This is a genomic window from Belnapia sp., assembly GCF_059504005.1.
In genome coordinates, this window is record NZ_JCACHU010000134.1 from 1 (window position 1) to 54920 (window position 54920).

Genomic DNA, 54920 nt, shown 5'->3' on the forward strand with positions numbered 1-54920 from the left:
TCAGGCGCGACAAAACCCACCGCAGTTGGGTGGGCTTCGCCCATCTCGCCGCCACACCATGATCAACCTGCGCATCGCAAGGTTCAGTCACAAACCCTAGGCGGCTACCAGCGGCGATAGCCCCAGGGCCGGCGGTAATAGCCGCGCCCGCCATAGAAGCCGAAGGAGACGCTCGGCCCCCAGTAATAGGGATAGGCCGAGTAGGCATAGGGCGCCGCATAGCCATAGGCCGGCACCGGATAGGATACGATGGCCGGCGGCGGCGCCTGCACGGTGTTGCCGGCGCTGGTCATGCACTGCGCATAGGCCACGTCGTAGCGCCCCTGCAGGCTGCCGGACGAGGCCTGGGCATTGTTGGCGCCGACCGCCGAGCCGGTGAGCAGCCCGGCCCCGGCGCCGATCGCGGCGCCCGCTCCTGCCGCCCCGCCGGCCGAGCCGATCAGCGCCCCCGCCGCGGCACCGAGCGCGGTGCCGACCGCGGCGCTGCCGACCGCCGACTGGTTCGCCGCCTGGCCTGGCGTGATGCCGATCGAGGACTGCGCATAGTTGCGGCAGCCCACATCCTCGTTCTGGAACTGGGCCAAGTCCTTGCCCTTGGCTGGCATGGCATAGAGGCTCGGTCCGCTCGGCGGCGCGACGGCGCAGGCGGCGAGGGAGAGCGGGAGGATCAGCGCGAGGCTGGTGCGTGCGGGGCTCATCTTGGCTCGTCTTCTTTGGAATGGACCACCTCCGATAATATAGGCAGCCGTCCGCCGAATTGCGCCCCTATCGTTACATGTCAGTGTGTTAAGCCCTCCGTCAGAAGGCGGGCGAAGAGCGGCACCGCCGCCTCCAGCGCCGCCAGCTCCACGCATTCCCGCGGCGTATGCGCCATGCCGATGTCGCCCGGGCCGAGCACCATGCAGGGGGCGAGGGCCTGCAGCTCCGAGGCATCCGTCCCGAAGGCCGCAGTGCGCGCCGGCTGGCCGGCGAGCCGCACCGCCTGCCGCACCAGCGGATGGTCCTCGGCGAGCTCCGGCGGCGGCCCCTCGGCGGCGATGGCGAGCTCCACCCCGGCCCGCGCCGCCGCCGCGCGGATCTCGGCCAGGATCGGCTCCCTGTCGAGGCTTCGGCTGGCGCGGAACTTGATGCGGCAGGTGGCAAGCGGCACCGTCACGTTCACCGCCGTGCCGTGGTTGTCGATGACCAGGTTGAAGTCGGTGAAGGGCGGGTCATAGGCCGGGTCCCGCAAGGCCGGATCCTCCCTCAGCCGCAGATGCATCGCCCGCATCTCGGCGAGGAAGGGGATCAGCGCCCAGTTGGCGTTCCGCCCCGCCGCCCCGGACGAGTGCGCCTGCACCCCATGGGCGCGGGCGATGATGTTGGCCGAGGAGCGGTGCCCCCGCACCGGCACGAGCCCCGTCGGCTCCGCGACGATGATCCCCTGAACGCCGAGCGAGCGCGCCAGCCGGCTTCCTGCCGCCGCCCGCGCCCCGGCCTTGGTGGTCTCCTCATCCGTGGTTATAAGCAGCGTCGCCGGCACATCCGCGGGCACCGACCGCGCGGCGAGGATGCAGGCCGCGACGGCGCCCTTCATGTCGACGCTGCCGAGCCCGTGCAGCACCCCGCCCTCAATCCGCGGCGCCCAGGGATCCTCCGTCCAGCCCGTTTCCGGCACCGTGTCCATGTGGCCGGAGAGGGCGAGGCCGCCCGGCGGCCCGCGATGCGCGACCAGCGCCCGCTTCGCCACCCCCGCCGCATCGGTGTAGTCGAGCCGCTCGACCTCGAACCCGGCCAGCTCCGCCTCGATCCGTTCGGAGATGGCAAGATTCGAGACCGAGGACCGGCTGTCGATGGCGACGAGGTCGGCGGCGAGGCGGTGTAGGCTGTCCATGCCGCCAAGCCTTGCCGCCGGCGGGCGAAAGGGCAAGTCTCCGCCCATGGAATCCCTTGCCTATCTCGATCCGCGCACTGGCCGCACCTGGCCGCTCGGCGCCCCCCGTTGGTGCGGCGACAACGGGGAGCCGCTGCTGCTCACCGACCTGCCCGGCATCGGCCGCGACCAGGTGGACCGCAGCACCCGCAGCCTCTGGCGCTACCGCGCCGCCCTGCCGCCGCTCGCGGGCGAGCCCATCACCATGGGCGAGGGCTGCACCCCCCTCGTCCCCCGCAGCATCGGCGGGGCGACAGCGCTGCTGAAATGCGAGTGGTTCATGCCGACCGGCAGCTTCAAGGACCGCGGCGCCTCGGTGATGCTCTCCCTGCTCCGCGCCGAGGGCGTGCAGGCGGTGCTGGAGGACAGCAGCGGCAATGGCGGCGCCGCCATCGCCGCCTATGCCGCCGCCGGCGGGATGCGGGCCAAGATCATGGTCCCCGCGGGCACATCGCCAGCGAAGACGGTGCAGAGCCGCGCCTCGGGCGCTGAGATCGAGCTGGTCCCCGGCACGCGGCAGGACTGCGCCGATGCCGCGCTGCGCGAGGCGGCCAACATTTTCTACGCCAGCCACAACTGGCACCCCTATTTCCTTCAGGGCACCAAGACGCTGGCCTATGAGCTCTGGGAGGATCTCGGCTTCCAGGCGCCCGACAACGTCATCATCCCCTGCGGCGCCGGCTCCAACGTGCTCGGCTGCGCCATCGGCTTCGGCGAGCTGCTTCGGGCCGGGGGCATCGCCCGTTTGCCGCGCATCTTCGCAGCGCAACCGGCGCATTGCGCCCCGATCGCCCGCGCCTTCCTCGACCTCGAGCCGGAGCCGGCGCGGCCGACCATCGCCGAAGGGACGGCCATCGCCCAGCCGCTCCGGCTGCCGGAATGCATCGGCGTGCTGCGCCAGACCCAGGGCGGGGCGGTGATGCTGAGCGAGGCGGCGATCGGCGCCGCGACGCTCGACCTCGCCCGGAACGGCATCTATGTGGAGCCGACCTGCGCCCAGGCAGCGGCCGCCTTCGCCAAGCTGCTCGGCACCGGCACGATCCGGCCGGAGGAGCGGACGGTCCTCGTGCTGACCGGCACCGGGCTGAAGGCGACGCCCCGCATCGCCGAGCTGATGGGAATGGCCCTGTGACCCTCGACGACCTGCCGACCCCCTGCCTCGTCCTCGACCTTGGCCTGCTGAAGCGGAACCTCGCCGCCATGCAGGCCGCCGTCGCCCGCCACCCCGGCCTGGTGCTGCGCCCCCACCTCAAGACGGCGAAGAGCCGCGAGGTCGCCCGCCTCGCCTCGCCGGATTTCGGCCCGGTCACCGTCAGCACGCTGGCCGAGGCGCGCTACTTCGCCGAGGCCGGCTGGCGCGACCAGATCTATGCCGTCGGCATCGTGCCGGCGAAGCTCGACGCCGTCGCCGCGCTGAACGAGGCGGGCGCCGCGGTGAAGGTCATCACCGACGACCTCGAGGTGGCCCGCGCCATCGCCCTCCACTCCGGCCCCGTCGAGGCGCTGATCGAGGTGGATGTCGGCGAGGGCCGCGGCGGCATCGCGCCCGAGGACCCGCTGCTCGAGGCGATCGGCGCCGCCCTCGGCCCCCGCCTCGCCGGCGTGCTCAGCCATTCCGGCCACAGCTACAACGGCCGCAGTCCCGAGGAGATGGCGGAGGTGGCGGAGGCGGAGCGCCTCTGCATCACCACCGCCGCCGAGCGGCTGCGCGCCGCCGGCCTGCCGGTCCCGATCGTCTCCCTCGGCTCCTCGCCGACGGCGCTGCATGCCAGGCGGATGGACGGCGTCACCGATGTCCGCGCCGGCGTCTACATGTTCGGCGACCTGTTCCAGGCCCAGCTCGGCACCCATGCGGTCGAGGACATCGCGCTCACCGTCCTCGCCTCCGTCATCGGCCGCAGCGAGGCGCGCAACACGCTGCTGCTGGATGCCGGGGCGCTGGCCCTCTCCAAGGACCGCAGCACGCAGGCGGCGCCGCGCGACTACGGCTTCGGCCTTGTGCTGGACCGGCTCGGCCGGCCGAGCCTCGGCGAGGCCGTCATCGCCCGCGCCTATCAGGAGCATGGCGAGGTCCGCAACGAGGCGCCGCTGCCTGCGTTGCCCCTCGGCACGCGGCTGCGGGTGGCGCCCAACCATTGCTGCCTCACCGCCGCAGCGCATGACCGCTACCACGTCGTGGACGGCGATGACCGGGTCGTCGCCGTCTGGGACCGGGTGAACGGCTGGTAGGAGGAACCGCGAGATGGCGAGACGCTGGCTGTCCCTGCTCTACGTCCAGGTGCTGATCGCCATCGTCCTCGGCGTCGCCCTCGGCGCGATCTGGCCGGAGACCGGCGCGGCGCTGAAGCCGCTCGGCGACGGCTTCATCAAGCTGATCAAGATGGTGATCGCCCCGGTGGTTTTCCTCACCGTGGTCCACGGCATCGCCAGCGTGAAGGATGCCGGGCGCATCGGCCGCGTCGGCGTCAAGGCGCTGGTCTATTTCGAGGTGGTCTCGACCTTCGCCCTCGCCATCGGGCTGATCGTCGCCAAGGTCTTCCAGACCGGCGCGGGCTTCAACATCGATCCGAGCCAGCTCGACGCCAAGGCGGTGCAGGGCTACGCCCAGCGCGCGCAGTCGGACAGCGTGACCGACCACTTCATGCACATCATCCCCGACACCTTCATCGGGGCCTTCGCCGGCGGCGACCTGCTGCAGGTGCTGTTCCTCGCCGTGCTGACCGGCTTCGCCATCAACGCCCTGCCGGAGCGGGCGCGCGATGCGGCGAGCCATGCCGTCGACGGCCTCAGCGCCATCTTCTTCGGCGTGGTCAAGATCGTGGTGCGGGCGGCGCCCATCGGCGCCTTCGGCGCCATGGCCTTCACCATCGGCGCCTATGGCTTCGGCTCGTTGATCCGGCTCGGCGAGCTGGTGGCGACCTTCTACCTCACCTCCATCCTCTTCGTGCTGCTGGTGCTCGGCAGCATCGCCCGCTTCTGCGGCTTCTCCATCATCCGCTTCATCGCCTATATCCGCGAGGAGCTGCTGATCGTCCTCGGCACCTCGAGCAGCGAGAGCGTGCTGCCGCAGATCATGCAGAAGCTCCGGCGCCTCGGCTGCTCGCCCAATGTTGTCGGGCTGACCGTGCCGCTCGGCTACAGCTTCAACCTCGACGGCACCAACATCTACATGACGCTGTCGACGATGTTCCTCGCCTATGCGACGAACACGCATCTGACCCTGGGGCAGGAGCTGACCATCCTGCTCGTCGCCATGCTGACCTCGAAGGGCGCCTCGGGCGTGACCGGGGCGGGCTTCGTGACGCTGGCCGCGACGCTCTCGGTCATCCCCGACATCCCGATCACGGCGCTCGCCGTGCTGGTCGGCATCGACAAGTTCATGAGCGAGTGCCGGGCGCTCACCAACCTGGTCGGCAATGGCGTCGCCTGCGTCGCCGTCAGCCGCTGGGAGGGCGAGCTGGACACCGCCCGCCTCAGCGCCGAGCTGGCCCGCGGCCCCGGCACCCATGCGCTGGACGATGCGGCGCCGGTCCGCGCCCCGGCGGAATAGCTTGCGGTGCGGGCCAGCGCGGGCGAGGCTTCGCCCCATGAGCCTCGCCGACCATATCCGCCGCGAGAGCGCCCGCCTCGCCGCCCTCTGCACCGCCTGCGGCGACTGCGTCCGCGCCTGCCCGATGACGCCCTATGCCCCGGGCGTCGCGGAGGCCGGGCCTGAAGCCGTCGCTGCCGGGACGCGCGACGTGCTCCTCGCCGGCCCCGGCACGCCGGAGGCCCGCGCCTGGATCGCCGCCTGCACCCGCAGCGGCGTCTGCACCCCGGCCTGCCGCGAGGGGATCGACCCTGCTTTCATGCTCCGCCTCGCCACCTGGCGGGCCAAGGGCGCGCTCGGCGACCCGCCGCTGATCGCGGTGAAGGAGGACACCCAGTTCTCGCCCAAGGTGAAGGCCTTCGCCCGCCTCACCCTGACCGAGGAGGAGCAGCGCGAATGGCTGTAGGCGGCGAGAAGGCCATCTTCTGGTATGGCTGCAACATGACCCGCCATGCCGAGGTCATCCGCGCGACGGCCCGGCTGCTGGAGGCGGTCGGCGTCGAGGCGGCGCCGACGGGCGGCCCGGCTTCCTGCTGCGGCAGCCCGAAGGATGCCAATGCCCGCATCAACGAGGGCATGGCCCGGCGCACCATCCAGGGCTTCAACGCCACTGGCCGCGGCACCGTCGTCACCTGGTGCCCCTCGTGCCACATGAACATGCAGGACAGCATGGCGCCGGTGACGCCGACCAATTTCGAGACCGTGCATGTGACGGAGGTGCTGCATGCGCGGCGCGAGGCGCTGCGCCCGCTGCTGCGCCGCCTCGTGCCGGCGCGGGTGCTGCTGCATGCCCATCTCGGCTTCGACGGCCGGGTGCCGATCAACGCGCTTGTGCCGGACCTGCTCCGCCTCATCCCGGGCCTCGAGCTCGTCGAGCACCCCTGCCGCGTGCCCGGCCATATGTGCTCCTCGCTCGCCGCGGTGCCGGGCGCGCTCGCCGATGCCCAGCGAGCGACGCTCGCCGCCATGGCGGAGACGGGCGCCAGTACGCTCTGCACCATCTTCCATTCCTGCCACCGCGAATGCGTCGGGCTGGAGCAGAACCATCCGGTCCGCGTGGTGAACTGGATCCACCTCCTCGCCTGGAGCGCCGGTTGGGAGGCGGAGGATGGCTACAAGGCAATGCGCAACGCCGCCGACCCGCGCGCCGCCCTCGGCGAGGCGCTGGTCGAGGCGGCGGGCGAGGTGCCCTTCGCCCGCCTGGTGGAGCCGGAGCTGCGCAAGTCGCCGCCGATCTAGACTTTTGTCTTGTCGCATGATTCACGCCTCCGGCCGTTCTAGCCTTCGGCGATCATGCTCTGGCTACTCCACCTGCATCCGCAGCTCCGCCACCAGCGGCCGCACCTGGGCGAGCTGCGCCCGCACCGCCGCGCCGAATTCCTCCGCCGAATTGCCGCCCGGCTCGGCTCCCAGCTCGGCGATCCGCCGCGCCACCTCGGGGTGCCGCGCCGCCGCCGCGATCTCCTGCTGCAGCCGCGCCAGGATCGGGGCCGGCGTCGCCGCCGGGGCGAAGAACCCGTTCCAGCCGAGCAGCTCGATGCTCGGATAGCCCTGCTCCCGCGCCGTCGGCACATCCGGCAGGGCGGTCGCGCGCTGCGCGGCGAGGGTTGCGACCGAGCGCAGCGCCCCCGCCTTGATATTGGCCAGCGAGGAGGAGAGCTGGTCGCCGCCGAACTGGATCCGACCCGCCAACATGTCCTGCACCAGCGGCGCGGCGCCGCGGAAGGGGATGTGGTCCATGCGAATCCCCGCATCCCGCTTCAGCACCTCGCCCACCAGGTTGATGGTGCTGCCGGGCCCGGTCGAGCCGTAGAACAGGTTGCCCCGCTCCTTCGCCACCGCGACGAACTCGCGGAGGTCGCGCGCCGGCACCGAGGGGTTCACCAGCAGCATCATCGGCACGTTGGCGCCCATGGAGATCGGCGCGAAATCCTGCTCGATCCGGTGCGGCGCGCGGCCAGCGAATTCCAGCGCCGCCGTCGTCGTGCAAAAGGTCAGGTTGTGGAAGAGCAGCGTATGGCCATCGGGCGCCGACTTCGCCACCACATCCGCGCCGATCGAGCCGCCCCCGCCGCCGCGGTTCTCGATGACCACGGACTGGCCGAGCGTCTCCGTCAGCCGCTGGGCATAGAGGCGGGCCAACAGGTCCGTCGTGCCCCCGGCGGGGAAGGGCACGATGATGCGCACCGGCCGCGCCGGCCAGGCCTCCTGCGCCGCAGCACCGCCCGCCAGTGCCGCGGCCATCCCGCCCAGCACGCCGCGCCGTCCGATCTTTGCTGTCATGGCGTCCCTCCCTTGGGAGGCGGCGCCTCAGCCTTCGATGCTGAGGTTCAGCCGCTCCGAGATTTCGGTCCATTCGCGCAGGTTGCGCGCGATCTGTGCCCGGAAGGCAGCCGGGTCCTGGTAGCTCGGGATGGTGTCGATCGCCAGCAGCCGCTGCTGCGTCTCCGGCTTCATCGCCGCGACCCGGAAGGCCTCCATCAGCCGGTCGAGCGCCGGCTGCGGCGTCCGCGCCGGGGCCAGCAGGCCGGAGAAGCCGCTGAAGCTGAACCGGTCGGAGAAGCCCAACTCCCTGAGGTTCGGCACATCAGGCATGGACGGGACGCGGCGGTCCCCGCTCGCGGCCAAGGCCCGGATGCGCCCGGCCTTCATCATCTCCCCCGCCGCCGCCATGCTGTGGAAGCCGCCATGGATGCTCCCCCCCAGCATGTCCTGCAGCATCGGCGTCTCGCCGCGATAGGAGACATGCGTCATCTCGAGCTTCGCCTCTTCCGCCAACATCAGCGCGAAGGCATGGCCCGTGCTGCCCGGCGCATAGGAGCCGAGCGAGAGGTCCCGCCCGCGCCCCCAGGCGACGAACTGCGCCATGGTCCGGACCTCGGCCGGCACCTTCGGCCCGACGCAGAACAGGATGGAGGTGGTGCCGAGCCGGCCGATCGGCGCGAAATCCGCCACCGGGTCATAGGGGAAGCGCCGCATCACCACCGGCGTCTGCACATGGGTGGTGATGGTGAAGAGCAGCGTGTAGCCGTCCGCCGGCGCCTTGGCCGCGGCCTCGGTGCCGATCAGCCCGCCGCCGCCGCCACGGTTCTCGATGAGGATGGTCTGGCCGAGCTCCGGCTGCATGCCCTCGGCGGCGATGCGCGCCCAGGTATCCGTCCCGCCGCCGGGCGGGAATGGGACGATGAAGCGGATCGGGCGGTCGGGATAGCTGCCCTGGGCACGGGCAATGGCGGGCAGGGCCAGCAGGCCTGCAAGGGTGCGTCGCTGGATCATCTCAGCCATCCACGGTGAGGTTCATGGAGGTCGCGAGCTCCGTCCATTGTTGGAGCTGCACGGTCATCTCCGCCTTGAACTCGGCGGGCGGCAGGTAGCCGGGGATGGTGTCCATCTCCATCAGGCGGCGCAGCACGGCCTCGTTGCGCATGGCGCCGGCAAAGCTCTCCGTCAGCTGCGCATGGATCGGCGCCGGGATCCGCGCCGGGGCGAAAAGGCCGATGAAGCCGGCCATGCCGAAGGCCTCCGGATAGCCGAGCTCCACGAAATTCGGCAGCTCCGGCACGGAGGGGATGCGCCGCCGCCCGAGCGTCGCCAGGGGCCGCAGGCGGCCGGAGCGGATATAGTCCCCCGCCGCCGTCATGCTGTGGAAGCCGCACTGGATGCGCCCGCCGAGGATGTCGGTCAGCATCGGCGCCTCGCCGCGATAGGCGATATGCGTCATCCCGAGCTTCTCCACGTCGGAGAAGAGCTGCGCGAAGGCATGGCCCGAGGAGCCGCTGGCATAGGAGCCGAAGGCGAGGTCCTTCCCGCGCGCATAGGCGACGAATTCGGCAAGCGTCTTCGCCGGGATCTCGGGGCGGATGCAGAAGGGCAGGGGCGTCGTGCCCACCTTGCCGATCGGCGCGAAATCCTCGAGCGGCTGATAGGGCCAGCGACGGAACACCACCGGCGACTGGATCAGCGGGCTGATGGTAAAGAGCAGCGTGTAGCCATCGGTCGCCCCCTTCGCCACGTATTCGGCGCCGAGCATGCCGCCCGCCCCGCTGCGGTTCTCGATGACGACCGGCTGGCCGAGCGTGGCGCCCATCGCCTCGGCGATGAGGCGGGACCAGATGTCGGTGGCGCCGCCGGGCGGGAAGGGGACGATGAAGCGGATCGGCCGGTCCGGATAGGCCTGTTGCGCCAGGGCGGGCGCGGCGAGCAGGGCGGCACCCAGGGCGGGCAGGCTCCGGCGATACATGACGTGACCTCCATCTTTTGGAGGCAGAGTGGCGGAGCTTCGCCGCCGCTTCAATCCCGCCTTGCCGCATAGGCGGGCAGCGACCAGCCGCGGGCGATGGCAGCGGCGCGGATGGCGAAGCCGAGCGCCATCCCGGCCAGCAGCGCCGTATCGCGCCAGACCCCGTTCATCCGCAGCAGGACGAAGGCGGCAGCACCCGCGAGGGCGGCCAGGGCATAGATCTCCTTCCGCAGCAGCAGCGGGATCTCGTTGCAGACCACATCCCGCAGCATCCCGCCGAAGGTGGCGGTGGCGACGCCGAACAGCACCGCGGCCCAGGGCTTGATCCCGCCGATCAGCGCGATCTCCGCCCCGAGGACGGCAAACAGGGCAAGCCCCACCGCATCCGCCCAGAGGAAGGCGCGGAAGCGGTTCTCGACGCGATGCGCGGTGAAGAAGATCAGCACCGCTACGGCGCTGGCGATGGCGAGCTGCGTCGGGTCGCGCAGCCAGAAGACCGGGGTGCGGCCCATCAGCAGGTCCCGCACCGTGCCGCCGCCGAAGCCGGTGACGGCGGCAATGAGTACGAAGCCCACCACATCCATCTGCTTGCGGGAGGCGACCAGCGCCCCCGAGGCGGCGAAGACCGCGACCCCGGCAAGATCCAGCCAGTGCAGCAGGGTCTCGAAGCCGCCCATGGCGGCTATTCCGCCGGCACCGCCTCGGCCCGCGCCGCCGCCGCGCTCTCCTTCACGCCGCCCGCGCAGAGCAGCGACAGGCCGAGCAGCCCGGCGACGACCGGCAACACCAGCCCGGGATGGCCGAGGTCGATCAGCATCCCCATCGGCACCGGGGTGATGGCGGAGCCGAGCGGCAGCCCGGCCGAGACGAAGCCGAAGACCTTGCCGATCTGCCCGGGCGGGCAGGCATCCTTCAGCATCACGTCCCGCGGGGTGCGGGAGGTGCCGAGCGCCAGCCCCGCCAGGACGGCGACCGCCGGCAGCAGCGCCTCCGGCATCGGCACCAAGCCAAGCGAGAGCAGCAGCGCCATGGCGCCCAGGGTCAGCACCGTCACCATGCCGAGCAGGTTGCGCTTCGAGGTGTCGGCGATCCAGCCACCGGCCAGCGTGCCGCAGGTAGCGCCGACCATGTAGCCGGTGAGCGCGCCGGAGGCGACGAGCACCGGCGTCCCCCAGAGCTTGCCGAGCACCGTCACCAGCCAGGCCTGCACGCCGGAGCCGGCCATGGAGGAGAGCAGGAAGAAGGCAAAGAAGAGCAGCATCGGCCGCGACAGCAGCACCGCGCGGCTGGACAGCGCCTCCTCGGCCTTGGCCGGCTTCGCCTGGTCGCGCAGCACGCCGCTCTGCAGCAGGATGGCCGCCACCACCGGGATGCCAAGGAGTCCGACCGTCAGCAACGCCCCGCGCCAGCTCGTCACCCCGAGCAGCAGGGCGATGACCGGCGGAGCGAGGGCGAAGCCAAGGTTGCCGGTGAAGGTGTGCAGCGCGAAAGCCCGTCCCATGAAGGACTTGTTCACGCTGCCCGTCAGGATCGCGTAGTCGGCCGGATGGATGACGCTGTTGCCGATGCCGGACAGCACGGCCAGCGGCAGGATCATCCAGAAGGCCGGCGCGAAGGCCATAGCGGAGACCGAGAGCGCCATCAGCAGCGTCCCACCGACCAGGAAGGGCCGCGCCCCCCAGCGATCCACCCAGAAGCCGACCGGCGTCTGCAGCACCGCGGTCGTCGCGCTCATCAGCGCGACCGAGAGGCCGAGCATGGCATAGGAGACGCCGAACTCGGCCCGCCACTGCAGGAAGAGCGGCGGCAGGCAGAGCATGTAGAAATGCGACAGGAAATGCCCGGTGCCGATCAGCGCGACGATGCGCATGTCTCGACCGCCGGCGGCGCCGGCTTCAGGTTCAGGCTGGCGGGTCATGGGCGGGCCCCGATCCAATGATGCAGCGCCGTTCCGGTCGGCGCTGGCGATGTCCGGCCCCTCCGGGTTAGCCTCCCGTCATGCGGCGTGCAACTGGCATCGGGCTCGTCCTGCTGGGGGGAGGCATCGCCTTCGGCCTCACCCGGTACGGCACCACCTCCGCGGAATGCCGCGAGGCCCGCACCCAGGGCCTGCCCAATGCCGAGGAGCTTTGCGGCAGCAGCTCCCGCAGCGGCGGTTCCTCCTCCTCGTCGTCTTCCTCATGGCGCAGCAGCGGTAGCGGCAGCTCGGCCACCACGACCACCGCCAGCGCCCGCGGCGGCTTCGGCAGCTCCGGCGGGGGCGGCAGCTGATGCGCCGGCTGGAGCAGGCGCCCCGCCCGGACCGGCTGGAGCGCGCCCGCAGCATGGGCTTCGCCTTTGCCGAGATCGAGGGCGAGGCCTACTGGGACGAGACCGCCCGCTATGCCTTCACCGCCGCCGAGATCGATGCGCTGGAGGCGGCGACGGCCGAGCTCGAGCGCCTCACCCGCCTCGCCTGCGCGCATCTGGTGCGGGAGGATACCGGCCGCGCGCTTGGCCTCACCGATGCCGCCTGGGCGCTCGCCAAGCGCTCCTGGCTGCGCGGCGAGCCGAGCCTCTACGGCCGCATGGACCTCCGCTGGGACGGCACCGGCCCGCCCAAGCTCCTCGAATACAATGCCGACACCCCGACCGCCCTCTTCGAGGCCGCGGTGGTGCAGTGGGAACGGCTGCAAATGATGGGGTACACTTGCACGCCCCAGCTTCAAGCCGCCGCGGCGAACCCAGGCCCTTCCAGGCTCTCCCGGATGAACCGCATCAGCGGCTCGGCCAGCGGGTTCTGCCCCGCCGCATCGCCGAAGACGCACATCTCCGCCGTCCCCAGCGCCGGCAGGCCCGGCACCTCGACGAGGCCGGGCGGCATCCCGCTTCGGCCGAGCACGCTCAGCGCGAAGCCCGCCTGCGCCGCGGCCGCGACGCCGAGCAGGCTGGCCGAGACATAGACCACCTCGAAGCCCATCCCCGCCCGGGCCAGCGCCGCCAGCGCCCGGTCGCGGAACATGCAGCCGGGGGGAAGCATCGCCAGCGGCAAGGGGCGCCCCGCCGGCGCCACCCAGTCCGGCGCCGCGACCCAGACCACGGCCTCGGTCCAGATCGGCCGGCCCTCCGTCTCGCCGTCCCGCCGCTTGCCGAGCACCAGGTCGAGCGCGCCCCGCTCCTGCGCCGCCCGCAGCTCATGGCTGCGCCCGACCTCCACCTCGAGGGCCACCTCCGGATAGGTCCGGGCGAAGCGCGCCAGCAGCGGCGCCAGGTTGCGCGGCACGAAATGATCGGCGACGCCGAGCCTGAGCCGCCCGGCCACCGGCGGCGCCACCATCCGCCGCACCGCCTCGTCGTTCAGCGCCAGGATGCGCCGCGCATAGGCGAGCAGCGTCTCGCCGTCCCGCGTCAGGACGACGCTGCGGCTGGTGCGCTCCAGCACGCGGCGCCCCACCACCTCCTCCAGCCGCTTCACCTTCAGGCTGACGGCCGACTGGGTGAGGCCGAGCGCCGCCCCGGCCGCGGTGAAGCCGCCGCGCTCCGCCACGGCGACGAAGCAGCGGAGCAGGTCGAGGTCGAGATCGGGGATGCGCATGGGCCGAGCATCCCTCAGCCCATGCGCGGCATCAATCAGACGTCCTCGTCGTAGTCGCCGCCGGCATCGTCCATGCCGCCGCCGGTGTCGTAATTGCTCGTATCCGTGTCGTAGCCGCCGCCGGTCGCGTCCTGGGTGGCGGCATAGTCCTGGCCGCCGCCGCCCCAGCCCTGGTCGGCCGCGGCCGCGCCCGGATCGGTCCAGGGCGAGGAAGCCGGCACCGCCTCCTGCCCGAAGGCCCCGCCGCCGCCGGTCAAGTCGGAGGCGGTGGAGGCCGCCGCGCCGCCATGGCCGGAGAAGGCGTTCATCAGCATGTTGCCGACCACCATGCCGCCGGCGACACCCGCCGCCGTGGTCAGCGCCGTGCCGAGGAAGCCGGACCCCCCGCGCTGCGGCTGCAGCATCCCCGGGTTGTAGCCCGGCGGATAGACCGGCTGCGGGGGAGGGGTCATCTGCGGCGGCTGCCGGCTGGCGCCACCCCCGCCGAACATGCCGCCGAACAGCCCGCCGCTGCGCGGCTGCTGCGCCGCCTGGGTCTGGGCGCGGGCATTTTGCACCTCCCATTCCAGCTGGCGGATGCGGTTTTGCGTCTCCACCAGCGCCGCCTCCTGCACGAAGGCGGTCTGGGTGATGCGGTAGCGCGCCTCCGGATAGCGGGCGAAGAGGTCGGCGATCAGCGCATCCGCCTCGCGGTCGACCGGCGGCAGGTTCGGCCGCGACTGGGTCGCCGGCACACTGCTGCCGCCCCAAGGCCCCGGCGCGGGGGCGGCGGCCGGCGCTGCGCCGGCAATCCGCTCCACGAACTGGCTAATGATCCGGCGTTCGTCGTCGTTCATGGTCCTCGTGTCTCCCTGGCCTCGTCCCGGCGGCCGCCGCCCTGTTCCCGGGCTGGTCCGGCCTTCGCGACCATGCCGGCGAAGTGGCCCGGCACCCGAACCGTTTCAAGCGGCAGCGATGCGTCCTGGCAGGCCAAGCCGCCGCCATTCGATCACCGGGCAGCGATCCTGCACGAAGCGCAGCCCGGCCGCCCGCGCCCGCTCCCCGGCCGCGTCATCGCGCACGCCAAGCTGGAGCCAGACGCTGCGGGCACCGAGGCGGATGGCCTCGTCCACCACCGCCCCCGCCTCCTCGCTGCGGCGGAAGACGTCGACCATGTCGAGCGGCCCCGCGGCCTCGAGGCTCGGGGCCACGGCCGCCCCGTGCAGAACCCCGCCGGCGAGGCCGGGATTGACCGGCGTCACCTGGTAGCCGCGTGCCACCAGGAAGCCGGCGACGCCGTGGCTCGGCCGCTCCGGCCGGGCCGAGGCGCCGACCACGGCGATGCGCCTCGTAGTCAGGAGGATGTCGCGGATCTCCGCGTCGCTCATGGATGTCGTCTCCGGTGCTTGCCTTCCGCCGCGCCGCCCGGCATTCCTCGGCGGGCGAGGGCCTGTAGCTCAATGGTCAGAGCGGACCGCTCATAACGGTTTGGTTGCAGGTTCGAGTCCTGCCGGGCCCATCGCGCACCCGCCATGGTCGCCCGCGCCCCCGCAGCGCCCCGGTCCGCTATCCCCGCTCCGCCTCCGGCACCGGCACGTCGAAGCCGTTCAGCGTGACCGAGACCATGCAGTAGAGCCCGACCAGGTAGATCAGCTCCGCCGCGCCCTGCTCGCCGAAGGCCTCGGCCGCCTGCCGGTAGCTCAGCGCCGGCAGCACCCCGCCACTCACCAGCGCCGAGGCGATGTCATAGGCGATCGCCTGGTCGCGCGGCAGGTCGCCCGGCCGCTGGCCGGCGACGATGGTCGCCAAGGTGTCGTCGGGGAGGCCGCGCTGCTCGGCGGCGATGACATGCGCATAGATTTCGTAGGCCGAGTGGAAATGCGCGCCGGTGACGAGGATGGCGATCTCCCGCACCGGCTTCGGCAGGCCCGGCGAGAAGGACATCGCCTTGGTCAGCTCCCAGATCGGCCCGCCGAATTTCGGCTGGTGCAGCCAGGGATTCCACGGGCCAAGCAGCGCGCCCTCGCCGTCGATGGTGGCGAAACCCTTGAAGTGACCCTCGATGCCGGCGCGCATGTCGGCATAGAGCGGTTTCTGCTCCTCGCTCAACGCATCGGGCTTGATCAGGGGAAGGCGCATCGGACACTCCTCGGCAGGTCTCACAAAATGTGTAGGAACACCCAGAACAGCGCCGCCGAGAGGCAGATCGCCGCCGGCAGGGTCAGCACCCAAGCCAGCAGCAGGTTGCGCAGCGTGGCGATCTGCAGCCCCGCCCCGCTCGCCGCCATGGTGCCCGCGACGCCGGAGGAGAGCACATGCGTGTTGCTCACCGGAAGGCCGTAAAGATCGGCGGCCGCGATGGTCCCCATCGCCATCAGCTCGGCCGAGGCGCCCTGGCCGTAGCTGATATGCGTCTTGCCGATCTTCTCGCCGACGGTGACGACGATGCGCTTCCACCCGACCATGGTCCCGAGGCCGAGCGTAATGGCGACAGCGACCTTTACCCAGTCCGGGATGAAGCGCGTCGCCCGGTCGAGCAGGCCGTGGAAGGCCGCGACGTCCTGCGCCTCCTGCGGGGCGAAGGCAGGGTCCTTCTGCTTCGCCATCAGCCGAGCGCCTCGCCGGCGAGGTACATGTGGTTGCGGACATTCGGCACCGCCTCGTCCGGCAGGGCGCGCAGCTCGCCATAGCCGTGGACCTGCCCGGCGATGCCGGCCGAAAGCTGGCGCAGCGCCGGCACCGTCTCCGGCTGCAGGGCCTTGTCCCGCACATAGGCAGTGACGGCAAGGCGCGGGTCGCCCTCCACCGGCGCCCGGCCGCCATGCGCGGCGAGCGCCGCATCCAGCCCCGCCGCAGCCTCGACGAAATGCTGCGCATGCGGCGCGTCCGCGGTGCGGTTGAGCGCATAGACCGTCGGCACCGTGCCCACCAGGATCAGCATGATGAGCCCTATGCCCTTCTGCCCGTCATTCGAGCTATGCGCGAAGGAGACGCCGGTGCAGGTGAAGATAAGCAGCCCGCGGATCCAGCGCGGCGGCGGCTTGCTGCCCTCGGGCTCGGCATAGAGCTCCGGCCAGCGGACGAGCAGCTGCAGCAGCAGGTACATGCCGGCGGCGCAGCAGAAGCCGACCAGCGGCGAGAGCAGCAGCGCATAGCCGATCTGCGTCGCCTGGCCCCAATCCACCCCGGCCGTGCCGCTCTGGCCGTGCATCAGGCTGTTGGCGACGCCGACGCCGACGCCGATGATCGAGCCGATCAGCGTATGCGAGGAGGAGGCCGGCAGGCCGAGCGCCCAGGTGCCGAGGTTCCAGATGATGGCCGCGATCAGCAGGGCGAAGACCATGGCGAAGCCCGCCTGGCTCGAGACCTGCAGGATCAGCTCCACCGGCAACAGCGAGATGACGCTGAAGGCCACCGCGCCCGAGGAGGTCAGCACGCCGAGGAAGTTGAACATCCCTGACCAGACCACCGCCACGTTGGGGCTGAGCGAATGGGTGTAGATCACCGTCGCCACCGCATTGGCGGTGTCGTGAAAGCCGTTGACGAATTCGAAGCCGAGCGCGATCAGCAGCGCCACGCCGAGCAGCAGGTAGGGCAGCGCGCCCTGTTCATGCGATTGCGAAGGGTCCGTCATCAACCGCCAGATTGCGTAGGCCAGCCCGGCCAGCACGACTGCGGCGAACAGCCCGGTCGCCAGCTTCGACGCCGGCCCCCGCTTCGCCCTGCCGCCGAATTTCTGGTCGAAGATCGATCCCTCGCGGGGCAGCGGCGCCGCCCTGGTGGCCGCCTGGTCCATCTCCACGCCCTCCGCCGGTCCGGCGCATGGAACGCCGGCGGCCCTGGCGTGGCCCGCCTGGCGGAATGACACTCGAATGATATTGCGGCCTCGCCCCGAGGCGCCGCCGCTTTCCACGCCGCTTTCCCTGGGCCGTCCCTGGCGCTAGAACCCAGGGCCGAACGCCCCCGCAGGACCGATGCTCATGGCCTCTTACCAGTACGCCTATGTGATGAAAGACCTGACCAAGTCCTATCCGGGTGGGCGCGAGGTCTTCAAAGGCATCACCCTGTCCTTCCTGCCGGATGTGAAGATCGGCGTGCTCGGCCCGAACGGCGCCGGCAAGTCGACGCTGATGCGCATCATGGCCGGGCAGGATAAGGAATTCGGCGGCGAGGCCTGGGCGGCCGAGGGCGTGCGCGTCGGCTACCTGCCGCAGGAGCCGCATCTCGAGCCCGACCTCACGGTCGGCGAGAACGTCATGCTCGCCTTCAAGGAGATGAAGGCGCATCTCGACCGCTTCAACGAGATCTCGCTCGCCTTCGGCGAGGAGATGTCGGACGACAAGATGAACGACCTGCTGGCGGAACAGGCCGACCTGCAGGAGAAGATCGATGCCGGCGGCGGCTGGGAGATCGACCGCACCGTCGAGATCGCGCTCGACGCGCTGCGCTGCCCGCCCGCCGAGAGCCCGGTGACCACCCTCTCGGGCGGCGAGCGGCGGCGTGTGGCGCTCTGCCGGCTGCTGCTCGAGAAGCCGGAGATGCTGCTGCTCGACGAGCCGACCAACCACCTCGATGCCGAGAGCGTCTCCTGGCTGGAGAAGACGCTGCGCGACTATACCGGCGCCGTGCTGATCGTGACGCACGACCGCTACTTCCTCGACAACGTCACCAACTGGATCCTCGAGGTCGATCGCGGCCGGGGCATCCCCTACCAGGGCAACTACTCCGCCTATCTCGAGCAGAAGCGCAAGCGCCTCGCCCAGGAGGAGAAGGAGGAGAGCACCCGCCAGCGCCAGCTCGCCGAGGAGCAGGAGTGGATCGGCCGCAGCCCCTCCGCCCGCCAGGCGAAGTCGAAGGCCCGCATCCAGGCCTATGAGGAGCTGCTGCTCCGCAGCCAGGACCGCGCCCCCGACCCGACCGAGATTCAGATCCCGCCTGCACCGCGCCTCGGCAATACCGTCATCGTGGCCGACGCCATCCGCAAGGGCTTCGGCAACCGCCTGCTGATCGACGACCTGTCCTTCAAGCTGCCGCCTGGCGGCATCGTCGGCGTCATCGGCCCGAACGGCGCCGGCAAGACCACGCTGTTCAAGATGATCACCGGCGTCGACAAGCCCGACAGCGGCACCATGACGGTCGGCGAGAGCGTCCAGCTCGGCTATGTCGACCAGAGCCGCGACAGCCTCGACGACAAGAAGACCGTCTGGCAGGAGATCTCCGGCGGCCAGGATCAGATCACCATGGGCAAGCGCACGGTGCCGAGCCGCGCCTATTGCGCCGCCTTCAACTTCAAGGGCGGCGACCAGCAGAAGCCGGTCGGCGTGCTCTCGGGCGGCGAGCGCAACCGCGTGCACTTGGCGAAGATGCTGAAGAACCCGCACAACGTGCTGCTGCTCGACGAGCCGACTAACGACCTCGACGTCGACACGCTGCGCGCGCTGGAGGAGGCGCTGGCCGACTTCGCCGGCTGCGCCGTCATCATCAGCCACGACCGCTGGTTCCTCGACCGGCTGGCGACGCACATCCTCGCCTTCGAGGGCGACAGCCATGTCGAGTGGTTCGAGGGCAACTTCCAGGCCTATGAGGCCGACAAGCGACGCCGCCTGGGTGCCGCGGCCGACCAGCCGCACCGGATCAAGTACCGCCCGCTGACCCGGTAGGCCCCGCATGGGCCATGCGCATCCCGTGCCGCTGCCGGCGCGGCTGGTCTGCACGGCGCGGCTCACCCTCGCGCCGCCGGGCAAGGAGAACCTGTCGGACCTCGTCCGGCTGAAGGCCGACCCGCGCGTCTTCGAGCTGATGCTGCACGGCATCCGCACGGAGGCGGCAACGCGCGCGGAGCTGGAGGACGACATCGCCTTCTGGGCCCAGCGCGGCTACGGCACCTGGTGCGTCTTCCACAGCGAGAGCGGCGATTTCCTCGGCATCTCCGGGCTGATGGAGCGCCCGGACGGTCGCGGCGTCGCGCTGCGCTTCGCCCTCTGGCCCGAATGCCGCGGCCGTGGCTATGCGCGGGAGGCGGCGAAGGCCGGGCTCGATTTCGGCCACCGCGCCGGCCTCGCCCGCATCATCGCCGTCGCCTGGGAGGGCAACGATGCCTCCCGCCATGTGCTGGCGGATATCGGCATGACGGAATGCGACGCCTTCGACTATCGCGGGCGCCGCATGATCGTCTACGAGAGCTGCAGGTAAGGCCCGGGGGTCAATCCCGGGCCGCGCGGGCTCAGCGCCCCTGCTCCCGCTGCGCGAGCTGCTGGATCTGCCCGCGCATCGCCTGCAGCAGCGCGGCGACCGAGCCGTTGTTGCGCTGGATCACGCTGGAATACTCGCTACGCTGGGTCAGCCGCAGCGAGGTTCCCTCGGCGATCACGTCGACGATCTTCGGCTGCCCGCCGATCTCTGCCACGCGCCAGTCGAGCGAGAAGGGCGCCGTGTTCGGCCGCTCGATGACGGTGTTCACCAGCACGTCCTCCTCCGTCCGCTGCTGCGTCCGGCCGAGCGAGAAGCGCACGCCCTGATACTCGCCGAAGCGGGCGGAAAGGTTGCGGATCAGCGTCTCCTCGAACAGCTTCATGTACTCCTGCTGCTCCTGCGGCGAGGCCTGGCGCCACCAGCGGCCGAGGATGAAGCGGCCGACGCCCTCCACGTCGACGGCGCGGCGGAGGATGGCGGCGACGCGCTGCCGGCGGGCCGCGACGTCGCGCGTCTGGTCGTTGACCGCGGCCACCAACTCCTGGCCGGTGGTCTGGATGAAGTTGGAGGCGCGGCCGATATCGGCCTGGGCCAGCGCCGGCCCGGCGAGGCCCGCCGCGGAAAGGGCGAGGGCCGCGCCGAGCAGGGTGCGGCGGTCGAAGTCATGCATGGTCATCTGTCTCCCGGACCGGCGTTACCTGCGCTGCTGGTCCATGCCGGTGCCGACGCCGAAGCCCGTGCCGCCGGCGGCCGCGGGCGCGACCTCCCCGGCGTTCCTGATCTCGGCGGCCCGGCGCTGGCGGTAGGCGCTGCGCAGGGTGGAATAGGGGTCGAGCGAGGTGCGGTTCACCTCGTCGAGCGTCTCAATCAGGCTCTCCCGCGTATCGACCACGGTGGCGCCGGCGCGGCCATAGACCAGCCCGTCCACCACCGCGCCCTGGCCGAACCAGCTCAGCGGGTCGGAGACGATGCCGAGGCCGAAGCCGACCAGGTCGCGCGGGTTGGAGGGGCCGAGCACGGGGATGAAGAGGAATGGCCCCTCGCCGACGCCCCAGCGGGCCAGGGTCTGGCCGTAATCCTCGGAATGCCCGCGGACCCCGAACCAGCTCTCGGCCACGTCGAAGATGCCGCCGACGCCGAGCGTCGAGTTGATGACGAAGCGCCCGAGCGTGTCGCCCGCCCGGCGCGACTCGCCCTGGAGCATGTCGTTGGCGAGGATCACCGGGGTGCGGAGGTTGCCGAGTACGTTGCGGACGCCCGTCCGCACCGGCTGCGGCACCACGGCGCGGTAGCCGACCGCGACCGGGCGCAGCGCATACTGGTCGATCGCCTGGTGGACGGCGAAGAGCCGGCGGTTGGTCGGCTCCGCCGGGTCGTTGTTCTGGCGGTACTCGGCGAGCGCCTCCGGGTCGGAGGCCGGCGGCCGGGTGGCGCAGCCGGCCAGCAGCACGACCGCCAGCAGGGGCGCCGCCAGGACGGTCCGGGCCCCGGAAAGGCGAAGTCTGTTCGGCTGACGCATCTGTCCGGTTGCCCTCATCGGTCTTGGCATGGTTGCGGTGCAGGCAGGGATCGGTCGGCAGGATGCCATGCATCCCCATGCCATGCCGGCCGGCCCGCCATCTGGTCCCCTATAGCATCGGCCGGGTGTAACCGATAATGCCCCGAACCATGACATCATGTGACGCTTGCGAAGGTGACCGGGGAGGGGCAGATAGGCCCTATGGACCACGCCCTCCCCGAGATTCCACCGCAGGGAACCCTGCAACGCTGGCTGACCGGCCCCCGTTTCGGTGGGCTGCCGAACTTCGCGGAGATGCCGCCGCCGAAACTCTCCTTCGAGTTCTTCCCGCCGAAGACCGATGCGCTGGAGGCACAGCTCTGGTCCTGCATCCGCCGGCTGGAGCCGCTTTGCCCGCGCTTCGTCTCCGTCACCTATGGCGCCGGCGGCACCACCCAGGCCCGTACCCACGCGACGGTCGCCCGGATCGTGCAGGAGACGGGCCTGACGCCCGCCGCCCACCTCACCTGCGTCGGCGCCTCCCGCGGCGAGGTGGACGAGGTCGCCCGGCGCTACTGGGACGCCGGCGTCCGCCACATCGTGGCGCTCCGTGGCGACCCGCCCGCCGGCGCCGAGCGCTATGAGCCGCATCCCGAGGGCTATGCCTATGCCGCCGACCTGGTCGCCGGCCTCGCCCGCATCGCTCCCTTCGAGATCAGCGTCGCCGCCTATCCGGAGACGCATCCGACGGCGCTCTCCCACGACCACGACCTCGACAACCTGAAGCGGAAGATCGATGCCGGGGCGACCCGGGCGATCACCCAGTATTTCTTCGATTCCGAGACCTATCTCCGCTTCCTCGACCGCTGCGCCGCGGCCGGCATCACCCTGCCGATCGTCCCCGGCATTATGCCGGTCTCGAACTTCAACCAGATGAAGAAGTTCTCCGCCATGTGCGGCGCCGGCGTGCCGGACTGGATGGGCCGCCTCTTCGAGGGGCTGGACGAGGACCCGGAGACGCGCCGGATGGTCTCGGTCGTGCTGGCCGCCGAGCAGGTGCGGCTGCTCCAGGCCAACGGCGTGGACGAGTTCCACTTCTACACGCTGAACCGACCGGACCTCGTCTACGCCATCGCCCATATCCTGGGCGCCCGGCCTCGGCCCGTCACTCCACCCTGATCCCTTCGGCGCGGATGAGGTCCCCCATCCGCTGCCGCTGCCCGGCGAAGAAGGCGGCGAATTCGGCCGGGCTGCTGCCGACCGGGATCATGCCGATCTCGCCGAGCCGCCTTACCGCCTGCGGGTCCCGCATGCCGGCGGCGGCCGCCTCGGCCAGCCTGCCGATCGCCAGTCCCGGCGTCCCCCGAGGCGCGTAGAGGCCGAGCCAGTCATAGAGGTCGAAGCCAGGGAAGCCCTGCTCGGCGACCGTCGGCACCGCCGGCAGGTTCGCCAGCCGCTCGATGGTGGTGACGGCGATGCCGCGCAGCCGTCCCTCCATCACCAGCGGCGCCGCCTGGGGCAGGGTGGAGAAGACGAACTCCGCGTCCCCGGCCAAGATTCCCGCCACCGATGCCGCCCCGCCCCGGTAGGAGACATGGTTGGCCGTGACCCCCGCTTGCCGCAGCAGCATGGCCGGCGCCAGGTGGGTCGCCGTTCCGACGCCGGAGGAGGCGTAGGGGATCTGCCCCGGCGCCGAGCGCAGCCGCGCCAGCAGCCCCTGCAGGTCCCGCGCCGGATGGTCCGGCCGCACCACGCAGACGAGCGGCGACTTCACCATCTGGCTCACCGGCACCAGCGCCGTGGCGAAGTCGTAGGGCAGGCCCGGGATCAGCAGGTCGTTCACCGCCCCCGCCGCGGTGTCGGCCAACGCCGTGTAGCCGTCCGGCGCCGCCTGCGCGACCACCCCGGCCCCGACCGAGCCGCTCGCCCCCGCCCGGTTCTCCAGCACCAGCGGCTGGCCTAGCACCTGCTGCATCGCGGGCGCGGCCAGCCGCATCGGGATGTCCGCCCCGCCCCCCGGCGGCCAGGAGATGACGATCCGCACCGGCCGCGCCGGCCAGGTCTCGGCCCGGGCCAGATGCGGCAGGGCGAGCGCCGCCGCCAGCAGCGGGCGGCGGGGGATCGGGTGCGGCATGGCGGTACCTTCCTCTGGCGTCGATGCCCGATCCTGCAGCCCGGCGCCGCCGCCCGAAAGGCTTTGAGCACCGGGCGCGGCCCGGCCTACAGTCTGCACAACGCCCAAGGAGGAAACGGCGATGCAGCAGCAAGGCCCGCTGAGCGCGGAACAACTCCGCCAATTCGAGGAGGAGGGCTGGCTCTTCCTCCCCGAGACCTTCAGCCCGGAGGAGGTCGCTGTCCTCGCCCGCGAGGCGGAGGCGATCTATGCCGAGAACCGGCCCGAGATCTGGCGCGAGAAGTCGGGCGCACCGCGCACCGCCTTCGCCGCCCACACCTTCAACGAGGCCTTCCGCCTGCTCGGCGCCCACCCCCGGCTGATCGGCCCGGTGGAGCAAATCTTCGGCGAGCAGCTCTACATGCATCAGTTCAAGATCAACGCGAAAGCCGCCTTCACCGGCGATGTCTGGCAGTGGCACCAGGACTACGGCACCTGGAAGCGCGACGACGGCATGCCCGAGCCCCGCGCCATGAACATCGCCGTCTTCCTCGACGAGGTGATGCCGATCAACGGCCCGCTCATGCTGATCCCGCGCAGCCAGGCGCATGGCACGCTGGAGGCCGGGCACGACACCTCCACCACCTCCTACCCGCTCTGGACCCTCGATGACGCGATGGTGACGCGGCTGGTGCAGGAGGGCGGCATCGTCGCCCCGACCGGCAAGCCCGGCGGGGTGCTGATGTTCCATGGCAACCTCGTCCATGGCTCGGCGCCGAACATCACCCCCTATCCGCGGAAGATCGTCTACCTGACGCTCAACGCCGTCTCGAACCACATCCGCAGCCCGACCCGGCCGGACTGGATCGCCCACCGCGACTTCACCCCGATCGAGCCGGTGGCGGCCGATGCGCTGACCGACTACGCCCGGCGCTGGAAGCAGGCGGCGGACTAGGCATCCCGCACCCCACTCGGCCGTTCCTGCCTCAGCAGAGGGAGGCAGGAATGTCGGAGTCCGGCGAGATTCGCCCGCATATGGAAGTGGTCGGTGCCGATGGCGTGCATGTCGGCACCGTGGACCGCATGGAGCGCGGCCACATCAAGCTGACCCGTCAGGACGACCCGGACGGCAGCGGCCAGCATCACCACCATGTCCCGCTCGGCGCCATCCGCATGGTCGAGGGCAACCGGGTCTGGCTTACCATGCCCGCCCAGCAGGCCCGCGCCATGGTGGTCAGCGGCCAGTCGCCCGAGGACATGGAGGAGGGCAGCGCCGCCACCGACGAGGCCGGCATCGCCCGGCCCGACCGCACCGGCGTCTCGCCGATGGAGGGCGGCGCCAGCGGCAACATCCATGGCGGCGGCACCATGGCGCCGAAGGGCGGCGGGGCCGGGGGCACCGCCGCCCATAGCCAGGGCAGCGGCGGCGGCATCGCCCATGACCCGAACATGGACCCGAGCGGGCGCGGCGACCCGGATCTCTGAGGGAAGGGGCTGCCGCCAGGGCAGCCCCCCGCCGTCAGCCGTTCCAGTCGTAGACGCGGACGAAGTCGACCATGATGTCGTAGTGGCCCGGCACGTTCGGCCCCGGCACGCCGCCATACCAGGTATCCGCCGGCGAGCCGACATGGCCCTGGAGCCCGACCGTCATCTTCTGGTTTGGGATGTTCTGCGTGTAGGTGTGGATCGCCTGGCCGTCGACGGTCATCGTCACCCGGGTCGGCGTCCATTCCAGCCCGTAGACGTGCCACTGCGTCAGGTCGATGTCGTAGTTGTGGCTCTCGTAGATGTCGCCGCCGGTCTTCGGGTCGGCCCAGTGCTGGGTGACCATGCCGTCGCCCTTCGGCGTCTCGAGGATGTCGAGCTCCGGCGGCCAGACGCCCTGCGCCGCCGGCCAGAGCAGGAAGACCGGCCCCATCCCCGTCACCTCGGCGCCCATCTTCGCCATGATCTCCACCTTGCCGTAGGTGAAGGCGAAGCCCGGGTTCCACTGGTTCGGCGTGGTCGAGAGGCCGCCCGCCGCCCAGCTTCCGTCGGCCTGCTTGGTGATGCCGATGTTGAGCATCCCGTTGCCGACGCTGACCTCGGAGTTGTCCCAGCGGAAGGCGCCGTTCCAGTAGCTGGACCCGCCGTAGCTGATGGGCCATTTGGTCGGGTCGACCTTGGTCCCGCTGAACTCGTCCTGGAAGATGAGCCCGCCGAACTCGCCGGTCTTCGGCGCCGCTGCATAGGTCCAGGTCGGGTCGACCAGCGTGTTCATCCAGGCGCCGCTGACGCCGGCCAGCATCACCGTGTCGCCCGAGCCCGGCCCGTAATGCACCAGCGTGCCGGTGATGCCGTTGACCGTCGCCGCCTCCTGCCAGACCGCGAAGGTGCCGTCGGTGGCGATGGAGAGGCGGTCCTCGCCGGGCTTGAAGTCGGTGATGACATCGGCGCCGTCGCCCGGCTTGAAGACGAAGACGTCGACGCCGGTGCCGCCGGTCAGCACGTCGTTGCCCAGCCCGCCGGTGATGGTGTCGTTGCCGGCGCCGCCGTTGATGGTGTCGGCGCCGAGCTTGCCGGTGAGCACGTCGTTGCCCGGGGTGCCGGTCAGGTTGAGGTTGTCGGACAGGGGCGGCGCCTCGAAGAAGGAGAAGCTCTTCGCGCCGGTCGAGCCCAGGAAGAGGCTCGAATCCGCGACGTTGGCGCCGCCATAGCTCGCGCCGTCGACATAGAGGTTGCGGTCCTGCGCCACGGAGCCGCCCCAGCCGTCGTTGAGGAAGGCCACCTCGACCTTGTGCGTGCCCGCCGCCCAGTCGCCCTTCAGCGTCAGCGTGTCGTACTGTCCCTTGCTGTGCAGCGCGGAGGCGGTGAAGGTTCCGCCGATCTGCACGCCGTCGACCTTGACCGTGTATTGCGCGCTGCCGCTCCAGTAGTCCTGGCTGACCTTCAGCACCAGGCTGTCCGGCCCCGCGCCCGCGGTGAGGAATTTCGGCGGGAAGGGGTCCGCCGGGGGCTGCTCGACGAAGGAAAAGCTCTGCGCCCCGGTGCGGCTCAGGTTGAGGCTCGCCCCCGTCACCGCCGCGCCCGCATAGGTGGCGCTCTCGACATAGAGGTTACGGTCGGAGTCGCTCGTCCCGCCCCAGCCGTCATTGAGGAAATTGACCTCGACCCTATGGGTGCCTGCCGTCCAGTCGCCCTTCAGCGTCAGGGTGTCGAACTGCCCGGAGCCGCGCAGGGCGGAGGCGGTGAAGGTGCCGCCGATCTGCACGCCGTCGACCTTCACTGTGTACTGCGCGCTGCCCTGCCACTGGTCCTGGGTGATCTTCAGCACCAGGCTGTCCGGCCCCGTGCCGGCGGTGAGCGATACCGGGTTGAAGACCGTCTGCGCGACACTTGCCGCCGGCACCAGCGCCGGGTTGGTCAGCCATTCCAGCTTCACGTTGGTGATGCCGGCGAGGAAGACTGAGTCCGACCAGGAGCCGTTGTAGACGATGCTGGTGCCGTAAATCCCATTGACGGAGGTCTGGTAGATCCAGGGGGTGTAGCTGGGGCTGGCAATGGAGATCCGGTCCACGCCGAGCTGGAAGTCGGTGATGAAATCCGCCCCGTCGCCCGTCTTGAAGACGAAGGTGTCGGCACCGGCACCGCCCGTCATCGTGTCGGCCCCGGAGCCGCCGGTGATCGTATCGGCGTCGGCACTACCCTTGAGCGTATCGTTGAAGGAGGTACCCGTGATAACGGCCATGGACCTTCTCGCTGCTGACAACCGAGAGGCGTTCCCGGTTGCCGAATACAACTAGAAGTTGATTTCAGCGTCAAACAGAAAACTGAGATGGCACGCAACGAACTATGTGAGTTGCAACGGGGGTAACATCAGCGGCCGGTATGCCCGGCGGAGAAGGAAGGGGGGCTGGGAACCATCGACACCTGGCCCACTGCGAAGAACAGCAGCACGCCGGGGCCGGCCGCCGCCGGCAGCACGGTGAGGAGGAGCACCCGGTTCCGGTTGCCCGTCAGCATGCCCCGCCAGCGCCAGCCGCGACCTGGCCGGCTAGAGAGGTAGCGCCGTTCGCCTATTCAACCCGAGGTTGCCAACGGGGCCAGCGCCACCCCATCGGCCGACCGGCCCATGGCCTCCAAACACCATGGCCCGGGAAGCGCCGGCAGGCCCGTCACCAGCCCCAGCCGGAGCACCAGCCTGGGGATGGTGATGGTGAGGTCGATCCCCAGCAGCCGGGCACCAGCGGGAGGAAAGGCACCAGCGCCGCCACAGGCTGATCTCCGCATCCAACCCATTCAGCCGTGCGACCGCCGGAGCCGTCGCTGCCGCGCAGCGTGCCGCCAGCAGCACCCTGCCCGCCCCAAGCGGCCCGTCCAGCGCCGCCGCCTCCTGAGCGACCAGCGGGCAGGCGAGCAGCGCCCCGGCCGGAAGCCCCGCCACCGGCCAGGGCCGCCGCAGCCAGGCAAGGCTCCGCGCCAGGTCGATTCTGCGCAGCACGGGCGTCATCAACAGGGTGACCGCCGGGCTCAGTCCGCCCGGTATCGCCGCCGCCACCGGCCCGCAGGCGATCCCGGCGAGGATGCCCGGCGCCAGCAGCGCCGTGCCATGGCGCGAACCGGTCGAGGAGGCGCGGAAAGGCCAGGGGATGAGCTCGGAGGCGCCGTCGCGGTTGGAGAGGCTCGCCCGAGGTTCTATAGCTAGGGGGGTGTCCGCACCACTCCCCCACCCCCCTTCGCCCGGCGATGACTACCTCGCCCGCCTCAACCCCGAGCAGCGGGAGGCGGTCGAGACCCTCGACGGCCCCGTGCTGATCCTGGCCGGCGCCGGCACCGGCAAGACCCGCGTGCTGACCACGCGCTTTGCCCACCTGCTGAAGACCGGCCGCGCCTGGCCAGGCCAAGTGCTGGCCGTCACCTTCACCAACAAGGCGGCGCGGGAGATGCGCGAGCGCGTCTCGGCCATCCTCGGCCAGCCGGCGGAGGGCCTCTGGCTCGGCACCTTCCATGCGCTCTGCGCCCGCATGCTCCGCCGCCATGCGGAGCTGGTGCGGCTGACCAGCGGCTTCACCATCCTCGACACCGACGACCAGCTGCGCCTGCTGAAGCAGGTGATGGAGGCCGCCGGCATCGACCTCAAGCGCTGGCCCGCCCAGGGGCTGATGGGTCAGATCCAGCGCTGGAAGGACCGCGGCCTCTCGCCCGAGCGCGTCACGCCGGTCGAGGACACCGACTATGCCGGGGGCAAGGCGCGCGGCCTCTACGCCGCCTACCAGTCCCGCCTGCGCGACCTCAATTGCTGCGACTTCGGCGACCTGATGCTCCACATGACGGAGATCTTCCGCACCCATCCCGAGGTGCTGGCCGACTGGAACCGCCGCCTGCGCTACATCCTGGTCGACGAGTACCAGGACACCAACCTCGTCCAGTACTACTGGCTCCGCCTGCTGGCGCAGTCGCACCGCAACATCTGCTGCGTCGGCGACGACGACCAGTCGATCTATTCCTGGCGCGGCGCGGAGATCGAGAACATCCTCCGCTTCGAGAAGGACTTCCCCACCGCCAAGGTCGTGCGGCTCGAGAGCAACTACCGCTCCACCAAGCCGATCCTCGCCGCCGCCTCCCACCTCATCGCCCACAACAGCGGCCGCCTCGGCAAGACGCTGCGCACCGGCCGCAACGATGCCGAGGGCGAGAAGGTGCGCGTCGTCTCGCTCTGGGATTCGGAGGAGGAGGCGCGGATGGTCGGCGAGCGGATCGAAGCCGCGAAGCGCAGCGGCCACAAGCTCGCTGAGATCGCCATTCTGGTTCGCGCCGGCTTCCAGACCCGCGCCTTCGAGGAGCGGCTGATCACCCTCGGCCTGCCCTACCGCGTCATCGGCGGCCTGAAATTCTACGAGCGCGCCGAGATACGCGACGCCATGGCCTATCTCCGCGTCCTCGCCCAGCCGGCCGACGACCTCGCCTTCGAGCGTATCGTCAACACCCCGAAGCGGGGCTTAGGCGACACCGCGATGCGCCGCATGCACGAGCTCGCCCGCGGCGAGGGCATCCCCCTCGCCGCCGCGGCGGAGCGCCTGCTGCCGAGCCTCACCGCCAAGCCCCGCGCCGCGCTGTCCGAGCTGATGCACGGCTTCGCCCGCTGGCGCGGGGGCCTCGGCAAGGAGGGCCATGTCGTCACCGCCGCGACGCTGCTCGACGAAAGCGGCTACACGGAGATGTGGAAGCAGGACAAGTCGCCCGAGGCGCCCGGCCGGCTCGAGAACCTGAAGGAGTTCATCCGCGCGCTGGGCGAGTTCGAGAGCCTCGCAGGCTTCCTCGAGCATGTCGCGCTGGTGATGGAGAATGACGAGAATTCGGACGGTGACCGCCTCTCGCTGATGACGCTGCACGCGGCGAAGGGACTGGAATTCGACACCGTCTTCCTCCCCGGCTGGGAGGAGGGGCTCTTCCCCCATGCCCGCGCCATGGAGGAGGGCGGCGAGAAGGGCCTCGAGGAGGAGCGCCGCCTCGCCTATGTCGGCATCACCCGCGCCCGCAAGCAGGCGATCATCTCGGCCGCCGCCAACCGCCGCATCTACGGCAACTGGTCCGCCTCCGTCCCCAGCCGCTTCCTCGACGAGCTGCCGCTCGACCATATCCAGCGCGAGGGCAGCGCCAGCATGGCCCGCCAGCGCATGGCCGAGATGCCCTCCGTCTTCACCGGTGCCGGCGGCCTCCAGGCCCGCAAGCCGCGGGTGATCGAGGCCGGCGCCTGGGAAGTCCAGTCCCGCCCCTCCCATGCCCAGCCGCTGAAGCCCGGCGAGCGGGTCTTCCACAAGAAATTCGGCTATGGCCGGGTGACCGCGGTGGACGACAACCGCATCGAGGTGGATTTCGAGAAATCCGACCCCAAGCGGGTGCTCGACAGCTTCCTGGAGCGGGCCTGATGCTCTCCCGCCGCCGCACCGAGCCGCTGGAAGTGCTGGCGATCGAGGGCCTGCCCGAGGCGGCCCTTCCCGCCTTCGAGGCGGCCCTGCAGACCGTCTGCGCGACGGTCGCCTACTTCCGCGAGGAGCCGGCCGAGACCTGGCGACTCGAAGGCGTCCGCGAGGCCGGCGCCGGCGAGGAGGCACTCGAAGGCGCCTTGGCGCTGGCCGCCCTCGTCTCCGGCATCGAGCCGCCCGCCGTGCAGGCCGGCCCGATCGAGGCCGAGGGCTGGCTCGCCCGCACCATCGAGAGCTTCCCCGAGGCGCCGGTCGGCCGCCGCTTCCTGATCCGCCCGACCCATCTGCCGAACCCGCCGGAGTATGGCCGCATCGTCCTGCGGCTGGATGCCGGCCTGGCCTTCGGCAGCGGCGAGCATGCCTCGACCCAAGGCTGCCTCATGGCCTTCGAAGGGATGGCGCATCGCCGCCCGCGCCGGATCCTCGATCTCGGCACCGGCTCGGCGATCCTCGCCCTGGCCGCGGCGCTATGGCTGAAACGCCCCGTGCTGGCGACGGATATCGACCCGTGGTCGGTCCGCGTCGCGGCGGAAAATGCGGCGCTGAACGGCGTGCAGCGCCTGCTGCATCCGCGCCTGGCGGATGGGTGGAAGGGCCGGGCCATGCAGGGCCGGCAATACGAGCTGATCTTCGCCAACATCCTGGCGCGGCCGCTCTGCGCCATGGCGCATGCGCTGGCGGCGCATCTGGCGCCGGGCGGCACCGCCATCCTCGCCGGGCTGCTCGGCAGCCAGGCGCGAATGGTGCTGGCGGCGCATCGCCGCCAGGGTCTCAGGCTGGAGCGGCGCATCGATATCGGCGCCTGGACCACCCTGGTCCTGCGCCGCTAGCGATGCGCCGTGGGTTAGCGCGTCAGCTCGCCGCGGGCCACGCGGCCGAGATCGCCACGGGTCAGGCCGATATCGGTCAGCTCGCGCTCGGACAGCGCGGCCAGCTCGGCGCGCAGCCGGGCCCGGGCCGGCCAGCCGAAGATCGCATCCGCGATCCGGGCCAGGCTACGGCGGAGGGCTGCCTGGTTCGCGCGGCCGGCCGCCTCGCGCAGCGAGGCGATCTGCTCGGCGGCGGGGTTGCGGGGCAGGGGGAGCAGCAGCGCTGCCTCCGCCTTGGTCATGCGGGCGTCCATTGTCTCGGTTCCAATCCTTGCGGGGCGGGCGTTCCCGTCTCGCTTCGCACTGCAGCAATTAAGCTCGAAACGGTTTTGTTGCTCGTGCGAAGGCAACAGCGGAGCCATGCGATTCATGCGGGGCTTCGCCGCAATCCCTGCATTTTTGCTTTACCAATTCGTGAGGATTGCCGATGACACCCGCCGAACGCCTCGCCGCCCTCCGCGCCGAACTCGCCCGCGCCGGGGTCGACGGCTTCCTCATCCCCCGCGCCGACGAGTATCTCGGCGAGTACGTGCCCGCCCCCGGCGAGCGCCTGGCCTGGCTCACCGGCTTCACCGGCAGCGCCGGCCTCGCCGTGGTGCTGATGGACCGCGCCGCCCTCTTCACCGATGGCCGCTACACCACCCAGGCCGCCCAGCAGAGCGACACGACGCTCTGGGAGCAGCGCCACATCACCGAGCAGCCCGCGGCCGACTGGCTCGCCGAGCACGCCGCCGGCCGGCGCATCGGCTACGACCCCTGGCTGCATGCCGAGGCGGCGCTCGCCCGCCTCGAGCGCCCGGGCCTCGTCTTCGTCCCGCTCCCGGCCAACCCGCTCGACGCCGCCTGGGCCGACCGCCCCGCCCTGCCCATGGCCGAGGCCCGGCCGCACCCGCTGCGCTATGCCGGCGTCGCCGCCGCCGAGAAGCGTGCCAATGCTGCCGAGGCCCTGCGCGCCGCCGGCGAGGATGCCGCCATCCTCGCCGACCCCCACTCCCTCGCCTGGCTGCTGAACATCCGCGGCGGCGACCTGGACCACACCCCGCTCGCCCTCGGCTTCGCCCTGCTCCGCGCCGATGCCTCGGCCGAGGTCTACATGGACCCGGCCAAGGTCCCGGCCGAGACGCGCGCCCATCTCGGCAACGACGTGGTGGTCCGGCCTCGCGCCGAACTCCCCGCCGCCCTCGCCGGCCTGGCCGGGAAGCAGGTCCGCCTCGACCCGGAGGCGACGCCCGCCTGGTTCGCCGCCCGCCTGCGCGAGGCCGGCGCCACCATCGTCCCGGGCGACGACCCCTGCCGCCTGCCGCGCGCCTGCAAGAACACGGTGGAGCGGGAAGGGGCCCGCAGCGCCCACAGGCGCGACGCGGTGGCGCTCGCCCGCTTCCTCGCCTGGTTCGCCCGTGAGGCGCCGACCGGGCGCGAGACGGAGATCAGCGCCGCCGAACGGCTGCTCGCCTTCCGCCGGGAGGTGCCGCTCTTCCAGGGCGAGAGCTTCCCCGCCATCAGCGGCGCCGGGGAGAACGGCGCCATCGTCCACTACCGCGTCACGCCCGAGAGCAACCGCCCGATCCGCGCGGAGGAGTGCTACCTCACCGACAGCGGCGCCCAGTATCTGGACGGCACCACCGACGTGACCCGCACCCTCTGGACCGGCCCCGGCCCGGCCCCGGAGGCGCTCCGCGCCCGCTACACCCGCGTGCTGCAGGGCCATATCGGCCTCGCCACGCTGCGCTTCCCGAAGGGCGTCGCCGGTCCGCATGTCGATGCCATCGCCCGCCGCGCCCTCTGGCAAGCCGGCCTCGACTTCGACCACGGCACGGGGCATGGCGTCGGCAGCTTCCTCTCGGTGCATGAGGGCCCTGCCTCCATTAGCCGCGCGGCGAAGCCCGTGCCGCTCGCCGCCGGGATGATCCTCTCCGACGAGCCCGGCTACTACCTGCCCGGCCAGTACGGCATCCGCATCGAGAACCTCCTCCTCGTCCGCGAGGCCGAGCAGCAGCCGGACCAGACCAAGCCCTTCCTCGAATTCGAGACCCTGACCCTCGCCCCCTATGCGCGTGCCCTGATCGAGCCTGCCCTGCTCTCGCCCGCCGAGCGCGGCTGGGTCGACGCATATCACGCCCGCCTGCTGGCCCTGGTCGCCCCCGGCTGCGACGCCGCCACCTCGGCCTGGCTGGAGGAGGCCTGCCGCCCGCTTGGCTGAGCGCCGCCGCCTCCGACGGGGCCCGGGCGGGGTCAGGACGGGCCGGTCAGCCGAACCCCGCCATCTCCCGCCATTCCGCCTCGCTCAGCACGCGGAGGCCGAGCTCCGCCGCCTTCTTCGCCTTGCTGCCCGCCTCGGCGCCGACGACGACGAAATCGGTCCGCGCCGAGACGCTCTTCGTCACCTTGGCGCCGAGCGTCTCCGCCCGCGCCTCCGCCTCCGGCCGCGTCATCGTCTCGAGCGTGCCGGTGAAGACCAGGACCTTGCCCGCGAAGGGGCTGCCCTCGGCCGCCGCGCTCGCCACCGGCACCGGCGAGACCTCGCGCGCCAGGTCGTCGAGCGCCGCGAGGTTGCGCTCCTCCTCGAAGAAATCGACCAGCTCCTGCGCGATCGCCGGCCCGATCCCCTGGATCGAGCCCAGCTCCTCCCGCGCCTCGGAGCCGATGACGCGTGCCGCCAGCATCCGCTCGCGCCAATCGGGCAGGGTGCCGTAGTGCCGCGCCAGCAGCTTCGCATTGGCCTCGCCGATGCGCCTGATGCCGAGCGCGAAGATGAAGCGGTCGAAGGGCGGCGCGCGCCGCGCCTCGATGGCGGCGAGCAGGTTCGTCACCTTCCTCGACTCCTCCGCCCGCTTGGAGCGTGCGCCCCAGCCTTCCCAGCCGCGCATCCGCTCGGCATGCCGTGCCAGCCGGAAGATCTCCGCCGGGCTCCGCACCAGCCCCTCCTCGTGGAGCTTCAGGATGTTCTCCTCGCCGAGCCCCTCGATATCCATGGCGTTGCGGGCTGCGAAATGCTTCAGCCGCTCCACCGTCTGCGCCGGGCAGATGAGGCCGCCGGTGCAGCGCTTCACCACCTCGCCCGGCGGCCGCACCGCATGGCTGCCGCAGGCCGGGCAGCGGTCGGGGAAGGCGAAGGGCTCGCTCCCCTCCGGCCGCTTCTCGAGCACGACGGAGACCACCTGGGGGATGACGTCGCCCGCCCGTTGCAGCACGACGGTGTCGCCGATGCGCACATCCTTGCGCGCGATCTCGTCCTCGTTGTGCAGCGTCGCATGCTGCACCATGACGCCGCCGACATTGACCGGCTGCATCACCGCCCGCGGCGTCAGGGCGCCGGTCCGCCCGACCTGAATCTCGATGCGGAGCAGGGTCGTCGTCGCCCGCTCGGCCGGGAATTTCCAGGCGACCGCCCAGCGCGGCGCCCGCCCGACGAAGCCGAGCCGCGACTGCCAGTCCAGCCGGTCGATCTTGTAGACCACGCCGTCGATGTCGTAGTCGAGCCCGGCCCGCCCCGCGCCCATCCGCGCCTGGAACCCCTCCGCCGACTGCTCCTCTGGCAGCAGCTCGGAGAGCGGGTTGACGCGGAAGCCCCAGCGCCGGAGCGTCGCCAGGTACTCCCAATGCGTGCCGGCGACGGGCGTGCTCGACGCGCCCTGCGCATAGGCAAAGAATTGCAGGGGCCGCCGCGCCGTCACCTCCGGATCGAGCTGCCGGAGCGAGCCCGCCGCGGCGTTGCGCGGATTGGCGGGGATGCGGATCTCGGGGCCCACCTTCTCGCCGCGCTCGCGCCGCTGCTCCCGCTCCTCGGCGAGGCGCGCCTGCTCATCGCGGAATGCGAGGAAGTCCGCCTTCGACATGAAGACCTCGCCGCGGATCTCGATCTGCGCCGGCGCCTCCGGCCCGAGCCGCCGCGGTAACTCTTCCTCGCGCAGCGTCTCGAGGTTGCGGGTGATGTCCTCGCCCTGCGTGCCGTCGCCCCGCGTCGCGCCGCGGACGAAGACGCCGTTCTCATAGGTCAGGTTGACCGAGAGCCCGTCGATCTTCGGCTCGGCGACGAAGCGCAGCACCTCCTCCGGCGGCAGGCCGAGGAAGCGGCGGATGGTGCGGGTGAACTCGGCGAATTCCTCCGGCCCGAAGACATTGTCGAGGCTCAGCATCGGCGTGCGGTGCTGCGCCTTGGCGAAGCCCGCCGCCGGCGCCGCGCCTGGCGGCGCCTCGCTCGGGCTGTCGCCCCGCTTCAGCTCGGGGAAGCGCGCCTCGATCGCCGCATTGCGCCGCCGCAGCGCGTCATACTCGGCATCGGTGATCTCGGGCGCGTCGTGCTGGTGATAGGCGATGTCGGCCGCCGCGATCGCGGCGGCGAGGGCGGCAAGCTCGGCCGCGGCCTCCTCCTCCGTCAGCTGCTCCGGCGGGCGGGCGCGCAGGCTCATGCGGGCCCTCCCGCCGCCCTGGCGAAGGCGTCGCCGTCCAGCTGCCACGCCGTCAGCGGCTCGGAGCCCGCGCCGAGCCGCCGGTAGAAGGCGGCCGCGCCATCATTGCCTGGCTTGGAGGTCCACAGCACCATCACGCCGCCCCGTCGCAGGGTCTCCGCCGCCACCGCCTGCACCAGCGCTCGCGCCACGCCCCGGCGCCGCTCCGCCGGCAGGACGAAGAGGTCGCCCAGATGGCTGCCGCGGAGGGCCCGCGTCGAATCGTAGCCGGGCAGCACGGTCGCATAGCCGATGACGGCGCCGCCCGGGCCTTCCGCCACCAGCGCGAAGCCGGCCGGATCGGCCGACAGGAAGTCCCGCCGCATCGTCTCCGCGGTGATGTGGCCGAGCGGCTCGCCATCCTCGAGGTTCAGCGCCTCGGCCAGGACGGCCAGCGCCACCTCGTCGCCCGGCCGAGCCATGCGGATCACAGCAACCCGCCCGTCAGCAGGCTGTCCGCCGCCGCCCGCGCCGCATCCGTCACCCGCTCCCCGGCCAGCATGCGCGCGATCTCCTCGCGCCGCTCGCGCTTGTCGAGCGGTTCCACCACCGTCGTCGCCCGCTCGCCCTTCACCTGCTTGGCGACGCGGAGCTGCTGCGCCCCGCGCGCCGCCACCTGCGGGCTGTGCGTCACCACCAGCACCTGCAGCCGCTCGGCCACACGCTCCAGCCGCTCGCCGACCGCCGCCGCCGTGGCGCCGCCGATGCCGGCATCCACCTCGTCGAAGATCAGCGTCGGCACCGGCGAGCCGCGCGCCAGCACCACCTTCAGCGCCAGCATCAGCCGCGACAGCTCGCCGCCCGAGGCGATCTTCTGCAGGTGCCCCGGCGCCTGCCCGGGATTGGTGGCGACGAGGAAGGTGACGCGGTCCATCCCATCCGCCGCCCAGGCGCTCTCCTCCCGCGCCGCGACCTCGACGAAGAAGCGCGCCCGGTCGAGCTTCAGCGGCGGCAGCTCCTTGGCGAGCGCCCGCTCCAGCCGCCCCGCCGCCTCGCGCCGCGCGGCCGAGAGCGCCTCGCCCGCCGCGAGGTAGGCGCGCTTGGCCTCGCCCGCCGCCTGCTCCAGCCGCGCCACTTGCCCGCTGCCGGCATCGAGCGCCCCGAGCCGCTCCTTCAGCGAGACCAGCAGCGCCGGCAGCTCGACGACGGCCACGCCATGCTTGCGGGCCGCGGCGCGCAGGCCGAAGAGCCGGTCCTCCAGCACCTCCAGCCGGCGCGGGTCGGGCCCGTCCTCCTGCATCAGCCGCTGCAGCAGAGTCTCCGCCTCGGCGAGCGAATCCTGCGCGGCGCCGAGCAGCGCGACGATGGCCTGCGCCTCCTCGTTCGGCGGCGGCAGCCGCTCCAGCGCGCGGGCCGCGTTGCGCAGCGCCTCCGCCGGCCCGCCGCGCCGCCGGTCGCGCGGCTGCAATTCGCTGAGGGCATTGGCGATGCTCTCGCCCCGCCGCTCGCCCTGCTGCAGGCGCTGCCGCTCCTTCGACAGCTCCTCCTCCTCGCCCTCCACCGGTGCCAGGTCGGAAAGCTCCTGCACGGCGTGGCGGAGGAACTCTTCGTCCCGCTGCGCCGCCGCGATGGCCTCCCGGGCGGCGGCGAGGGACCGCGCCGCCTCCCGCCAGGCCCGCCAGCCGGCGCCGGCGGCGTTGCGCCGGCCCTCGAGCCCGCCAAAGGCGTCGAGCAGCCCTGCATGCGTCGCCGGGTCGGCGAGCCCTACTTGGTCATGCTGCCCCTGCACCTCGACCAGCGTCGATGCCAGCCGCCGCAGCAGCCCGACCGAGACGGGCTGGCCGTTTACGAAGGCCCGGCTCCGCCCATCCGCCTGCACAGTGCGGCGCAGCACCAGCGTCTCCTCCGCCTCCATGTCCTGTTCGGCGAGGATGGTGTGCGCGGGGTGCCCCTCCGGCGGCATGAAGCCGGCGGCGACCGAGCATTGCTGCTGACCGGCGCGGACCATCCCCGCCTCCGCCCGCTGCCCGCAGGCAAGGCCGAGGCTGTCGAGCAGGATGGACTTGCCGGCGCCCGTCTCGCCGGTCAGCACCGTCAGCCCGGCCCCGAAGGAGAGGTCGAGCCGTTCGATCAGCACCACGTCGCGGATGGCCAGGGAGGCGAGCATGCGCCGGCTAGGGCAGGCTCCGACCGGGTGGACCCACCCGACCGGAGGCATCTGCCCGCCTGTCCAACAAGGCGGAGCGGGTTGCGTGAGCCATGGCGAAGGGAACCCGCCCTAGAAGATCCAGTTCCAGGCCCGGCGCGCGAAGCCCGGCCGGTCGCCCCGCGCCGGCGCCGCGCCGTCCACCAGCAGCGCGTAGCTGTCCTGGTACCAGGGGCTGCCGGGGAAGTTGTGGCCGAGCACCGCCGCCGTCTTCTTCGCCTCGTCGACCAGGCCGAGGGTCAGGTAGATCTCGGTCAGCCGGTGCAACGCCTCGGGGACATGGTTGGTGGTCTGGTAGTCCTCCACCACTTTCTTGAAGCGCCCGATCGCCGCGCCGTAGAGTTTCTGCCGCTGGTAGAAGCGGCCGATATTCATCTCCTTGCCCGCCAGGTGGTCGCGGCCGAGATCGAGCTTGAGGCGCGCATCCCGCGCATAGGCGCTGTCGGGGAAGCGGTTCACTACATCCTGCAGCGCGGCCATCGCCTGTTCCGTGGTGCGCTGGTCGCGGTCCGCCTCGGCGATCTGCTCGTAGTAGCAGAGCGCGCGGAGGTAATAGGCATAGGCGATGTCGCGATGCGCCGGATGCAGCTGGATGAAGCGGTCGAGCGCGCCGAGCGCCTCGGTGTAGCGGTTGCGCATGTACTCGCCATAGGCGGACATGATCTTGGCATTGGTCGCCCAGGCCGAGAGCGGATGGTCCCGCTCCACCTGGTCGAACAGGTCGACCGCCGCCTGGTAGCGCCGTGCCTGCAGCGCCTCGATCCCCGCCGCGTAGAGCCCCTCGGGCGAGCGGTCGAGCACGTTGTTGACCCGCGCCGTGGCCTGGCGCTCCGTGGTGAGGGTCGATTGCTTGCCGTCCCAGTTGCTGCCGAAGAGCGAGCAGCCCGGCAGCGCCGCAAGGGCCAGCCAGAGGGAGAGCAGGGGAGGGAGGCGTCGGATCATCACGGACCGGTCGAAGGGGAGGGCCCGGCTTATAGCACGCCGCCGCCCGGGTCCACAGGGACCCGGGGCGCGTCTCAGGCCACCGCCATCGCCGGCTGCCGCATGGCCGCATACTCGCCCACCGGCGCCGGCAGCGCCTGCGGCAGGATGAAGCCCGGCACCGCGCGCCAGTTGGCCGGATCGGCGAAGAGCGCCCGCAGCAGCCTGTTGTTCAGCGCATGGCCCGAGCGGTGCCCGATGAAGCGCCCGCGGACTGGCGCACCGGCCAGCGCCAGGTCGCCTACCACGTCGAGCAGCTTGTGCCGCACGAACTCATCCGCCTGCCGCAACCCGCCGGGGTTGAGCACCAGCGGCCCGTCGACCACCACCGCATTGGCGAGGCTGCCGCCCCGGGCGAGGCCGGCGGCGCGCAGCCGGGCCACCTCCTCCGCCAGGGTGAAGGTCCGCGCCTCCGCCAGCTCCGCCCGGAACTCGCGGGGGGAGATGCGCGCCTCGAGCGACTGCCGGCCGATGGCCGTGCCCGGGAAGTCGATGGTGAGCGCCGCCTCGAGCCGGTCGCCGCCGGTCGGCTCCAGCATGGCCCAGGCGGCATCCGGGCCCTCGCCCTCCTGCACCCGCACCGGCCGCAGCACCTCGACCGCCTCCGGCAGGCCGAGCCCGGCCTGGGCGACGAGGCCCGTGCAGTCGATCAGGAAGACGAAGGGCGCGGCGGAGCCGTCGAGGATCGGCACTTCCGGCCCGTCCAGCTCGACGATCGCGTCATCGACGCCGCAGCCGGCCAGCGCCGCCATCACATGCTCGACCGTGCCGACCCGCGCCTCCGGCGCATCGGCCAGGCCGAGCGCGGTGCAGAGCCGCGTGTCGACCACATGGTCGAAGAGGGCCGGGATCTCGACCCCGATATCGGTGCGGCGGAAGCGGATGCCGGCCCCGGCCTCGGCCGGGCGCAGGGTCAGGCTCACGCGCTTGCCGCTGTGCAGGCCGATGCCGACGCAGCCGATGGCGGCCTTCAGCGTCCGGCGGCGACCTGTCTCAAGCGGGAAGTATCCGTCCATGCCTACCCCTGTCGAAAGCCCGGACCCAAGACAGGGCGGCCGGGACATCATGAGGGCTTCTGCCCAGGTCAATACCTGGCACCGGCACCTGGGATCCGCGAGTCAAGCCTTATTACCTCATATTACGCCATAACCCTTTGATAGTGCGCGTCTTTTGCGGCGCACATCGCACACGTAACCCGTGATGGCCACGAATGCGAAACGGGCAGCCCCGGTCAGGGCGGCCCGCTGCGGGCGACGGATTCGGATTCGGCGTCAGTTCGACTGGCGGCGGAGGAAGGTCGGAATCTCGAAATCCACTTGGCCCTGCGGCGCCTCGGCCGGGCGCTGCGGCGCCGGCTGGTCGAGCCGCGGGGCGACCGGCGCCGGGGTAGGTTCGGCCAGTGTCCGCCGCATGCCGCTCTGGGCCGCGCCGGTCACCCGGCGGAACAGGCCGCCGAAGCCGCCCGGCGCCGGCGCCTGAGGCACGGCAGCCGGCTGGGCCGCCGCCATCGGCGGGATGGCCGGGGCAGGGGCCGCCGCCTCCTCCGGCTGGACCATGACCTGGAGGTTGGGAGCCGGGGTGGCCGCCTGCGCCACCGGGGCCGGCGCCACCGCCGCCGCCCGCAGCGCCCCGCCGCGCATCGCGGCGACGCGCGGAGCACCCGGCGTGGCCACCCCCGGCGCGAGGCCGGCCGTCGCCGCCGGCCGGCCCGGGCGGCCGCCCGGCAGCATGGTCAGCCCTGCCTGCGGCGCCGCCGCGGCGACAGGCGCCGCCTGCACGGCCACGGGCGCCGCCACCTGCGCCTGCTGCGCATCGATGCCCGTGGCGACGACCGAGACGCGCAGCCGCCCGTTCAGGTCCTCCTCCACCGAAGTGCCGAAGATGATCTGCGCATCCTCGTCCACTTCCTTGCGGATGCGGTTGGCGGCCTCGTCGACCTCGAACAGGGTCATGTCGTAGCCGCCGGTGATGTTGATCAGCACGCCGCGCGCCCCGCGCAGCGAGGCATCGTCGAGCAGCGGGTTGCTGATGGCGCGCTCGGCCGCCTTCACCGCGCGGTCGTCGCCATCGGCCTCGCCGGTGCCCATCACTGCCTTGCCCATCTCCGCCATGACGGTGCGGATGTCGGCGAAGTCGAGATTGACCAGGCCCGGCTTGATCATCAGGTCGGTGACGCCGCGCACGCCGTCATAGAGCACCTCGTCCGCCAGCTTGAAGGCCTCGGCGAAGGTAGTGCGCTCGGTTGCCATCCGGAACAGGTTCTGGTTCGGGATGATGATCAGCGTGTCGACGAAATTCTGCAGCTCCTCGATGCCGGATTCGGAGGCGCGCTTGCGCTTCGGCCCCTCGAAGTCGAAGGGCTTCGTCACCACGCCGACCGTCAGCACGCCCCGCTCGCGCGCCATGCGGGCGATGACCGGCGCCGCGCCCGTGCCCGTGCCGCCGCCCATGCCGGCGGTGATGAATACCATGTGGCAGCCGTCGAGATGCCGCGCCAACTCCTCCGTCGCCTCCTCGGCGGCGGCGCGGCCGATCTCCGGCTTCGCGCCGGCGCCGAGACCCTGCGTCAGATGCGGGCCGAGCTGAACCCGCTTCTCCGCCTTCGAATGCACGAGCGACTGCGCATCCGTGTTGGCGACGACGAACTCGACCCCTTCGAGGCCCATGGCGATCATGTTGTTGACAGCATTCGTCCCGCCGCCGCCGACGCCGATGACGGTGATGCGCGGGCTGAAATCCGTGTGCTGGACAACGGGCAGGGTGAGGTTGAGGGTCATGCGGGGATCTCCTCGCGGCAACGTAAACGAGAGCGACGATTCGTGCACCGGGCCATCGCCGCGCCGCCGCGATTCGCCCCGGTTATCCACAAAAGAATTTTCATCGACAGGCTCATGCGAGATCGCGCAGCCAGTTGACGAGTCGGCGGAATCCACTTGCAGGACGTTCGAGCCCCGGCATCAGTTCCAGCAGCGGCCGTCCTTCGCCCGCGCCCCAGGCCAGCAGCCCGAGCGGCGCGGCAAAGGCGGCGCCCGCTGCGGCTTCCGGTAGGCCGCGCACCGGATGCGGCCGGCCGAGCCGCACCTGCCGCTCGAGCACGCGCGCGGCAAGCTCGCGCACGCCGACGAGTTGGCTCGCGCCGCCCGTCAGCACCACGCGCCGCCCCATCTCCTGGCTGAGGCCGGCCGCCTCCAGCCGGTCCTTCACCAGCTCGAAGGTCTCCTCCAGCCGCGGCCGGATGATGCCGATGATCATGGCGCGCGGGATGCGGGCGATCTGGTCCTCCTCCTCGCCGACCTGCGGCACGGGAAGCCATTCGCGCTCGTCGTCCGGCGCGCCGAGCACGCCGCCATGAAGCGTCTTCAGCCGCTCCGCATGCGCGATCGGCGTGGAGAGGCCGCGGGCCAGGTCGTTGGTGACGTTCCAGCCGCCGACCGGGATCTGCGCCGTGTGCAGCAGGTGCCCCTCGGCGAAGACGGAGATGCTCGTCGTCCCGCCGCCCATGTCGATGACCGTGGCGCCGAGCTGCTTCTCGTCCTCGACCAGCGTGGCCAGCCCCGCCGCGAAGGGCGCCGAGACCAGCTCCTCGACGACGAGGTCGCAGCGCAGCAGCGTCGCGCCGAGGTTGAGCAGCGAGGCCTGCGCCGCATCGACCATGTGCAGCTTCGCCGCCAAGCTCTCGCAGATCATCCCGCGCGGGTCCTCGGCGCCCGGCGTCGCATCCACAGTGAAGCCGAGCGGGAAGGCATGCACCGTCTCCCGCCCGTCCTCGGCGCTGCGCCGGCGCCCCTCGCCCATGATGGCGCGCAGATCCGCCTCGGTAATCGCCCGCCCGCCGATCGGCCACTGGATGTTCTGCTGCCGCGACTCCGGCTGGCCGCAGGAGAGGTTGACGATGGCGCCCTTCAGCTGGGTGTCCGCCATCTCCTCCGCCTGGCCGACCGCGGCGCGGATGGCGCGCTCGGCCTCCTCGAGGTCGACGATGTTGCCGCCCTTGATGCCGCGCGCCCGCTGCCAGCCGAAGCCGAGCGCCCGCGGCTCGCCGTCATTCTCGATTCGCGCGATGACGCAGACGATCTTGGTCGTGCCGATGTCGAGCACGCCGAAGACGCCGCTGCGCGCGCCGCGCCGGCGCCGCCCCTGCGCCGGCAGCCCCTCGTGATGGCCGAGGCGAACGAGCTGGTTCATCCGCGCCCACTCCTCACCCGCTGCACGCTGGGCTCCGGCGCCGCCGGCGCCGCCTGCGAGGGCAGGCGCAGCACCAGCTTGTCCGGCAGGCGCAGGTCGATCGAGGCCAGCGGCCGGTCGAGCAGCCCCTGCTTCTGCTGCAGCTCGGCGAGCCGCGCCAGCGCCGCCGCCTCCTGCCCATCCGGCAGCAGCACGTCGACGCCGTTCCTGAGGCGGAGGTTCCATCGCCGCTCCGCCACGCGCACCAGCGCGTGCGTCCGGTCCTGCACCTCCGGCACCGTCTTCAGCAGGGCGACCATCGGCCGCGCCATGCGGTTCGCGCCGGTGCCGACGATCAGCGGCAGCCGCCCGAAGGCGCCGACATTCTCGTTGGCGACCACCTCGCCCTTCTCGTCGATGATCGAGAAGCGGCCGTCCCGCTGCCAGATGGCGAAGGGCTGCCGCTCCGTGATGCGCACCCGGATCGTGCCGTTCAGGTGCCGCTCGACATGCGCCGAGCTGACCCAGGCAATCAGCTCCAGCCGCTCCTTCGCCACCTGCGGGTCGAAGGCGAGGATCGGGTCGCCGCGGCGGATGTTGAGCGCCTCGAGGACGAGGTCGGGCGGCGTGTTGCGGCTGCCCTCGAGCACCACCTCCTGCACGGTGAGCCCGGCATTCCCGGCGATCTCCGCCGCCCCATCCCAGAGCGCGGTCACCCGCCCATAGGGATCGGCCGCCATTGTCCCGAGCGCCGCCGCCGTCAGCAGGCCGCCGATGCCGATGGCGAGACCGGCCGGCCGCAGCAGCCCGCGCCGCCGCCGCAGCCACAGCCGCAGCCGGCTCGGCCGCGAAGGCGTCGCCTCCGCCTTGCTGCGCCGCACCGGCGCCTTGCTGCGAGGGGGACGCGGCATGTCAGGAGCCATGGGAGGCCTGCTCCACCATCCAGGCGCACAGCGCGGGGAAATCCATGCCGGCATGGGCCGCCTGCTCCGGCAGCAGCGAGGTCGGCGTCAGCCCGGGTTGCGTGTTCACCTCGAGCAGCACCAGCCGCCCCGGCTCGCCCGCCGTGTCGTCGTAGCGGAAATCCGCCCGCGTCGCCCCGCGGCAGCCGAGCGCGCGATGGGCGGCGAGCGCCACCTCCATCGCCTGCTCGCGGATGGCGGGGTGCACCGCGGCCGGCACCACATGCCGCGACCCGCCCTCGGCATATTTCGAGGAGTAGTCGTAGAACTCGCCCGCATCGGCGATGATGTCGGTGACCGCCAGCGCCCGGTCCCCCAGCACGCCGACCGTCAGCTCACGGCCGGGGATGAATTCCTCGGCCAGCACGGTCCGGCCGAAGCGCCAATTCTGCGCGATCTCTGCCCGCCGGTTGTCGCCCTTGCGGAGGATATGCACCCCGACCGAGGAGCCCTCGTTCACCGGCTTCACCACATAGGGCCGGGGCAGGGGGTCCTCCGCCTCCAGCTCCTCGGGCTCGAGCAGCCGATGCGCCGGCACCGGCAGGCCGGCGGCGCGGAACACCGCCTTCGCCGCCACCTTGTCCATCGCCAGCGCCGAGGCGCGCAGTCCCGAATGCGTATAGGGGATGCCCATCCAGTCCAGCACGCCTTGGATGCAGCCATCCTCGCCGAAGCGCCCGTGCAGCGCGTTGAAGACCACATCCGGCTTCGCCGCGCGGATCGCCGCGATGGTCGCGGCGAGGTCGGCACCGACATCGATCGCCGTCACCTCGAACCCCGCCTCGCGCAGCGCCGCCACGCATTGTTGCCCGGAGACGAGGCTGACCTCGCGCTCGGCCGAAATCCCGCCGTGCAGGACCGCCACATGGGTCATGCCGCAACTCCGATTCGCTTGATCTCCCAGTCGAGGGAGATGCCGCTGTGGTCGAGCACCCGGGCGCGGACCTCTTCGCCGAGCGCTTCCAGCTCCGCCGCCGTGGCATTGCCGGTATTGAGCAGGAAATTGCAGTGCTTCTCCGAGACCTGCGCGCCGCCGCGCGCGAGGCCGCGGCAGCCCGCCGCATCGATCAGCGCCCAGGCCTTCTGCCCCGGCGGATTCTTGAAGGTGGAGCCGCCCGTCCGCGCCCGCACCGGCTGCGCCGCCTCCCGCGCCGCGCGGATCTCGGCCATCCGCGGCGCCGCATCGCCACGCCGCGCATGGAAGCGGGCGCGCACGACGATGCCGCCCTCCGGCAGCACCGCATGCCGGTAGGACAGCCGCAGCGCCTCGGCGCTCAGCCGAACGAGCCCGGCCGCGGTCGCCACCTCCGCCCAGTCGAGCACGTCGCGCAGCTCGCTGCCGTAGGCGCCGGCATTCATCGCCACGGCGCCGCCGATGCTGCCCGGGATGCCGCAGAGGAACTCAAGCCCGGCGAGCCCCGCCGCCGCCGCATGCTCCGCAACCGTCACGTCGAGCGCCGCCGCCCCCGCGACAACGCCATCCCCCTCGACGACAACCCCGCCAAAGGCCCCGCCGAGCCGCACCACAACGCCCGGCAACCCGCCATCGCGGATGATGAGGTTGGACGCGGCCCCCAGCACCGTCACCGGCATCCCCGGCGCAGCGCCGGCGAGGAGCGCGACCAGATCCTCGGCGTCCGCCGGCCGCACCAGCCACTCCGCCTGCCCGCCGACGCGGAACCAGGTGAGCGGCGCCAGCGCCACCCCCGCCCGGACCCGTCCGCGAAGATGCGGGATGGCGTGCTGCACGGGGCGGTTGCTCATGCCCGCCTCAGCGGCGTCGCGCGGTAGCCCGGCTGCAGCGCCGCCAGCTGCTCCGGCAGCGCATGCGCCCAGGCGGTGATGTTCCCCGCCCCGAGGCAGACCACATAGTCGCCCGGCTTGGCGATGGCATGGATCATCTCGGCCAGGCTCTCCGGCCCCGGCAGGGCCACGACGCTGCGATGCCCGTGCGAGCGCAGCCCCTCGACCAGCCCGTCCTTGTCGATGCCGGGGATCGGCGCCTCGCCCGCGGCATAGACATCGGCGACGATCACCGTCCCCGCATCGTTCATGCACTTCGAGAACTCCTCGAAGAGCGTCGCCAGCCGCGAGTAGCGATGCGGCTGCACCACGGCGATGACATCCCTGGCGCCGGCCTGCCGCGCCGCCTTCAGCACCGCCGCGATCTCGACCGGATGATGCCCGTAGTCGTCGATGACCGTGATGCCGCCCGCCTCGCCGACGCGGGTGAAGCGCCGCTTCACCCCCTTGAAGCCGGCCAGCGCGCTGCGGATCGTCGCCTCGTCGATCTCCATCTCGACGCCGACGGCGATCGCCGCCAACGCGTTCTGAACATTGTGCTGCCCGAGCATCGGCAGGCGGAAGGGCTTCATCGTCCGGCTGCGCTTGGTCGCCCGGTCCTGCACGACGACCTCGAAGGTCGCCCCCATCCGGTCGGTGATCACCCGCTCCGCCCGCACATCTGCCTGGGGCGAGAAGCCATAGGTGACGATGCGCCGGTCGAGCTTCGGAATCATCGCCTGCACCTCGGGATGGTCAAGGCAGAGCACCGCGAAGCCATAGAAGGGAATGTTGGAGACGAACTGGGCGAAACCGTCCTTCATCGCCTCCGCCGTGCCCCAATGGTCCAGGTGCTCGGGGTCCATGTTGGTGACGATGGCGACGACCGAGGGCAGGCGGAGGAAGCTGCCATCGCTCTCATCCGCCTCGACCACCATCCACTCGCCCTCGCCGAGGCGGGTGTTGGTGCCATAGGCATTGACGATGCCGCCATTGATGACGGTCGGGTCGATCTTCGCCGCCTCGAGCACGCAGGCGACGAGGCTCGTCGTCGTCGTCTTGCCATGCGTCCCGCCGACCGCGACCGACCACTTCAGCCGCATCAGCTCGGCCAGCATCTCGGCGCGGCGCACCACGGGGATGAGCGCGGCACGGGCCGCCTGGACCTCCGGATTGTCCTTCTTGACGGCGGTCGAGACGACGACGACCTGCGCCCCGCCCAGGTTCTCCGCCACATGCCCGATGGCGACCGGGATTCCGGCCTCGCGCAGCCGCGCCGTGTTGTAGCCCTCGGCGATGTCGCTGCCCTGCACCTGGTAGCCCAGGTTGTGCAGCACCTCGGCGATGCCGGACATGCCGATGCCGCCGATGCCGACGAAGTGGATGGGACCGATGGTCAGGGGCAGCGCACGCATCAACGGGTTTCCTGGGTGGCACGCGCCCTGACGAGCGAGAGGACGAGATCGGCCAGCCGCTTCGCCGCATCGGGCTGGGCGAGCAGGGCGGCGGAGGCGGCGGCGCGCTTCAACCCGGCGGGGTCGCCGAGCTGGCGCGCCAGCTCCCCGGCCAGCGCGGCGGAGGCGAAGCGCGCCTGCGGCACGACGGTCGCGGCGCCTGCCTCGGCGATGGCCCGCGCATTGGCCGATTGGTGGTCGTCGATCGCATGCGGCAGCGGCACGAGGATGGAAGGCCGTCCCGCGCAGGCGAGCTCGGCCACGGTCCCGGCCCCCGCCCGTGCGATGACGAGATGCGCCATGGCCAGCCGCCCGGCGACATCGGGAAAGAAGGGCGAAAGCTCCGCGGGCACGCCGGCAGCGGCATAGGCCTCACGGACCCGGTTGAGATCCTCCGCGCGGCATTGCTGCACGACGACCAGCCGCCCGCGCAACCCCTCCGGCAGGGCCGCCACGGCCGGCGGCACCACGTCGGCGAAGATGCGTGCGCCGAGCGAGCCCCCGAGGACCAGAAGCCGCAGCGCCCCATCCGTTCCGGGATAGCCGTGCCCCGCCAACTCGGCGAGCGCCGGCCGTACCGGATTGCCGACGACATGCATCGGCGCCCCGTCGGGCACCCGCCCCGTCGTCGCATAGGACAGCGCCAGCGCATCCGCCCGCCGGCTCAGCAGCCGGTTGGCACGGCCGAGGATGGCGTTCTGCTCGTGCAGCACCGTCACCGGCCGCGGCGCCAGCATGGTGAGCGCCGCGATGAGCGGCGGCACGCTGGGATAGCCGCCGAACCCGACCACCGCCGAAGCCTTGAGCCGCTTGAGCAGCTGCCGCGCCTGCAACGTCCCCGCCGCCAGCGCCACCGCCCCCTGCGCCGCGCTCACCGCCCCACGCCCGGACAACCCCGAGCCCTTGAGCACGAAGCGCTCCGCATTGGCGAAGGCCGCGCTCTCGAAGGCCGCCGAGCGCGCATCCGTCATCAGCGCGATCCGCTCGCCGCGCGCCAGCAGCTCCGCCGCCAGCGCCTCGGCCGGGAAGAGGTGCCCGCCGGTCCCGCCAGCCGCGATGACGATCGGATTCACCGCGGGCCCTCTCATTCGACCACGTCCATCCGTGAGGCGCGCTTGCGCGTCAGCGCCAGCAGCATCCCCATCCCGAGCGCGATGGCGAGCACGGAGGAGCCGCCATAGGAGACGAAGGGCAGCGTCATCCCCTTGGTCGGGATCAGGTGCAGCGAGGAGGCCATGTTGACAAAGGCCTGCAGCCCGAACTGCGCCAGCAGGCCCGTCGCCGCCAGGATGACGAAAAGCTCCGCCTCGCCCAGCAGCCGGATCAGCCCCCGCACCACGACGAAGGCGAAGAGCGCCAGGATGACGAGGCAGACGATGAAGCCGAACTCCTCGCCCGCGACGGCGAAGACGAAGTCGGCATGCGCATCCGGCAGCGCGTTCTTCACGCGCCCCTCGCCGGGCCCGCGGCCGAAGAGCCCGCCATTGCCGAAGGCCTCCATCGCCTTGGTGATCTGGAAGGTGTCGCCGGAGGAGGGGTCGAGGAAGCGATCGACGCGGCTCCGCACATGGTCCAGCGTGAAATAGGCGCCGATGGCGAGCCCGACGCCGCCCACCCCGAGCACGCCGACGAAGGCGAGGTTCAGCCCGGCGACGAAGAACTGCGCCAGGAACATGCAGACCACGACCATCAGCATGCCGAAATCCGGCTGCGACTTCAGCACCGCCGCGACGACGCCGAGCAGCCCGAAGGCGGCCATCGGCCAGAGCCGCTGCGGGTGCAGCAGGGCCAGGCCCCGCTCGCCGGCCGCGGCCCTACGCGCCGCCGCCGCCTTGCCCTCGGCCAGCATCCAGGCGATGACGACGGCGAAGCAGGGCTTCAGGAATTCGGAAGGCTGCATCGTGCCCAGCAGCGGGAAGGCGAGCCAGCGCCGCGCGCCCTTGGTCTCGAAGCCGATGACCAGCGTCGCCGCCGTCAGCACCAGCGCCCCGAGGCAGCCAAGGATCGCCAGGTGCTTGATGTTCCGCGGCGTCAGCAGCGAGACCATCACCATCACCCCCGCGGCGAGGACGAGGAACACCACCTGCTTGGCAAACAGCAACTCGCGCGAGCCGCTGCCGATGACGCGCTCTGCCACCGCCGGGCTCGCCGCCAGCATCATGACATAGCCGAAGCCGATCAGGATCAGCAGCGCCGCCAGCGTCCAGCGGTCGACCGTCCACCACCAGCGGCCGAGGACGGAATTGTCGGAGCGCGAAATGGCCATTAGGCGGCCCTCCCTTCGGCCAGCGCGGCGACAAGGGTCCGGAACCGCTCGCCCCGCTGCTCGAAACCGGTGAACTGGTCCCAGCTGGCGCAGGCCGGCGAGAGCAGCACGACCGGCGCCGCCCCCGCGGCCGCGCTCGCCGCTGCCTCGGCGACGGCGACATCCAGCGTCCCCACCACGCGATGCCTGACGCCATGCACGGCGAGCGTCGCCGCCAGCACCGGCGCATCGCGCCCGATCAGCAGCGCCTCGGCGATGCGGGGGAAGAAGGGCGCCAGGCTCTCGATCCCGCCCTCCTTCGCCGTCCCGCCCGCGATCCAGATGACGCGCCCATAGCTGGCCAGGGCCCGCGCCGTGCTGTCGGCATTCGTGCCCTTGCTGTCATTGACGAAGGTGACGCCGCGCCAGGTGCCGACCCGCTCCTGCCGGTGCGGCAACCCCGGATAGCTTTGCAGCCCCTCGGCCAGCTCGGCCCGCGTCAGCCCGAGGTCGAGCGCGCAGGCTGCCGCCGCCGCTGCGTTCTGCGCATTGTGGCTGCCGGGCAGGGCAGGGGCCTCGCCGAGATCCAGGATCGCCCCGCCCTCGTCCCGCAGCATCCGCCCCTCGGCCCAGACGCCGCCCGCCTGCCGCGCCTCGCCGGAGATCGGGCGGACACGCCCTTCCAGTCGCCCACGCAGGCTGGCGCTCCAGGCATCGTCCATGCCGAGCACCGCGAGGTCGTCGCGCTCCTGCCGCGCGAAGACCTGCGCCTTCGCGTCCAGATAGCCCACCATGTCGCCATGCCGGTCGAGATGGTCTGGCGAGAGATTCAGCATCACACTCTGGTTGAAGCGCACTTGCTGGATTCGCTCCAACATGTATGACGACATCTCGAGTGTGTATACGCCATCTATTCCCAAGATATTGAGGGAGAGCGCTGCCGGCCCGAGATTCCCGCCCGCCTCCGCCTCCCGCCCCGCCGCCCGCAGCAGGTGGTGCAGCAGCGCCGTGGTCGTCGACTTCCCGTTGGTCCCGGTGATGCCGGTGAAGCGCGCGCCCGACCCTGCCGCCCTGACGGCCCGGTAGAGGTAGTCGACATCGCACAGCACCGGCCGCCCCGCGGCGATCGCCGCCGCCGCCGCCGGATGCACGCGCGGCAGCCGGTGCGGGATGCCCGGCGAGAGCAGCAGCGCATCCCAGCGGAAACGCCCCTGCGACGGGTCTTCGACCGCGAGCCCGGCGGCGCTGGCGGCGACGCGGCCCTCCTCCCGGTCATCCCAGCAGGTGACCTCCGCCCCCCATTCGACGAGCCGCCGCGCCGCCGGCAGCCCGGCCTTGCCGAGGCCCACCAAGGCAATGCGTTCACCGGAGAAGGGGGTGAAGCGGCTCATCGGATCTTCAGCGTCGACAGGCCGACGAGCGCGAGCACCATGGCGATGATCCAGAAGCGGATCACGATGGTGGCCTCGGCCCAGCCCTTCTTCTCGAAGTGGTGGTGCAGCGGCGCCATCAGGAAGACGCGCCGCCCGGTGCGCTTGTACCAGAAGACCTGGATGATGACGCTGACAGTCTCGACGACGAAAAGACCGCCGACGATCGCCAGCACGATCTCATGCTTGGTGGCGACGGCGACCGCGCCGAGCGCGCCGCCCAGCGCCAGCGACCCCGTATCCCCCATGAAGACCGCGGCCGGTGGCGCGTTGAACCAGAGGAAGCCGAGTCCCGCCCCGATCAGCGCCGCGCAGAACACCGCGAGCTCATTCGCTCCCGGCACGGAATGGAGCTGCAGGTACTCCGAGAAGACCCGGTTGCCGACGAGATAGGCGATCAGCGTGAAGACTGCCGCCGCGATCATCGCCGGCACGATGGCGAGCCCGTCCAGCCCGTCCGTCAGGTTGACGGCGTTCGACGCCCCCATCAGCACCAGCATCCCGACCAGCGGGAAGAGGAAGCCGAAGGGCAGCAGCGTCTCCTTGAACACGGGGAAGGCGAGCCCCGTCGCCACCGCCGGCGGCAGCAGCAGCACGATCCAGGTGGCGCCCGCCAGCCCGACGCCCGCCTGCCAGATCAGCTTGCCGCGCGCCGAGACGCCCTTGGTGTTCCGCTTCGTCACCTTCAGCCAGTCATCGGCGAAGCCCAAGCCGCCATAGCCGACGGTGATGAACAGCGCCGCCCAGACCAGCCCGTTGCGCAGGTCGGCCCAGAGCAGCGTGGCGAGGACCAGGGCGAGCAGGATCAGCACGCCCCCCATGGTCGGCGTGCCCTTCTTGGTGATGAGGTGGCTCGCCGGCCCATCGGCGCGGATCGGCTGCCCGCCGCGCTGGAAGCCGCGCAGCCAGTTGATCACCGTCGGCCCGAGGGCCAGCGACAGCACCAGCGCGGTCAGGCAGGCCGCACCCGCCCGGAAGGTCGTGTAGCGGATGAGGTTGAAGAGGGGGAAATCCTCCGCATAGGGCGCGAAGAGGTTGAAGATCACGCCGAATGCCCCCGGATCGCCGTGAGCACCTTGCCCATCAGCGTCGCCTTGCTTCCCTTCACCAGCACCGCATCCCCATCCCGCAGCGCCCCTGCCACCAGCGGCGCCAGCTCAGCCGAAGTCTCCGTCACCGCCAGCACCAGGTCCGGCGGCAGTGCCGCTGCCAGGTGCGGCATGTCCTTGCCGCAAAGGAAGACGGCATCCGCCGCCTCCCGCACATGCGGCGCCAGCCCCCGGTGCTCGGCGACCGAGAAGTCGCCCAGCTCCCCCATCTGCCCCAGCACCGCGACGCGCCGCCGCGCCGGCAGCAGCCGCAGCACGGCGAGCGCCGCCCGCACCGAGGGCGGCTGCCCGTTGAAGGCCTCGTCGAGCAGCGTCGCCGTCCCGCCATCCGCGGTCTGGATGCGCTCCAGCGCGCCGCGCCCTGCCATCACCCGGTACTCGGCGAGGCGCGGCGCCAGCGCCGCCGCATCGCAGCCGAGCGCCTGCACCGCCGCCAGCGCGCCGATCGCATTCCGCACCAAATGCGCCCCCGGCGCCCCGAGCCGAAACTCAACCCGTTTGCCGCCGATGGAGGCGGTGACGCCGCTCCCCTCCGCATCGGCCGCGACGCCGAGCGCCTCCACCTCGCCCCCTGGCCCGAAGGTCACGATGCGGTGCCCGACCGGCACCGCCGCCCGCAGCAGCGGCAGCATCGCATCGTCGGCCGGCAGCACGGAGATGCCGCCCGGCTCCAGCCCGAGCGCGATGCTGCCCTTCTCCTGTGCGATCGCCTCGAGGCTGCCGAGATGGCCGATATGCGCCGCGCCCACATTCGTCACCATGGAGACGTGGGGCTTGGCGAGGCGGGTGAGGGGGGCGATCTCGCCCGGATTGTTCATCCCGATCTCGATGACGGCGAAGGCGCTTCCGGGCGGCATCCGCGCGAGCGTCAGCGGCACGCCCCAATGGTTGTTGTAGGAGGCGACGGCGGCATGGGTCCCGCCCGCGCCGGCGAGCAGCAGCCGCAGCATCTCCTTGGTCCCGGTCTTGCCGACGCTCCCCGTCACCGCGACCACCCGCGCCGCGCAGCGCGCCCGCCCCGCCGCACCGAGCGAGGTGAGCCCCGCCAGCGTGTCGGCTACGCGCAGCAGCGGCGCCCCCGCCGGCACGCCCGGCGGATCCCGGTCCACCATCGCCGCCGACGCCCCGCGCGCCAGCGCGTCGGCGACGAAGTCATGCCCGTCCCGCACGTCGCGCAGCGCGACGAAGAGTTCGCCGGGCCCGACGCTCCGGCTGTCGATGGAGACGCCCGTGACGGCGACCTCCGCCGCGAGGCTCCCCCCCGTCGCCGCCCGCAGCGCCTCGCTTGTCCAGAGGCTCATCCGACGAGCTCCCGCACTACCGCGGCGTCGTCGAAGGGTGTCGTCACCCTGCCGATCGTCTGCCCGCTCTCATGCCCCTTGCCGGCCACCGCCAGCACATCCCCCGGCCCCAGATCGCCGAGCGCCCGGGCGATCGCCCCGCGCCGCTCTCCGGCATCGATCCCGCCCGGGCAGCCCGCCAGCACCGCCGCGCGGATCGCCGCCGGGTCTTCGCTGCGCGGATTGTCGTCGGTGACCCAGGCACGGTCCGCTCCTCGCGCCGCCGCCGCGCCCATCAGCGGCCGCTTGCCCGGGTCCCGGTCGCCCCCGGCGCCGAAGACCACATGCAGCCGACCGCCCGGCGCCACATGCGGCCGGAGCGCGCCGAGCAGCCGCTCCAGCGCATCCGGCGTATGGGCGTAGTCGACATAGACCGCCGCACCGTTCGGCAGCCGCGCCGCCAGCTCCATCCGCCCGCGCACGCCGGCGAGCTGCGGCAGCAGCGTCATCGCCGAGCCCGGCTCGATGCCGGTGGCGACGGCGAGCGCCAGCGCCATCATCACGTTGTCCGCCTGGAACCGCCCCGGCAGCGGCAGGTGCACCGCCTGGCGCTGGCCGAAAGCCGCGAGCTCCAGCGCCTGCCCATCCGGCAGCGGCTGATGCGCCAGCAGCCGCACCGCATCGCCCGACTCGCCGACCGTCAGCAGCTCCAGCCCCCGCCGCGCCGCGACGCCGCGCAGCGCGTCGAGCGTCTCGCCCTCCATCTCGGCCGAGGCAACCGCCGTCGCACCCGGCTGCAGCAGCGCCTCGAACAGCCGCAGCTTCGCCGCCCGGTAGGCGGCCATCGTCCCGTGATAGTCGAGATGGTCGCGCGTCAGGTTGGTGAAGCCGGCCGCCGCCAGCCGCACCCCGTCCAGCCGCCGTTGCTCGATGCCATGCGAGGAGGCCTCGATCGCCGCATGCCCGATGCCCGCCTCGGCCAGCGCCGCGAATTGCGCATGCAGCGCCACCGGATCCGGCGTGGTGAGGCTCGCCCCGCCGGGAAAGTCCGGCGCGATCAGCCCCAGCGTGCCGAGCGAGGCCGCCCGCCGCCCCGCCAGCGTCCAGAGCTGGCGCAGGAAATCCACCGTGCTCGTCTTGCCGTTGGTCCCGGTTACCGCGACGACGGTCGCGGGCTGCGCCCCCGCCAGCGCGGCGGCCATCAGCGCCAGGCCCCGCCGCGGATCGGCCATGCCGATCACCGGCACCCTTGCCGCGGCATCCGTGCCCTCCGGCGCCAATACCGCGACGGCACCCTTCGCCACCGCATCGGCGATAAAGGCGCGCCCGTCCTGCTTCATCCCTGGCAGGGCGACGAAGACCATCCCCGGCACAACCGCCCGACTGTCGGCGGTGACGCCCCGGATCAGCTGCCCAACCGCATCGCCCGCCGCAGCGGGCGCAAGCCCGGCGGCGCCGAGGAGGTCACCGAGGCGCAAGGCCGGCCTCGCGCGGGGAGGCCGGGCCGAGGGCGAAGCGGAGCAGGCCGGAGGGCGGCTCTGCCTCGGTGCGGCGCAGCGACGGGGCAGGGGGCACCAGGCTCGGTCCCGGCGCGACGCCGGTGGTGGGTGCCCCGGGCGGCGTCGCCGCCGGCGTCCCGCGCGGCGCAGGCGCCGGGGCGCCGGCAACCGGCGGCGCGGCCCGCGGCGGCCGCCCCGGCTGCAGCGGAATGGCGAGCGTCTGCTGGATCTGCGGCATCCGCTCCGTCTCTGGCACCAGGCCGAGGATCGGCGCGACGCGGCGGATCACCGCGCCCGCCGCCGGCGCTGCCACCCAGCCCGCCGTGGCATAGCCATGGCTCTGCGCATTCGGCTTCGGCTCGTCGACCATGACGTAGATCGCATAGCGCGGCGCATTCAGCGGGAAGGCGCCGACGAAGGCGGCGATGCGCTTGTCCTGCAGGTAGCCGCCGCGCGGCCCGACCTTCTGCGCCGTGCCCGTCTTGCCGC

Annotated in this window: 51 protein-coding genes, 1 tRNA gene and 1 pseudogene (1 of these 53 running past the window's edge); 16 read left to right on the forward strand and 37 right to left on the reverse strand. The window is 71.8% G+C overall.

The genetic code is table 11. The features are described from left to right. Positions 1-104: 104 nt before the first annotated feature. Positions 105-698 (reverse strand): glycine zipper family protein, encoded by a 594-nt coding sequence (locus AC5JJ1_RS17810; protein WP_495786451.1) that lies wholly within the window; start codon positions 696-698, stop codon positions 105-107. 80 nt (positions 699-778) lie between these two features. Beyond that, on the reverse strand, positions 779-1873 hold the full coding sequence (locus AC5JJ1_RS17815) for a M20/M25/M40 family metallo-hydrolase (protein WP_495786452.1): 1095 nt from the start codon (positions 1871-1873) through the stop codon (positions 779-781). Positions 1874-1919: 46 nt separating this feature from the next. Here AC5JJ1_RS17815 and AC5JJ1_RS17820 point away from each other — a divergent pair, with 46 nt between their 5' ends. From AC5JJ1_RS17820 to AC5JJ1_RS17840, 5 genes are read left to right on the forward strand one after another with little or no spacing between them, the layout of a single operon-like run. Beyond that, positions 1920-3044: a pyridoxal-phosphate dependent enzyme gene (locus tag AC5JJ1_RS17820; RefSeq protein ID WP_495786453.1), complete on the forward strand. Its 1125-nt coding sequence runs from the start codon at positions 1920-1922 to the stop codon at positions 3042-3044. Next, the gene (locus AC5JJ1_RS17825; RefSeq protein WP_495786454.1) at positions 3041-4141 is read left to right on the forward strand and encodes an alanine racemase; all 1101 of its coding nucleotides are present in this window, start codon (positions 3041-3043) and stop codon (positions 4139-4141) included. Before AC5JJ1_RS17820 ends, AC5JJ1_RS17825 begins: the two co-directional genes overlap by 4 nt. A 13-nt stretch (positions 4142-4154) precedes the next feature. Continuing rightward, entirely contained in the window at positions 4155-5462 is a 1308-nt protein-coding gene (locus tag AC5JJ1_RS17830) for a dicarboxylate/amino acid:cation symporter (protein WP_495786455.1), read from the forward strand. 37 nt (positions 5463-5499) lie between these two features. Beyond that, positions 5500-5907: a ferredoxin family protein gene (locus tag AC5JJ1_RS17835; RefSeq protein ID WP_495786456.1), complete on the forward strand. Its 408-nt coding sequence runs from the start codon at positions 5500-5502 to the stop codon at positions 5905-5907. After that, on the forward strand, positions 5898-6740 hold the full coding sequence (locus AC5JJ1_RS17840; RefSeq protein ID WP_495786457.1) for a heterodisulfide reductase-related iron-sulfur binding cluster: 843 nt from the start codon (positions 5898-5900) through the stop codon (positions 6738-6740). The genes AC5JJ1_RS17835 and AC5JJ1_RS17840 overlap by 10 nt, the downstream gene beginning before the upstream one ends. Before the next feature lie 63 nt (positions 6741-6803). Here AC5JJ1_RS17840 and AC5JJ1_RS17845 read toward each other — a convergent pair whose 3' ends face one another. Genes AC5JJ1_RS17845 through AC5JJ1_RS17865 form a run of 5 tightly spaced genes read right to left on the reverse strand, consistent with a single transcriptional unit; the run spans position 6804 to position 11611 of the window. Further along, positions 6804-7784 (reverse strand): Bug family tripartite tricarboxylate transporter substrate binding protein, encoded by a 981-nt coding sequence (locus AC5JJ1_RS17845; RefSeq protein ID WP_495786458.1) that lies wholly within the window; start codon positions 7782-7784, stop codon positions 6804-6806. 27 nt (positions 7785-7811) lie between these two features. Next, entirely contained in the window at positions 7812-8777 is a 966-nt protein-coding gene (locus tag AC5JJ1_RS17850) for a Bug family tripartite tricarboxylate transporter substrate binding protein (RefSeq protein ID WP_495786459.1), read from the reverse strand. A 1-nt stretch (position 8778) separates the two neighbouring features. Continuing rightward, entirely contained in the window at positions 8779-9741 is a 963-nt protein-coding gene (locus AC5JJ1_RS17855) for a Bug family tripartite tricarboxylate transporter substrate binding protein (RefSeq protein ID WP_495786460.1), read from the reverse strand. 50 nt (positions 9742-9791) lie between these two features. Next, positions 9792-10418, reverse strand: coding sequence for a trimeric intracellular cation channel family protein (locus AC5JJ1_RS17860; protein ID WP_495786461.1), 627 nt, complete (start codon positions 10416-10418; stop codon positions 9792-9794). Positions 10419-10423: 5 nt separating this feature from the next. Then, complete coding sequence (locus AC5JJ1_RS17865) at positions 10424-11611, reverse strand: MFS transporter (protein ID WP_495786462.1); 1188 nt, start codon at positions 11609-11611, stop codon at positions 10424-10426. Positions 11612-11739: 128 nt separating this feature from the next. Between AC5JJ1_RS17865 and AC5JJ1_RS17870 the strand changes: the two genes are divergently transcribed. Further along, positions 11740-12012, forward strand: coding sequence for a hypothetical protein (locus tag AC5JJ1_RS17870; RefSeq protein ID WP_495786463.1), 273 nt, complete (start codon positions 11740-11742; stop codon positions 12010-12012). Beyond that, a pseudogene (locus AC5JJ1_RS17875) lies at positions 12012-12428 on the forward strand (glutathionylspermidine synthase family protein); the annotation flags it as partial. The gene AC5JJ1_RS17870 and the pseudogene AC5JJ1_RS17875, both read left to right, overlap by 1 nt. Before the next feature lie 17 nt (positions 12429-12445). On the opposite strand, the gene AC5JJ1_RS17880 reads toward AC5JJ1_RS17875, so the two are convergent. The 3 genes from AC5JJ1_RS17880 to AC5JJ1_RS17890 all read right to left on the reverse strand — a co-directional run bounded on the left by AC5JJ1_RS17880 (position 12446) and on the right by AC5JJ1_RS17890 (position 14682). After that, a complete protein-coding gene (locus AC5JJ1_RS17880; protein ID WP_495786464.1) occupies positions 12446-13315 on the reverse strand; it encodes a LysR substrate-binding domain-containing protein in 870 nt (289 codons plus the stop codon). 35 nt (positions 13316-13350) lie between these two features. Next, positions 13351-14151, reverse strand: a complete 801-nt coding sequence (locus AC5JJ1_RS17885) for a DUF2076 domain-containing protein (RefSeq protein ID WP_495786465.1) — start codon at positions 14149-14151, stop codon at positions 13351-13353. 105 nt (positions 14152-14256) lie between these two features. Beyond that, positions 14257-14682, reverse strand: coding sequence for a CoA-binding protein (locus tag AC5JJ1_RS17890; protein ID WP_495786466.1), 426 nt, complete (start codon positions 14680-14682; stop codon positions 14257-14259). Positions 14683-14740: 58 nt separating this feature from the next. Between AC5JJ1_RS17890 and AC5JJ1_RS17895 the strand changes: the two genes are divergently transcribed. Continuing rightward, positions 14741-14813, forward strand: a tRNA-Ile gene (locus AC5JJ1_RS17895). 47 nt (positions 14814-14860) lie between these two features. Here AC5JJ1_RS17895 and AC5JJ1_RS17900 read toward each other — a convergent pair. From AC5JJ1_RS17900 to AC5JJ1_RS17910, 3 genes are read right to left on the reverse strand one after another with little or no spacing between them, the layout of a single operon-like run. Further along, the gene (locus AC5JJ1_RS17900; protein ID WP_495786467.1) at positions 14861-15433 is read right to left on the reverse strand and encodes a carboxymuconolactone decarboxylase family protein; all 573 of its coding nucleotides are present in this window, start codon (positions 15431-15433) and stop codon (positions 14861-14863) included. Between the two features lie 20 nt (positions 15434-15453). Next, positions 15454-15900 (reverse strand): inorganic phosphate transporter, encoded by a 447-nt coding sequence (locus tag AC5JJ1_RS17905; protein WP_495786468.1) that lies wholly within the window; start codon positions 15898-15900, stop codon positions 15454-15456. Beyond that, positions 15900-17090 (reverse strand): inorganic phosphate transporter, encoded by a 1191-nt coding sequence (locus AC5JJ1_RS17910; protein WP_495786469.1) that lies wholly within the window; start codon positions 17088-17090, stop codon positions 15900-15902. The genes AC5JJ1_RS17905 and AC5JJ1_RS17910 overlap by 1 nt, the downstream gene beginning before the upstream one ends. A gap of 184 nt (positions 17091-17274) precedes the next feature. Here AC5JJ1_RS17910 and ettA point away from each other — a divergent pair, with 184 nt between their 5' ends. Next, positions 17275-18954, forward strand: coding sequence for an energy-dependent translational throttle protein EttA (gene ettA / locus AC5JJ1_RS17915; protein ID WP_495747743.1), 1680 nt, complete (start codon positions 17275-17277; stop codon positions 18952-18954). Between the two features lie 7 nt (positions 18955-18961). Next, a complete protein-coding gene (locus AC5JJ1_RS17920) occupies positions 18962-19486 on the forward strand; it encodes a GNAT family N-acetyltransferase (RefSeq protein WP_495786470.1) in 525 nt (174 codons plus the stop codon). Positions 19487-19517: 31 nt separating this feature from the next. Here AC5JJ1_RS17920 and AC5JJ1_RS17925 read toward each other — a convergent pair whose 3' ends face one another. Further along, positions 19518-20162 (reverse strand): MlaC/ttg2D family ABC transporter substrate-binding protein, encoded by a 645-nt coding sequence (locus AC5JJ1_RS17925; RefSeq protein WP_495786471.1) that lies wholly within the window; start codon positions 20160-20162, stop codon positions 19518-19520. 18 nt (positions 20163-20180) lie between these two features. Continuing rightward, the gene (locus tag AC5JJ1_RS17930) at positions 20181-21005 is read right to left on the reverse strand and encodes an MlaA family lipoprotein (protein WP_495786472.1); all 825 of its coding nucleotides are present in this window, start codon (positions 21003-21005) and stop codon (positions 20181-20183) included. A 201-nt stretch (positions 21006-21206) separates the two neighbouring features. Here AC5JJ1_RS17930 and metF point away from each other — a divergent pair, with 201 nt between their 5' ends. After that, positions 21207-22163, forward strand: a complete 957-nt coding sequence (gene metF, locus AC5JJ1_RS17935; RefSeq protein WP_495786473.1) for a methylenetetrahydrofolate reductase [NAD(P)H] — start codon at positions 21207-21209, stop codon at positions 22161-22163. On the opposite strand, the gene AC5JJ1_RS17940 is transcribed toward metF, so the two are convergent. Further along, positions 22150-23118 carry a Bug family tripartite tricarboxylate transporter substrate binding protein gene (locus AC5JJ1_RS17940; protein WP_495786474.1) on the reverse strand — a complete coding sequence of 323 codons (969 nt, stop codon included), beginning with the start codon at positions 23116-23118 and terminating at the stop codon, positions 22150-22152. The genes metF and AC5JJ1_RS17940 overlap by 14 nt on opposite strands. Before the next feature lie 121 nt (positions 23119-23239). Between AC5JJ1_RS17940 and AC5JJ1_RS17945 the strand changes: the two genes are divergently transcribed. Then, positions 23240-24052 (forward strand): phytanoyl-CoA dioxygenase family protein, encoded by an 813-nt coding sequence (locus AC5JJ1_RS17945; RefSeq protein ID WP_495786475.1) that lies wholly within the window; start codon positions 23240-23242, stop codon positions 24050-24052. Between the two features lie 50 nt (positions 24053-24102). Next, on the forward strand, positions 24103-24582 hold the full coding sequence (locus AC5JJ1_RS17950; RefSeq protein ID WP_495786476.1) for a DUF2171 domain-containing protein: 480 nt from the start codon (positions 24103-24105) through the stop codon (positions 24580-24582). Between the two features lie 34 nt (positions 24583-24616). Here the strand turns inward: AC5JJ1_RS17950 and AC5JJ1_RS17955 are convergent, their stop codons facing one another. Both AC5JJ1_RS17955 and AC5JJ1_RS17960 read right to left on the reverse strand, forming a co-directional pair. Then, positions 24617-26824 carry a carbohydrate-binding domain-containing protein gene (locus tag AC5JJ1_RS17955; RefSeq protein ID WP_495786477.1) on the reverse strand — a complete coding sequence of 736 codons (2208 nt, stop codon included), beginning with the start codon at positions 26822-26824 and terminating at the stop codon, positions 24617-24619. A 128-nt stretch (positions 26825-26952) separates the two neighbouring features. Beyond that, positions 26953-27099 carry a hypothetical protein gene (locus AC5JJ1_RS17960; RefSeq protein ID WP_495786478.1) on the reverse strand — a complete coding sequence of 49 codons (147 nt, stop codon included), beginning with the start codon at positions 27097-27099 and terminating at the stop codon, positions 26953-26955. A 626-nt stretch (positions 27100-27725) separates the two neighbouring features. On the opposite strand from AC5JJ1_RS17960, the gene AC5JJ1_RS17965 reads away from it, so the two are divergent. Together AC5JJ1_RS17965 and AC5JJ1_RS17970 are read left to right on the forward strand one after the other, a co-directional pair. Further along, complete coding sequence (locus tag AC5JJ1_RS17965) at positions 27726-30005, forward strand: ATP-dependent helicase (protein WP_495786531.1); 2280 nt, start codon at positions 27726-27728, stop codon at positions 30003-30005. Next, positions 30005-30892, forward strand: coding sequence for a 50S ribosomal protein L11 methyltransferase (locus AC5JJ1_RS17970; RefSeq protein WP_495786479.1), 888 nt, complete (start codon positions 30005-30007; stop codon positions 30890-30892). The genes AC5JJ1_RS17965 and AC5JJ1_RS17970 overlap by 1 nt, the downstream gene beginning before the upstream one ends. A gap of 14 nt (positions 30893-30906) precedes the next feature. Here the strand turns inward: AC5JJ1_RS17970 and AC5JJ1_RS17975 are convergent, their stop codons facing one another. Then, positions 30907-31185 carry a DUF1127 domain-containing protein gene (locus tag AC5JJ1_RS17975; protein ID WP_495786480.1) on the reverse strand — a complete coding sequence of 93 codons (279 nt, stop codon included), beginning with the start codon at positions 31183-31185 and terminating at the stop codon, positions 30907-30909. A gap of 173 nt (positions 31186-31358) precedes the next feature. On the opposite strand from AC5JJ1_RS17975, the gene AC5JJ1_RS17980 reads away from it, so the two are divergent. Beyond that, complete coding sequence (locus AC5JJ1_RS17980; protein ID WP_495786481.1) at positions 31359-33131, forward strand: aminopeptidase P family protein; 1773 nt, start codon at positions 31359-31361, stop codon at positions 33129-33131. Positions 33132-33177: 46 nt separating this feature from the next. On the opposite strand, the gene ligA is transcribed toward AC5JJ1_RS17980, so the two are convergent. From ligA to AC5JJ1_RS18070, 18 genes are all read right to left on the reverse strand, one after another. Then, positions 33178-35340, reverse strand: coding sequence for an NAD-dependent DNA ligase LigA (gene ligA, locus AC5JJ1_RS17985; RefSeq protein ID WP_495786482.1), 2163 nt, complete (start codon positions 35338-35340; stop codon positions 33178-33180). Further along, on the reverse strand, positions 35337-35801 hold the full coding sequence (locus AC5JJ1_RS17990) for a GNAT family N-acetyltransferase (protein WP_495786532.1): 465 nt from the start codon (positions 35799-35801) through the stop codon (positions 35337-35339). The genes ligA and AC5JJ1_RS17990 overlap by 4 nt, the downstream gene beginning before the upstream one ends. 5 nt (positions 35802-35806) lie before the next feature. After that, the gene (gene recN / locus AC5JJ1_RS17995) at positions 35807-37486 is read right to left on the reverse strand and encodes a DNA repair protein RecN (protein ID WP_495786483.1); all 1680 of its coding nucleotides are present in this window, start codon (positions 37484-37486) and stop codon (positions 35807-35809) included. Between the two features lie 111 nt (positions 37487-37597). Beyond that, positions 37598-38467, reverse strand: a complete 870-nt coding sequence (locus tag AC5JJ1_RS18000) for an outer membrane protein assembly factor BamD (RefSeq protein WP_495786484.1) — start codon at positions 38465-38467, stop codon at positions 37598-37600. 74 nt (positions 38468-38541) lie between these two features. Next, complete coding sequence (gene lpxC / locus AC5JJ1_RS18005; protein WP_495786485.1) at positions 38542-39522, reverse strand: UDP-3-O-acyl-N-acetylglucosamine deacetylase; 981 nt, start codon at positions 39520-39522, stop codon at positions 38542-38544. A 255-nt stretch (positions 39523-39777) separates the two neighbouring features. Then, a complete protein-coding gene (ftsZ, locus tag AC5JJ1_RS18010; protein ID WP_495786486.1) occupies positions 39778-41283 on the reverse strand; it encodes a cell division protein FtsZ in 1506 nt (501 codons plus the stop codon). A 112-nt stretch (positions 41284-41395) separates the two neighbouring features. Then, the gene (gene ftsA, locus AC5JJ1_RS18015; protein WP_495786487.1) at positions 41396-42691 is read right to left on the reverse strand and encodes a cell division protein FtsA; all 1296 of its coding nucleotides are present in this window, start codon (positions 42689-42691) and stop codon (positions 41396-41398) included. After that, positions 42688-43581, reverse strand: coding sequence for a cell division protein FtsQ/DivIB (locus AC5JJ1_RS18020; protein ID WP_495786488.1), 894 nt, complete (start codon positions 43579-43581; stop codon positions 42688-42690). The genes ftsA and AC5JJ1_RS18020 overlap by 4 nt, the downstream gene beginning before the upstream one ends. Before the next feature lies 1 nt (position 43582). After that, positions 43583-44506: a D-alanine--D-alanine ligase gene (locus AC5JJ1_RS18025; RefSeq protein ID WP_495786489.1), complete on the reverse strand. Its 924-nt coding sequence runs from the start codon at positions 44504-44506 to the stop codon at positions 43583-43585. Then, positions 44503-45396: a UDP-N-acetylmuramate dehydrogenase gene (gene murB / locus AC5JJ1_RS18030; RefSeq protein WP_495786490.1), complete on the reverse strand. Its 894-nt coding sequence runs from the start codon at positions 45394-45396 to the stop codon at positions 44503-44505. The genes AC5JJ1_RS18025 and murB overlap by 4 nt, the downstream gene beginning before the upstream one ends. After that, entirely contained in the window at positions 45393-46829 is a 1437-nt protein-coding gene (gene murC, locus AC5JJ1_RS18035) for a UDP-N-acetylmuramate--L-alanine ligase (RefSeq protein ID WP_495786491.1), read from the reverse strand. The genes murB and murC overlap by 4 nt, the downstream gene beginning before the upstream one ends. After that, complete coding sequence (murG, locus tag AC5JJ1_RS18040; RefSeq protein ID WP_495786492.1) at positions 46829-47956, reverse strand: undecaprenyldiphospho-muramoylpentapeptide beta-N-acetylglucosaminyltransferase; 1128 nt, start codon at positions 47954-47956, stop codon at positions 46829-46831. The genes murC and murG overlap by 1 nt, the downstream gene beginning before the upstream one ends. Next, positions 47953-49134, reverse strand: a complete 1182-nt coding sequence (locus AC5JJ1_RS18045; protein ID WP_495786493.1) for an FtsW/RodA/SpoVE family cell cycle protein — start codon at positions 49132-49134, stop codon at positions 47953-47955. The genes murG and AC5JJ1_RS18045 overlap by 4 nt, the downstream gene beginning before the upstream one ends. Then, positions 49134-50504 (reverse strand): UDP-N-acetylmuramoyl-L-alanine--D-glutamate ligase, encoded by a 1371-nt coding sequence (gene murD / locus AC5JJ1_RS18050; RefSeq protein WP_495786494.1) that lies wholly within the window; start codon positions 50502-50504, stop codon positions 49134-49136. The genes AC5JJ1_RS18045 and murD overlap by 1 nt, the downstream gene beginning before the upstream one ends. Beyond that, positions 50501-51589: a phospho-N-acetylmuramoyl-pentapeptide-transferase gene (gene mraY / locus AC5JJ1_RS18055; protein ID WP_495786495.1), complete on the reverse strand. Its 1089-nt coding sequence runs from the start codon at positions 51587-51589 to the stop codon at positions 50501-50503. The genes murD and mraY overlap by 4 nt, the downstream gene beginning before the upstream one ends. Next, a complete protein-coding gene (locus AC5JJ1_RS18060) occupies positions 51586-52953 on the reverse strand; it encodes a UDP-N-acetylmuramoyl-tripeptide--D-alanyl-D-alanine ligase (protein WP_495786496.1) in 1368 nt (455 codons plus the stop codon). Before AC5JJ1_RS18060 ends, mraY begins: the two co-directional genes overlap by 4 nt. Then, on the reverse strand, positions 52950-54410 hold the full coding sequence (locus AC5JJ1_RS18065; protein WP_495786497.1) for a UDP-N-acetylmuramoyl-L-alanyl-D-glutamate--2,6-diaminopimelate ligase: 1461 nt from the start codon (positions 54408-54410) through the stop codon (positions 52950-52952). Before AC5JJ1_RS18065 ends, AC5JJ1_RS18060 begins: the two co-directional genes overlap by 4 nt. Next, on the reverse strand, positions 54397-54920 hold the final stretch of the coding sequence (locus AC5JJ1_RS18070) for a peptidoglycan D,D-transpeptidase FtsI family protein (RefSeq protein ID WP_495786498.1). Its footprint extends 1618 nt past the window's final position; only the last 524 of its 2142 coding nucleotides appear in the window; its start codon lies off the right edge, out of view; its stop codon occupies positions 54397-54399. The genes AC5JJ1_RS18065 and AC5JJ1_RS18070 overlap by 14 nt, the downstream gene beginning before the upstream one ends.

What these genes read in the sequence shown, in the direction of transcription:
- AC5JJ1_RS17810 (WP_495786451.1), bottom strand. Translation starts at nt 698, where the DNA reads ATGAGCCCCGCACGCACCAGCCTCGCGCTGATCCTCCCGCTCTCCCTC.
- AC5JJ1_RS17815 (WP_495786452.1), bottom strand. Translation starts at nt 1,873, where the DNA reads ATGGACAGCCTACACCGCCTCGCCGCCGACCTCGTCGCCATCGACAGC.
- AC5JJ1_RS17820 (WP_495786453.1), top strand. Translation starts at nt 1,920, where the DNA reads ATGGAATCCCTTGCCTATCTCGATCCGCGCACTGGCCGCACCTGGCCG.
- AC5JJ1_RS17830 (WP_495786455.1), top strand. Translation starts at nt 4,155, where the DNA reads ATGGCGAGACGCTGGCTGTCCCTGCTCTACGTCCAGGTGCTGATCGCC.
- AC5JJ1_RS17835 (WP_495786456.1), top strand. Translation starts at nt 5,500, where the DNA reads ATGAGCCTCGCCGACCATATCCGCCGCGAGAGCGCCCGCCTCGCCGCC.
- AC5JJ1_RS17840 (WP_495786457.1), top strand. Translation starts at nt 5,898, where the DNA reads ATGGCTGTAGGCGGCGAGAAGGCCATCTTCTGGTATGGCTGCAACATG.
- AC5JJ1_RS17845 (WP_495786458.1), bottom strand. Translation starts at nt 7,784, where the DNA reads ATGACAGCAAAGATCGGACGGCGCGGCGTGCTGGGCGGGATGGCCGCG.
- AC5JJ1_RS17850 (WP_495786459.1), bottom strand. Translation starts at nt 8,777, where the DNA reads ATGATCCAGCGACGCACCCTTGCAGGCCTGCTGGCCCTGCCCGCCATT.
- AC5JJ1_RS17855 (WP_495786460.1), bottom strand. Translation starts at nt 9,741, where the DNA reads ATGTATCGCCGGAGCCTGCCCGCCCTGGGTGCCGCCCTGCTCGCCGCG.
- AC5JJ1_RS17860 (WP_495786461.1), bottom strand. Translation starts at nt 10,418, where the DNA reads ATGGGCGGCTTCGAGACCCTGCTGCACTGGCTGGATCTTGCCGGGGTC.
- AC5JJ1_RS17865 (WP_495786462.1), bottom strand. Translation starts at nt 11,611, where the DNA reads ATGCGCATCGTCGCGCTGATCGGCACCGGGCATTTCCTGTCGCATTTC.
- AC5JJ1_RS17870 (WP_495786463.1), top strand. Translation starts at nt 11,740, where the DNA reads ATGCGGCGTGCAACTGGCATCGGGCTCGTCCTGCTGGGGGGAGGCATC.
- AC5JJ1_RS17880 (WP_495786464.1), bottom strand. Translation starts at nt 13,315, where the DNA reads ATGCGCATCCCCGATCTCGACCTCGACCTGCTCCGCTGCTTCGTCGCC.
- AC5JJ1_RS17885 (WP_495786465.1), bottom strand. Translation starts at nt 14,151, where the DNA reads ATGAACGACGACGAACGCCGGATCATTAGCCAGTTCGTGGAGCGGATT.
- AC5JJ1_RS17890 (WP_495786466.1), bottom strand. Translation starts at nt 14,682, where the DNA reads ATGAGCGACGCGGAGATCCGCGACATCCTCCTGACTACGAGGCGCATC.
- AC5JJ1_RS17900 (WP_495786467.1), bottom strand. Translation starts at nt 15,433, where the DNA reads ATGCGCCTTCCCCTGATCAAGCCCGATGCGTTGAGCGAGGAGCAGAAA.
- AC5JJ1_RS17905 (WP_495786468.1), bottom strand. Translation starts at nt 15,900, where the DNA reads ATGGCGAAGCAGAAGGACCCTGCCTTCGCCCCGCAGGAGGCGCAGGAC.
- AC5JJ1_RS17910 (WP_495786469.1), bottom strand. Translation starts at nt 17,090, where the DNA reads ATGGACCAGGCGGCCACCAGGGCGGCGCCGCTGCCCCGCGAGGGATCG.
- ettA (WP_495747743.1), top strand. Translation starts at nt 17,275, where the DNA reads ATGGCCTCTTACCAGTACGCCTATGTGATGAAAGACCTGACCAAGTCC.
- AC5JJ1_RS17920 (WP_495786470.1), top strand. Translation starts at nt 18,962, where the DNA reads ATGGGCCATGCGCATCCCGTGCCGCTGCCGGCGCGGCTGGTCTGCACG.
- AC5JJ1_RS17925 (WP_495786471.1), bottom strand. Translation starts at nt 20,162, where the DNA reads ATGACCATGCATGACTTCGACCGCCGCACCCTGCTCGGCGCGGCCCTC.
- AC5JJ1_RS17930 (WP_495786472.1), bottom strand. Translation starts at nt 21,005, where the DNA reads ATGCGTCAGCCGAACAGACTTCGCCTTTCCGGGGCCCGGACCGTCCTG.
- metF (WP_495786473.1), top strand. Translation starts at nt 21,207, where the DNA reads ATGGACCACGCCCTCCCCGAGATTCCACCGCAGGGAACCCTGCAACGC.
- AC5JJ1_RS17940 (WP_495786474.1), bottom strand. Translation starts at nt 23,118, where the DNA reads ATGCCGCACCCGATCCCCCGCCGCCCGCTGCTGGCGGCGGCGCTCGCC.
- AC5JJ1_RS17945 (WP_495786475.1), top strand. Translation starts at nt 23,240, where the DNA reads ATGCAGCAGCAAGGCCCGCTGAGCGCGGAACAACTCCGCCAATTCGAG.
- AC5JJ1_RS17950 (WP_495786476.1), top strand. Translation starts at nt 24,103, where the DNA reads ATGTCGGAGTCCGGCGAGATTCGCCCGCATATGGAAGTGGTCGGTGCC.
- AC5JJ1_RS17955 (WP_495786477.1), bottom strand. Translation starts at nt 26,824, where the DNA reads ATGGCCGTTATCACGGGTACCTCCTTCAACGATACGCTCAAGGGTAGT.
- AC5JJ1_RS17960 (WP_495786478.1), bottom strand. Translation starts at nt 27,099, where the DNA reads ATGCTGACGGGCAACCGGAACCGGGTGCTCCTCCTCACCGTGCTGCCG.
- AC5JJ1_RS17965 (WP_495786531.1), top strand. Translation starts at nt 27,726, where the DNA reads ATGAGCTCGGAGGCGCCGTCGCGGTTGGAGAGGCTCGCCCGAGGTTCT.
- AC5JJ1_RS17970 (WP_495786479.1), top strand. Translation starts at nt 30,005, where the DNA reads ATGCTCTCCCGCCGCCGCACCGAGCCGCTGGAAGTGCTGGCGATCGAG.
- AC5JJ1_RS17975 (WP_495786480.1), bottom strand. Translation starts at nt 31,185, where the DNA reads ATGGACGCCCGCATGACCAAGGCGGAGGCAGCGCTGCTGCTCCCCCTG.
- AC5JJ1_RS17980 (WP_495786481.1), top strand. Translation starts at nt 31,359, where the DNA reads ATGACACCCGCCGAACGCCTCGCCGCCCTCCGCGCCGAACTCGCCCGC.
- ligA (WP_495786482.1), bottom strand. Translation starts at nt 35,340, where the DNA reads ATGAGCCTGCGCGCCCGCCCGCCGGAGCAGCTGACGGAGGAGGAGGCC.
- AC5JJ1_RS17990 (WP_495786532.1), bottom strand. Translation starts at nt 35,801, where the DNA reads ATGGCTCGGCCGGGCGACGAGGTGGCGCTGGCCGTCCTGGCCGAGGCG.
- recN (WP_495786483.1), bottom strand. Translation starts at nt 37,486, where the DNA reads ATGCTCGCCTCCCTGGCCATCCGCGACGTGGTGCTGATCGAACGGCTC.
- AC5JJ1_RS18000 (WP_495786484.1), bottom strand. Translation starts at nt 38,467, where the DNA reads ATGATCCGACGCCTCCCTCCCCTGCTCTCCCTCTGGCTGGCCCTTGCG.
- lpxC (WP_495786485.1), bottom strand. Translation starts at nt 39,522, where the DNA reads ATGGACGGATACTTCCCGCTTGAGACAGGTCGCCGCCGGACGCTGAAG.
- ftsZ (WP_495786486.1), bottom strand. Translation starts at nt 41,283, where the DNA reads ATGACCCTCAACCTCACCCTGCCCGTTGTCCAGCACACGGATTTCAGC.
- ftsA (WP_495786487.1), bottom strand. Translation starts at nt 42,691, where the DNA reads ATGAACCAGCTCGTTCGCCTCGGCCATCACGAGGGGCTGCCGGCGCAG.
- AC5JJ1_RS18020 (WP_495786488.1), bottom strand. Translation starts at nt 43,581, where the DNA reads ATGCCGCGTCCCCCTCGCAGCAAGGCGCCGGTGCGGCGCAGCAAGGCG.
- AC5JJ1_RS18025 (WP_495786489.1), bottom strand. Translation starts at nt 44,506, where the DNA reads ATGACCCATGTGGCGGTCCTGCACGGCGGGATTTCGGCCGAGCGCGAG.
- murB (WP_495786490.1), bottom strand. Translation starts at nt 45,396, where the DNA reads ATGAGCAACCGCCCCGTGCAGCACGCCATCCCGCATCTTCGCGGACGG.
- murC (WP_495786491.1), bottom strand. Translation starts at nt 46,829, where the DNA reads ATGCGTGCGCTGCCCCTGACCATCGGTCCCATCCACTTCGTCGGCATC.
- murG (WP_495786492.1), bottom strand. Translation starts at nt 47,956, where the DNA reads ATGAGAGGGCCCGCGGTGAATCCGATCGTCATCGCGGCTGGCGGGACC.
- AC5JJ1_RS18045 (WP_495786493.1), bottom strand. Translation starts at nt 49,134, where the DNA reads ATGGCCATTTCGCGCTCCGACAATTCCGTCCTCGGCCGCTGGTGGTGG.
- murD (WP_495786494.1), bottom strand. Translation starts at nt 50,504, where the DNA reads ATGAGCCGCTTCACCCCCTTCTCCGGTGAACGCATTGCCTTGGTGGGC.
- AC5JJ1_RS18060 (WP_495786496.1), bottom strand. Translation starts at nt 52,953, where the DNA reads ATGAGCCTCTGGACAAGCGAGGCGCTGCGGGCGGCGACGGGGGGGAGC.